Source organism: Jatrophihabitans sp. GAS493, from assembly GCF_900230215.1.
Classification (GTDB): domain Bacteria; phylum Actinomycetota; class Actinomycetes; order Mycobacteriales; family Jatrophihabitantaceae; genus MT45.
The window spans coordinates 575,280-632,082 of the sequence record NZ_LT907982.1; the positions used below are offsets into that span (position 1 = coordinate 575,280).

Genomic DNA, 56,803 nt, shown 5'->3' on the forward strand with positions numbered 1-56,803 from the left:
TTCGCCGCGGCCCGGCGTGCGGCCGCGGCCTCCAGCACCCCGCTGATCGCCGCCGTGATCTCGTCGGTGATCACCTCCGGGCTGGCCTGAGCATCGAATCGGACGAGCAGGCCACGCTGCTCGTAGTACTCGATGAGCGGGCGGGTCTGCAGCTCGAAGACGCGCAGCCGGTTCTCGATCACCTCAAGCGTGTCGTCGGCCCGCCCCTGAATCTCCGCCCGCCGCAGCAGCCGCTGGATCAGCACGTCCGAGGGCGCATCGAGGTAGACGACCACATCGGCCGCGGCGTCGGACTCCTCGGCCAATCGCTTCGCCTCGATCGCCTGATCGACCGAGCGCGGGAATCCATCTAGCAGATACCCACCGCGGTGGGCCGCCGCGATCGTCACCGGGAGCATCAGATCCACCACCATCGCGTCGGGGACCAGCGCGCCCCGCTGCAGGTACTCCTTGGCTCGATTCCCCAGTTCGGTACCGGCCGCCACCTCGGCCCGCAGGATGTCACCGGCCGCCAGATGCTCGATCCCCAGACGCTTGGAGAGACGCTCGCCCTGCGTCCCTTTGCCCGATCCGGGCGGTCCGATGAGAAGAACGTTCATACCTCACCCTAGCCAAGGCAGCCAGGGCAGCTCCAGTACGCGCTGGAGATGCGCAATAGGCCGTCGGACGCCTGCGCGGCCGCCGATCAACCCAAGTCGAGCATCAGCTGGCGGGACTGGGCCACCAATGTGCCCTGACTGTCCCATATCTCGAAGTCCTCTTCGTGAAACCCTCCGGCCAGATAGCGAGTGCTGGCCCGTGCCGAGAGCCAGCCGGGGGCGGGCACGGCCCGGACATAGGTCGTCAGTTCTACGGTCGTCGACTGCCAGACACCGATCTCGAAGGCGGGCGGGGTCGCGGCGTCGACCAGCGTCGGCAACGCCAGCGTGTCGGCCGTACTGCCATCGGCGAAGCGCATCCAGAATTCGTGGCGCGCATCGTTGGTCGGAGTTCCGCCGACCCAGCCCGGCAGCGCCGGGTACCGGCATTCGAGCCGGTGGGCGATCGTCAGCGCCGGAATCTTGTCCGTGTGCAGGCGCTCGCACTCCAGCGGGGGCGGTAGCTGCGGGGCGTCCAGCTGCTGCACGGAGCGCGCGTCCGCGCTGGCCCTCAGGTCGGCGAAGGTGGCGACGACGCGGAGCACCTCCTTGCCCTCGGTGATCACCCGGGCCTCGCCGACGGCCAGGCGGCGTCCACTGCGGATCACCTCGACGTGCACCTCGGCCGGGCCGGGTCGGGCCTGGCGCAGGTAACTGGCACTGGTCGCCACCGGGTCGGTGAACGGTAGTGCGGCGGCGAGGGCCCGGTTCGCGACCCCGAGTAGATAGCCGCCGTTGACGTTGCCCATCGGCAGGCACCACCGATCGGTGATCGTCGCGCCGTAGCGACCCGGCTCGAGGAGATGGACCGCGGTATCGGTCGCGAATTCGTTCACGAGCGAGACCTTACTTCGCGCTACCGGTGCGATGTACGCGACTTGTCAGCCGCGCGTACCGGCCGGTGGGGGAGAATGTCGCCATGGACATGACTGGGTGGATCACGGGCCAGGTATTTCTGCAGACCGTCGATGAGATCGAGGTACAGCAGGCCAGCGCGTGGCTCACTGCGCGCGGGATCGCGTTTCAGGTCTTGACCCTCAGCGAACGCATGGTGCTCGATCCCCAGAAACCGGAGGACGGCGTCACCAGCGACCGGTTCAGCATCGCCATCCAGTTGGCCGGCTTCCCCCAGGTGCTGTCGCCGGTACTGAACGATCTGGTGAGCCGGGCCCACGGCGGCGGCTGGTCGCTCGAGGACGAGCAGGCGCTCAGCGACGAGTAGACCTCCGCGGTAGCGCGCCGGTCGCGGAGTGTCGTATAGACCGCATAGGTTCAGCACAGACGACGCACAGACTTCAGGTCGATCCTGGTTGCCATGAGCGATGACATGAGTGCCGGCACGCCCAGCGACAACGAGACGCAAGAGATCGACCAGACGCAAGCGATCAACCAGGCTCAAGGGGTCGACGAGTCGCACGGCAGCGAACCTCGCGCGACGGAGGAGCCGCACCTCATCACCGATGCGCCGCCCATTGAGACCGCAGCCAGCGAACACGGCACACCGGTGCAGGACACCGCCGTGCAGTACCCGGTCTACGGTGCGGATGTGCCCGCCGCCGGGTACGGCGACTCCTACACTCCCCCGGCTCAGTACTCGCCCCCACCGTCCTACTCGCCCTCACCCGCCTACTCGGGGCCAGCGGCCTACTCGGCACCGCCGATGCCCCAGCAGCAGCCCTACGCCGACGCCCCCTACGGTGCTTACGCGCCGTACGCCGGACCTGAATCCACATACGCCCAACCCAGTGACTACCGTGGCGCGTCGGAGTACCCAGCTCCGCTCACCGAGGAGCCGAAGGCCAAGCCGGCCCGAACCGGCCGCGTGGTACTCATCGCGGCCGTGACCGCGGCGATCGTCGGCGGCGGCGTCGGGGCGGCAACGGTTGCCGTCCTCGACGACAACTCCAGCAACAGCGCCTCCGCCGGGCTGAGCGTCAGCACGGCAACCGGTCAGAACACAGCGAAGATCGACGGCTCCGTGACCGCGGCGGCCGCGAAGATCCAGCCCAGCGTCGTCACCATCAACGTCACCGGCAGCCAGGAGTCAGGCACCGGTTCCGGCGTGATCCTGCGCAGCGACGGCTACATCCTCACCAATGACCACGTCGTCTCGGTCGCCGACAACGGCGGCTCCATCTCCGTCGTCACCACCGACGGGCAGACGGGTTCGGCCACCGTCGTCGGTGTCGACGCCGCCGACGACCTGGCCGTCGTGAAGGTCACCGGTCTGAAGAACCTCACGGCCGCCACCTTCGCCAAGTCATCGGCCGTGAAGGTCGGGCAGAGCGTGGTCGCCGTCGGCGCACCGCTCGGTCTCTCCGACACCGTGACCTCCGGCATCGTCAGCAATACCGCACGACCGGTTCGCTCCGGCGACAACGACCAGGCTGTCTTCGAGGCGATCCAGACCGACGCGGCCATCAACCCGGGCAACTCCGGCGGCCCGCTCGTCGACCTCAACGGAAACGTGATCGGCATCAACGCCGCGATCGCCACCGCCAACTCGGGTGGACTCTCCATCCCCGGCCAGAGCACCGAGTCCGGAAGCATCGGTATCGGCTTCGCCATCCCCGCCGACGAGGCCAGCCGCATCGCCAGTGAGCTCATCACATCGGGGAAGGCCACCCACGCAGTCATCGGAGTCACGGTGCAGGGGGCGGCCAGCGGATCGTCGGCTCAGGGCTCAAGCACCCCGACGGTCATCGGGGCCACGATCCAGGACGTCACGGCCAAGGGGCCGGCCGCCGCGGCCGGGCTCAAATCCGGCGACGTGGTGACCGGTGTCGACTCGCAACGCATCGACGATGCCGACAGTCTGATCGCCGCGATCCGCTCGCACGCGCCCGGTGACACCGTCGAGCTCACCTACACCCGCGGCGGCGGGGCGGCCCAGACGGCCAAGGTCACCCTCGGAACCGCAACGACCTGACGCTCACCGAGCCTGCCGGGCCAGTGGCAGCGCGCATACAGGCGGAAGCCGGAATGCGCATTGCGTCGGTGGGGCGCAATGAGTAAGGGCGCTGCATTCACCAGGTCCGCACTCAATAGACAATCTGGTAAGGCCCTTGATCGTCGTTCTGACCGCTTTCGGCAGAGCAGGTAGAGCGATATCAACCTGTGCGCTGCGAAATCCGCGGCCACCGGCCGGCCAGCGCATTTCCGGCGGCCCCCAACACGCAGTCCAGAGGGCGATTCGGACGGTCGAAACCGGGGGCTGAGCAGCACTCAGGAGCGGCCCAGCCGGAGGCTCGGACCCCGAAACCCGACAAAGCCGAACACCAGACTCACACCGAGGCCGCCACAGTCGGGTACCTCACCCGGCCCGAAACGCTGTTTTGGGTACGGAGAGTGACAATCCAACTCTGTTTGCTAACCCATCGGAGTTACCCGTGAGTAAATACCGAACAGATTGAAAAAGAGTGCCATTCTGCCTTGACGAAGGACTTTGGTCCCTCCATGATTTGAGTTGTAAGAGAGAAAGCCCCCGGAAAAGCCGGACTACGTAGCCGCTGGAACCCCAGCCTTGCGGCTAAATAAGCCGAAACTGCCAGAGGTTTAATGAGCCGCTGCGGACCCCCGACCGCAGAGACTCAATTCTCACTTGCAGTAGGCCTCACTCGGAACCCCCGTCCGCGTGAGGCCTACATTTATTTATAGGCCTTTTTCGTAAACGATGAGCCGAGACGATGTTGATTCGGACATGCGACCCGAACATCGCCCGCTACGGATTTCGTTGCGGAGCTCCGCGTGAACGGCGAATGCCGCCAGCATCAGGGGCGCGTCGAGGGGCGAAACGCCCTTGAAGCCCTGGGATGATGAGAAACGTCGACCCCGGGCTAGCGGCCACCGCTACGGGCCGGCTACGGGCTGGTCGGCTGACTACTCTGCGGCGGAGGTGCGCTCGGCCTCGTCGGCCGGCGCGTTCACCTGACGGTCGTCGGTGGGCTGGTCGGTCGCGCTCGGCGCCGCCTCGACCTCTGCGTCGTCAACTGCGTTCTCGACCGCATTCTCGGCCGCATTCTCGGCCGCATTCTCGGCCGCGTTGTCGGCTGCGTTCTCGGATGCGGTGGCCTTCGACTTGATCCGCACCTTGCCCGACTCAAGATCGATCCGCTTTCCGCCAGATGCGTCGCCGATGATCGGACGGGTCGCCTGTAGACGCTTCTTCTCCTCGTCCATGTGCCTTTTGGACGGGTTGAAGAGCACATCCAAGCCCCACTGAGTCATGCCATCAAGGCTACGTCCTACCGCTAGATTTGCCCATCTGTTCCTCAGGAATCAGCCTCGGGCGTAATGAGACGGTCATCTGCCGCTACGGCTAAACCCCCGATCGGCGCGGCCCGCTCGGGCCCGCGGATGCTCTGCACACACGAGAGCGCCGAGGGAAGCGGCGCACCGACGGTTTCGCTCCAGTCGGTGCGACGCTCACAGGAACCCTCGGCGCTCCGTGCCGGCCGTCCAGTCAAAGCAGTGCCTGGCCGCCCACTTGCGAACTGCGCTTTTTGCCAACGCACGAGGTGCCGCCGTTGGCTGTTACGGGGCTTGCAACCCCATGATGTACGCCGATTTGGTCACCCGTCAAGGATTCCGAGGCGTCAGTCGGCAATTAGTTCAGCCAACGTACTAGCACCCGGCGAAGAGAGCGCCGCTCCACCCCGGAGAGGTTCGTTCATCGGGGTTACACTTCCCATCAAGAGACTCGCAATACCGCGGGTATGCGCGGCACGAAAGAATGCCAATGACCAATCTTGCGCCCAATCCATCGGCAGCTGGCCCAGATCGGATATCGCGTCGACAGGTCGACAAGTTCGCGGAGCGGCGGGCCCAACTGGCCGGCTCAGCGCTGCTGACCCTCTCCGAACTCGGGTACACCCGAACCAGCCTGCGCGAGATCGCGCAGAACTCCGAGTTCTCGCATGGGGTCCTGCACTACTACTTCAAGGACAAGCTCGATCTCATCACCGAGGGCGTCCGGCAGTACAAAGCAGTCTGCGTGCTGCGCTACGACGACGTCGTCGAGCAGTCCCGAACGGCTGACGAGCTACTGGCCGGCTTCGGGGCGACGATGGCCGAGACGCTGCGCTGTGACGCGCCGACCCACCGCCTCTGGTATGACCTGCGGACGCAGAGCTTCTTCGAGCCCGGCCTGCGCGAGGACATCGTCGCCATCGACGCCGGCCTGGAGCGGATGATCTGGCGGGTCGTCGCGCGCTTCGGACAGCTCGCGGGCACGCCGATCACGGTCTCCTCGGCCGTCGCGTACGGCCTCTTCGACGGCATCTTCCAGCAGGCTCTGCTGAAGTACTCCTTCGGCGAGGAGGACGCACCTGAACAGCTGCAGCAGACGGTCCAGGAACTGTTGAAGGGTCTGCTGACTCGTCCGTGACGGTGATCAGTCTGCCCGACGAGGATGCTCGCGGGCACCTCGGCCCGCTGCCGAGCGGCATCCAATCCGTGGTGTGGAGCGGCGTGGGTGACCCACCACCCGGTGCTGCGGAGGCCGCGTTCGTGGTCGCCCCCTACCCGGGCGCCGGCCTGGACACTGCGCGTTTCATCACCGCCGTCCCGAATGTCCGGGTGCTGCAGATCTTCTCGGCCGGCTTCGACAACTGGCGGGGGCAACTGCCGGCCTCGGCGACGCTCTGCAACGGGCGGGGCATCCACACCAGTTCGACCGCCGAACTGGCCGTCGCCCTGACCCTGGCCGCGGTTCGCGAGCTTCCGCACTATGTGCGAGCGCAGACCCAGGGGGTCTGGGACCCGTTGGATTCGCAGGAACTGGCCGGCAAGCGAGCGCTCATAGTCGGCTACGGCGAGATCGGCCACGCGGTGGAGCAGCGGCTGGCCGCGTTCGAGGTCGAGGTGACCCGGGTCAGCCGGCGCGCCGCCGCTGGGGTGCACCCGATCGAGGAGCTCCCCGCCCTGCTCCCCCGAGCTGAGGTCGTGATCGTGACCGTGCCCCTGACCGATGCCACTTCCGGGCTGATCGACAAGCGATTCCTCGAATCGATGCGCGACGGTGCGCTGCTGGTGAACGTCGCCCGTGGCCCGGTGGTCGACACCGACGCTCTGGTCGCCGAACTGAGCAGCGGGCGCATCAGCGCGGCGCTGGACGTCGTCGACCCCGAGCCCCTACCGCCTGAGCACCCACTGTGGGGCATGCCGAATGTGCTCATCACGCCGCACGTCGGCGGCGGCACCGCCCATTGGAGCGAGCGGGCCTACCGCCTCGCCCGCGAGCAACTGCGCCGCTTTCTGGCGGACGAGCCGCTGCTGAACGTGGTCGACGCCTCCGGCGTAGCCGGCGGGGCGATCCGATGACCACCTTCTCCCTCGACGCGCTGCGACGGGCGCCGGACATCGAGGCGCCAAACCTCTTTGCGGTCGACGCCACCGACCGGTTGCTCCTGGATACCGCGGCCACCGCGATCACCGCCCTCGCCCCTGGCCAGCTGGCCATTGTGGAGGATCGCTACGGCGCGCTGACGCTGGGCGCGGCTGCGCTGAGCGGAGCGTCCGGGATCCGCGTCCACCAGGATCCGTTGATCGCCGAACAGGCACTGGCCCGTAATGCGTCGGCGTCCGGTCTCTCGAACCGCTACCGAAACCTGCCACTGGGCGAGGAGTTGCTCAGCGACGCAAAGGTCGTCCTGCTGCAGGCTCCGAAGAGTCTTGCCGCGCTCCGCGAGATCGTCGAGCTCACCGCCCGCTACGCCGATCCATCGGTGACCCTGTACGTCGGGGGGCGGGTGAAGCACTTGACCCTGACGATGAATCAGGTGCTGGCAGAGCATTTCCGCCAGGTTCAGGCCAGCCTGGCCCGGCAGAAGTCCCGATTGCTCATCGCCTCGCATCCGATCGCCAGTGGCCGGCTCGAGGCTCCCTTCAGCTATCCGGAGCGAGTATTTCAACCCGAGATCGACCTCTGGGTCTGTGCCTCCGGGGCCGCCTTCGCGGGCACCAAGCTCGACCAGGGCACCCGTTTCCTGCTGCAATTCATTGACCATATGCTCCCCACGGCCGGCACCGCGGTCGACCTCGGCTGCGGCACCGGCATTCTCGCCGCGATGCTGGCGGTCGCCCGTCCTGATCTGGCCGTGATCGCGACTGACCAGTCCGCGGCCGCTGTCAGCTCGGCCGAGGCGACGGTCGAGGCGAACGGGCTGAGCGACCGGATCAGGGTGACCCGCGACGACGCGATGTCGGAGCTGGCCGATGGCGGCACCGACCTCATCGTCTGCAATCCGCCCTTCCACATCGGCACATCCGTGCAACCACGGGTGGCTGAGCACCTCTTCGCCGGGGCCGGTCGGGTGCTGCGTTCGGGCGGCGAACTCTGGACGGTCTACAACTCGCACCTGGACTACCGCCCGCTGCTACGGCGGCACGTCGGGCCCACTCGGCTAGTCGAGCGGAACCCGAAGTTCAGCGTGACCTGCTCGCTCCGCGACTGACCGGCGGCGGTCAGGAACTCTGCGCCGCCGTCGGCACCGGCGTGCTGAAGCCCTTGCTGCAGTTGACGGCGAAGGTGCCGGAGGAGACCTTGCTGCCGGTCGTCTCAACCCGCTTGCCGGCGGAGTCGATCGTGGTGTGCACAAACGTCCCAGTCCCGGTGTACTCGTTGCCGCTGGCGTTGACCGAGATCCTGCCGACGGCCTTCCCGGCCTCGTCGCGCATGTCATTGATCGCCTGGCTGATCACCCGGGATCCGTCGCTCATCGTCTGGACGAGTACGGCCGACTGAGGCGAGCCGACCATCGTGACGGTCAGCGCGTACGGACCGGCGGAACCTGAGGCGTGCACCGACGATTCGCGCTGCTCGCACTGCACCTCAAAGGTGCGCTCGCTCCCGTCGAGGGTGATGGTGGCCGTACCGGCGCCGGGCTGAGTCGCCGATGCCTGCGCCGCACTGCTCTTCTTCTCCGAGGTGCAGCCAGTCAGCAGGCAACCGAGGAGAATCGCGACCGACGCGAGCAGCGCGGCATGCCTGATCGAGCCGCGCGCCGTCAACTGATTCCCCCTCCGACCATCGTTGCGACGAGCATATGGCGGGAAGATCACAAATCAAGCAGCAGACGGCGTAGCCAACCGAATTGCGTCCGGCGGTCTATACAAGGGTGTGCACTCATTCGCGGTGAGGCTCACCTCCGGCGGCGAGGCCGAGGACATCGTGCAGGAGACGCTGCTCGCCGCGTGGCGCCTGCGCGAGCGTGTTTCGAACCGGAGAAAGGGTCCCCGCGCACTTGGCTGCTGACCCTGACCGCTGACCAGGTGCGCCGGCATCGGCGGTACCTGCGACGCCGCTGCTGAACGTCTTCGACCGAGGGGTCGTGTCCTGGTCGATCAGTGACGACCGTCCGGTGACTCTCGGGACGAGGTTGCGCGCCTGCCCGGTCAAGCCAGGCCGAAGGCGACCGTCTCGTCGTCGGTGAGTAGCCGGGACCGGATCAGGAAACGCACTCCCTCCGGCGCCTCGACCGAGAAACCACTGCCACGGCCCTTCACGACGTCGACGGTGAGGTGCGTGTGCTTCCAGTACTCGAACTGATTCACCGACATCCAGAACGGGATCGGCGCGGGGAGCCCGGCGATCTCCAGGTCGGCCAGATGGACGTCGGCCTCGCTGGTGATGAAGTCCCCGTTCGGGTAGCACATCGGTGAGGAGCCGTCGCAGCAGCCGCCGGATTGGTGGAACATCAGCGGGCCATGACGGACGGTGAGGCGGCGCAGCCACTGCGCCGCCTCCTCCGTCACCGCCACCCGACTGAGATCACTCATGATTGAAATCTGTCGAGAGCAACGAGAATCATCGGTGTTTAAAAGAACCCGAGGGCGTTCGGCGAGTACGAGACGAGCAGGTTCTTCGTCTGCTGGTAATGATCGAGCATCATCTTGTGGTTCTCCCGACCGATGCCCGACGCCTTGTACCCACCGAACGCGGCGCCGGCCGGATACACGTGGTAGCAGTTGGTCCAGACCCGACCGGCCTGAATTCCGCGCCCCATCCGGAAGGCCCGAGCACCGTCTCGACTCCAGACTCCGGCACCGAGGCCGTAGAGGGTGTCGTTGGCCGTCTTCATCGCGTCGGCCTCGTCGTCGAAGCGCGTCACCGAGACGACCGGCCCGAAGATCTCCTCCTGGAAGATCCGCATCGAGTTGTTCCCCTCGAAGATCGTCGGCTGCACGTAGTACCCCTCGGCCAGCTCGCCTGACATCTCAGCGCGCGCGCCGCCGGTGAGCACTTTCGCCCCCTCCTGCTTGCCGATGTCGAGGTAGGAGAGGATCTTCTCCAGCTGGTCGTTGGAGGCCTGGGCGCCGAGCATTGTGTCGGTATCCAGCGGGTTTCCCTGGATGATCTTCTTGGTGCGGGCCACGGCGTCGCCCATGAACTGGTCGTAGATCGAGGACTGGACGAGGGCCCGGGACGGGCAGGTGCAGACCTCGCCCTGGTTCAGCGCGAAGAGTGTGAAGCCCTCCAACGCCTTGTCGTAGAAGGCATCCTGCTCGTTGGCGACGTCGGCGAAGAAGACGTTCGGGCTCTTGCCGCCGAGTTCAAGGGTGACCGGGATGATGTTCTGGCTGGCGTACTGCATGATGAGCCGGCCGGTGGTGGTCTCTCCGGTGAAGGCGATCTTGGCGATCCGCGGCGATGATGCGAGCGGCTTGCCCGCCTCGACCCCGAATCCGTTGACGATGTTCAGGACGCCGGCCGGAAGCAGGTCGGCGATCAATTCCATCACCTTGAGGATCGACCACGGCGTCTGCTCGGCCGGCTTGAGGACGACACAGTTGCCGGCCGCGAGGGCCGGGGCGAGCTTCCAGGTGGCCATCAGGATCGGGAAGTTCCACGGAATGATCTGCCCGACCACGCCGAGCGGCTCGTGGAAGTGGTAGGCCACCGTCTCCTCGTCGAGCTGCGAGAGGCTCCCCTCCTGGGCCCGGATGCAGCCGGCGAAGTAGCGGAAGTGATCGACGGCGAGCGGGAGGTCGGCAGCCAGCGACTCACGGACCGGCTTGCCGTTGTCCCAGGTCTCGGCGACCGCGAGCATCTCCAGGTTGGCCTCGATCCGGTCGGCGATTTGATTGAGGATGTGGGCCCGCTCGGCCGGCGTGGTTCGTCCCCAGGCTCCGGCGGCTCCGTGGGCGGCGTCGAGCGCCAGGTCGATATCCCCCGCCGTGCCGCGGGCGATCTCGGTGAAGGGCTTGCCGGTGACCGGCGAGATGTTTTCGAAGTACTCCCCGTTGACCGGCGGGACCCAGTCTCCGCCGATGTAGTTGCCGTAGCGACTCTCGACGGTGACGACACTGTCAGGCTGGCCGGGTGCTGCGTAAATTGCCATTGCTGGATTCACTGACCTCTCGTTGACGGCCGCGCTCAGGCGGGCGTGGAGTCGATGCCGCCGGGAGCAAAGTGGCTCCGGGTGGCTATGACCGAAAGGTAGAACCGGTGACGCTGCAACTACGCTGCAACGATGTGACCCGGGTAACTGGCACTCTGCCGGGCTCTCCGGTTCGTCCCGGGAAACGTCGCTCAGGCCGGCTCGATCGACGTTCAGCGGGACAAGGATGGACGCCTAGACCGGGGCGGCCAGCTCGCACTCCAGGCGCTCGGCCTCGGCCAACGCGATCGGGCGCAGCGGCGAGTTGGGAGGCAGCGATTCGGCCTGCCGCTGCCACATCTGTAGATCGTCGGCCCCCCAGCGGCTGCGTGTCCAGGCCACCATCAACTCGGGCTGGCCGGCACTGAGTATCGACGCCCGTAGCTGCCGCTCCAGCGACTCGCGTAGCTCCACGATGCCCGGCGCGTCGGACTGCGGGAGCAGCGGACCGTCGTAGAGCGCCAGTGCTTCACGCACCCGGCCCGCGCTGAGGTGGGCCTTGACCGTTCGCCAGTCGGCACCCGCCTCGGCCAGCAGCCGGTACGGACGGGACTGGAGAACCTCGCGGCCGAGCAGTGCTCGCAGCCGGGTCATCTCGGCCCGCATCGTCGAGGAGTGAGTCTGGCTGGCGTAGACCTGCACCGCGAGCTGATCACCGGTCATCCCCTCGGGGTGCTCGGCCAGCAACACCAGGATCTCCGAGTGGCGCGGACTGAGTTGAGCACTCGCCCCGTCCACGCTGACATCGGCCTCCAGGCGCCCGAGAGCCCGAAGTTGGACTCTGCTGCGGTGGGCGTTCGACGCGGGGGCGGATGGCGTCGGGCTCGCCGGGCCTGCCGGGCTTGCCGGGCTTGTCGGGCTTGTCGGGCTCCAGCCGAAGGAGACGCTCTGCCGCGCCGCCTCAGCCTGGGTCCGGGAGGCCTCTACAGCCGCGATTCGGGCCAACTCCGCCTCGGCCATCCGGGCCGCAGCCCGCACCATGCCCAGCGTCTGGGGCGAGGCGATGGGCTCACCGCCGGTGACGTCGACGATTCCGAGGATCGCCCCGGTCTGCGGATCATGGATCGGCGCGGCGGCACAACTCCAGGGCTGTACCAGCCGGTTGAAATGCTCGCCGGCATGGATCTGAACCGCCGCGTCCAGGCGCAGCGCGGTGCCGGGGGCGTTGGTTCCGGCGTGCACCTCGTCCCAGATGGCCCCTTCGGCGAAGTGAATCCGCTCCGCTTCGCGCAGCATCGCCGGTCGGCCGCAGACCCAGAGCAGCTGCCCCTGCGCGTCGCCGACCGCCATCACCGCTTCGCAGTCCTCGGCGGCCCGTCCGAGCACGTCGTAGAGCAGCGGGAAGACCAGCGAGAGCTGGTGGGTGGAGCGGTAGGTCTCCAGATCGTCGCGTCCGAGGCCGACCGGAGCCAGGTTCGTCTCAGCATCGACGCCGGCCGCCGCCGACCGCAGCCACGACTGCGCGACGACTGATCGCATCCAGCGCGGAACGGCGCCGGTCTCCAGGAACGCCGAATGCGCTCGTCGCAGCCCATCCAGGGTGCGATCGGTGTGAGACACAACACTAGTGAAGCGCGCGGGGCGCCGGAATGCCACTGGCCGGGCGAATCCACATGGGCCAGCTAACGAAATCCAACGCGGATGCGACTTCCGCTTCGCCCAGTCGTCCTCTAAGTTAGGTGAGCCTTACCAACGTTAGGCATACCTAAGCAGGGGACGATGACGCTGAATCAGGAAACCACTCAGACGCCAGTAGTTGTTGAGCCGACGGCGGCTGGTGCCGCGAAGCGACCGGCGCGCCGCAGGACGCCGCTGCGCAAGCGGAAGCCGGTGAAGAAGACCATCACCTTCCTGCACCGCTGGACGTCGCTGGTGCTGGGACTGCTACTGCTCACCATCACCACCAGCGGCGCGGCCGTCGTCTACACACCCGAGTGGCTGAAGCTGACGAACGCCGAGGTCTTCCAGGTAACCCGCTCCGATCACCCGATTTCAATTCCGCAGGCGATCGACATCGTCGACACCGCCCACCCGGAATTCGCGGCGGCCGGTGCCAACGTCTACTCGGGTCTGTACGAGATCACCTCCGCCGACGACGACGCCCACCCGGGCTTCTGGGGCGTCGACCCGGGCAGCGGCCGGATCACCGGCTACACCAACCCGAACAGCGGGTTCATGGCCTTCATGAACCAGATCCACGAGTGCTTCTTCACCTGCGACGACTACCCGGGCTACGTCCCGTTCCTGGAGAAGCCAGCGCCGACGCTCGGGATGCACTGGATGAAGGACGTCACCTGGGCCGGATTCATCCTGGGCGCGACCGGAATCTTCCTGCTCTTTCTGGCCCTGTCGGGCGTCTGGCTCTGGTGGCCCGGCCTGAAGAAGTGGACGCACGGCTTCCGGGTGCGCTGGAAGAAGGGCCGCTACGCCCGCGACTACGACCTGCACCAGGTGATCGGCATGGCCGCCGTGCCGTTCCTGCTGATCTGGGGCCTCACCGGCGCCGGATTCGAGTTCCACTGGGTGAGCACCGCCTGGTACGCCACCACCGGCGGCCAGCAGCCCCCGGACTATGAGTCGTTCACCTCCAATGAGGTCAAGGATCCGAAGACCCCGGACATCGGTATGGCGGCCGCGATCACCTCAGCCCGGACGCTGGCCGGCGACGCCAAGCTGGTCTACGCGTCATCCCCGGCGGCCGACGACCCGACGGCGACCTACAACTTCTACTTCGCCAAGGGATTCGACCAGTACCAGCATGGTGCCTACCCCGGTGAGTACGGCGTCGATGTCGACCGGCATGACGCCAGCCGGGTACACGCCGACGACCTCGGCCACGCGGCAACGCTCTCCAACCAGCTCTACGACAACTGGGGTGCGCCGATGTTCCACTACGGCCAATCCGTCAACGGCTGGTGGCGGATCCCGTGGTTCCTCTTCGGGCTGACGCCGATTCTGCTCGCCGTCACCGGAGTCTCGACGTGGCTGGCCAAGCGCGGGGTGAAGAAGCGGCGCCTGCAGGCCCGCAAGGCGCGGGAGTCGGCGCTGACGCAGTCGGCCGGTGAACCGACACCGCTCGACGAGCAGCACTCCCTGGCCGACGCCGGCCGGCCGGCCGGTGATTGAGTCCCTCAACCTGGCGACGATTCTCTACGCAGTGGGTCTGGCGCTCTGGTGCCTGATCTGCGCCGTCGGCAACCGGCCACGACCGCCGGCCTTCGTGGCGGCGCTGATCGTGCTGGAGGTCGGGGTCGTGTTGCAGGCACTCCTCGACGTCGCCGCGCTGCTGCGCGGCGACCACGGCGATGACGTGGCGACGAACGTCGGGTACCTCATCACCAGCGTGCTGATCCTGCCGGTGACGGCCCTCGCCGTGCGGATGGACCGCGGTCGCTGGGGGAGCGCCGCCCTCGCCGTCGGCTGTCTGCTGCTGGCCGTCGTCTCCGCGCGGCTGCTGCAGACGCTGGGGGCGACCGATGGGTGAGGTCACGACCACGCGCGCGGTCGGCCCCGGGCGGGTGCTCGCGGTGGCCTACGGCTTCTTCACGCTGGCCGCCGGCGCCCGCAGCGGGGTGCAGCTCGCCACTCACTTCGACGAGGCGCCGCTGGCCTACCTGCTCTCCGCTGCGGCCGCCCTGATCTACCTCACCGCGACGATTCTCATCCTGCGGGTCGAGGCCGATCCGACTCCGCAACGGGTCGCGCTGGCCCGTCGACTCTGTTTCGTCGAGCTGGGCGGGGTTCTCCTGGTCGGGCTGACCAGCGTGATACTCCCGGCGTCTTTCCCGGACGCGACGGTCTGGTCCCTCTTCGGCTCCGGCTACGCGTTCGTACCGGCCGCGCTGCCGGTGCTGGCCCTACTCTGGCTGCACCGCGCAGAGCATCCCGCAGCGGAGTCGGCCGCCGGCCCTGAATAGGTCCCCGGCTGTGAGTAGTCCCGAGTGGGTTTAGCTGTAACGAGTCTGCAGCCCGCGCAGGGTCGATTCGATGCCGGCCGCATTCTGTTTGGGAAAGCCCAGCAGTTCGTAGACCTTGGTGCGCGACGACCCGGCCGCGCCGTAATCGAAGGTCTCGGTGACCAGGGTCTGCTCCGGACTCAGGGGTGTGAATTCCCAGCGCCACCGGTGCCCGAGCGGGTGCCGCCACTCGACGACGCGCCCCTCGTCGAAGTCGGTCACCCGGCTGGTGATCCGGTAGCCGAGGCCGTACATCTTCATCTTCACCGAGAACTTCTCCCCCTTGGCCAGCCGAGACGGGCCGGAGACCGTGTCGTGCACCGTGCCCGAACCGTCGAGCTCGGCGTGCCGGTGCGGGTCGGCCACCATCTCGAAGAGCTCGCCCACAGGGGCGGCGATGGTGGCGCTGCGGCTGACCCGGTGGGCGCCGGTGTTCACGCTGGAGATCGTCATGACCAGACGCTACCCAGCCGGCGGCCAAGCCAACCGAGAAGAGAGCACGGTCATGCTCGGGCTAGCGTCGAGCACGTGACGTCAGCCGAACAGCCAGCCCGCCGGGCCTTCGTGCTGCACGATCACCGCAAGCCCAGGCCGCACTTCGACCTCCGTCTGGAGGAGAACGGGGTGCTGACCTCGTGGGCGGTTCCCCGCGGGCTGCCGACCAGCAGCCGCGAGAACCGGCTGGCGATCGCGGTTCCCGACCACGCCCTGGAGCACCTGACCTACACCGACGCCGACAAGTCGATCGCCGACACCGGCTGGTGGGAGGAAGTCGACCGAACCGAACGGCGCCTGCTCTTCACCCTGCACGGGCAGACCGGCTCACACCGGTACGCGCTGATCCGCACCGATGCCGGCTGGCTGCTGCACCTGACCAAGGATCAGCCCGAAGCCCGTTGACGCTTCATCGACCCGAATCCGCGAAGCACACGCCAAGCCGGCCGGGCTAACTCGGTTTACGCAGGACGGTCACCGCGAACGAGCTGTCCGGCTGCCAGGGACGCAGGTCCCAGGTCGCGAAGCGATGCTCGAGGCGAAGGCCCACGGCGGCGACATCGCCGTCGAAATCGACCAGCGGGTAGCCACGCTCCACCCCGAAACCGGTGACGGCGAAACCGTCCGGACGTAGATGTCGAGTGATCGACGCGAGCACCCGTCGTTCCGTCCCCGGGGCGACGAAGGGCAGGACGTTCCCCGCGACCACCGCCGCGTCGAACAGCTGCGGTTCACCGAGCGCAGCCAGGTCGAGGTCGGCCAGATCGGCCACCAGCCACGTTGACCCGGGGTGATCCACCACGGCCGCCTCGATGAGCTCGGCGTCGGCGTCCACTCCCACTACCTCGTGTCCGCGCGTTGCCAGTTCCGCGCCGACCCGGCCGGGACCACAGCCGGCGTCGAGCACCCGGGAACCGGGGACGAGCATCGCGTCCAGCATCCGAGCCTCGCCGGCCAGGTCCGCCCCATCGGCCGCCATCTTGCGGAATCGCTCGATGTACCAGCGGGAGTGATTGGCATCGTGTTCAGTAACCCAGCGGGTCGGCTCGCTCACGCCCTCAGGGTAGCCGCGAGGCCGGGGTGATTCGCGTCGCTGCTTATTGGAAACCGTCACCCCCTCTGCCACGATCAGACGATTCGTCGCGCCGGTGCGTCACCTCACCAGCGTCTGCCGAGCCGGGGAGCCCGATGAGCGACCGACCGCCCAAAGCCGCAATGCTGATCGCCCAGCGAATCGTGCAGGACGTCGTGCGTTCCGGCATGCGCCCCGGTGACCTGCTGCCACCGGAACGGGCCATGCTCGCCGAGTACGACGCCGGTCGCGGGACGCTGCGCGAGGCGCTGCGACTGCTCGAATTCCAGGGGGTGATCTCGCTGAAGCCGGGCCCGGGGGGTGGCCCGGTCGTGCAGAGCCCGCCGGCGGAGCACCTGGGGAGCACACTGACCTTGCTGATGCAGCTCAACCAGGCGCCGTACCGGGTGATCGTCGAGGTTAGAGCCGCACTGGAGCCGATGATCAGCCGGCTGGCGGCCGAACGAATCGCGGCACCGGCCCTGACCGAGCTCGGCACCACCATCGAGGCGATGCGCAGCGACCTTGATGATCGGGACGCGTTCCTGGAGTCCAACCGCCGCTTCCACGATGTCATCGCCCGGGCCTCGGGGAATGTCCTCTTCGCCTACATCGTCGAATCGCTCCTCGGCATCCTCGACGGCACAGCGATCGGCATCGACTACCCGCGCAAACGCCGGGTCGCAATCCTGAAGGCGCATGAGCTCATCCTCGACGCCCTGCGCCGGGCAGACCCGGAGGCGGCCGAGGCCGGAATGCGGGCCCACATCGAGGCCTACAACCACTACGCGCAGCAGCACTTCCCGGAGGTGCTCGAAGAGACGATCACCTGGGCCGGTTGAGCACATCGCTGCTGACCGGCGGCGGCTAGCGGTAGCATTCGGCCGGTGGCCGGTGGTGATCAGCGCCGCTGACTGCAAGTCGAGCGAGGGATGAATAGTGCCTGATACGCCCTGGGATGTCATCCACGCGGAGCGACGCCTGCTGGCCACCGACCTCGCGAAGCTGCCGCCGGCGCAGTGGGAGGTCCGGTCGCTGTGCACCGACTGGAGCGTGTACCAGGCCTTCGGCCACATCACCTCCACCGCGAAGATGAGCCCGCGCCGCTTCGTCGCCGGGTTCGTCAGGTCCGGCTTCAACTTCGAGCGCTTCTCGGCCAAGGGGATCCAGGCCGAGACGGCCGACGGACCAGCCGCCACACTCGCCGAATTTCAGACGCATCTCGACGACGAGACCTCCCCGCCGGGGCCGATCGAGGCGATGGTTGGCGAAATCATCGTGCACGGAGAGGACATTCGCCGGCCGCTCGGCATCGCGCACTCCTACCCGCAGGAGGCGGTGCTGCGGGTGGCCCAGTTCTACGTCGGCTCGAACGCGCTCGTCGGCAGCAAGCGGCGGATCGCCGGGGTGAAGCTCGTCGCGACCGATGAGGACTGGACTCACGGCACCGGCCCGCGGGTGACCGGTCCGCTGCTGTCACTGGTGCTCGCAATGACCGGTCGCAGCGCCGCCCTGGTCGATCTGGACGGCGACGGCGTACCGCTGCTGGACGAGCGCAGCAAGGCCTGACCGTACAGCTCAGCTGTGCGCCGAGGGCTCGCTCGCCGGTGGCGCGTCGGCTGCAGCGTCAATGTTCGCGTCAATGTTCGCGTCGATGACCTCGACGGTGCGGCGCGGCATGAAGGCCACCGCGATGGTCATGGCGACGGCGAGCAGCACCACACCCTGAAAGACATGGTGGGTGGCCAGCGTGAGCAGCCCGGACGACCCGCTGCCCGGAGCGGCGCCGGCAACCGGAGCGGAGACGATCGCAGAGCCCAGCGTCGCGTTGGCCACGGCTCCGAAGGCCGCGACCGCGAGGGCACTCCCCAAGGAGCGGCAGAAGAGATTGTTGCCGGTGACGACGCCCCGCTGGCTCCAGCCGACCGATGACTGCGCGGCGATAAGCGTCGGTGACGCGGTGAGCCCCATCCCCAATCCGATGAGGAAGCAGGTGAGCCCGACCTGCAGCACGCTGGAGGTGTCGTCGAGCAAGAGCAGCAGCAGACAGCCGGCGACCACACCCGAGGCGCCGATCAGCGCCGTCTGCCGGAAGCCGATTCGCAGGTAGAGCCGCCCGGACTGGGACGCGGCCAGCGGCCAACCGAGGGTGAGGGTGGCCAGCGCGAAGCCGGCGACCACGGGGCCGGTTCCGAGTACGTCCTGTACATAGGTCGGAAGAAAGGAGGTGAGACCGAGCACGATGCCGCCGACCGCCGCCGACACCAGGCTGCTGGTGAGCAGCAGGCGGCGGCTGAAGACCCAGAGCGGCAGCACCGGTTCAGGCACTCGCCGCTCCACGAGGACGAAGCAGACGATCAATATCGCGCCGACGCCGAGTATCGAGATGCCCGGCGCCGAGATCCAGGCCCACGCCTGCCCGCCTTCGAGGACACCGAGGATGAGCAGGGTGCAGCCGCTGGTGAGGAACACGGCGCCGAGGTAGTCGATGTGCGGACGTCCCCGAACGACTTTCTCCTTGAAATTACGCACCAACATCGTCGCCGCCAGCAGGCAGAGTGGGATGTTGATGAAGAAGATCCAGCGCCAGGAGACGTATTCGGAGAAGACACCGCCGAGAGCCGGCCCGATGACCGCCGAGATGCCCCAGACGCTGGCGATATACCCCTGAACCTTGGCCCGCTCCTGCAGCGAGTAGAGGTCACCGACGATGGTGATGCTCATCGGCTGCACCGCACCCGCACCGAGCCCCTGCACGACACGGAACGCGATGAGCACCTTCATGTCCCAGGCGATCCCGCACATGATCGACCCGAGCAGGAAGAGTGCGATGCCGAAGAGGATGAGCGGTCTGCGGCCGAAGAGGTCGGCCAGCTTGCTGTACACCGGCACGGTCACGGCCTGGGCCAGCAGGTAGATCGAGAAGAGCCAGGGAAACTCGGTGAAGCCGCCGATGCTACGCACGATCGACGGAACGGCGGTGGCGATGATGGTCGAGTCGATGGCGACCAGCGAGGTGGCGAGCATCAGTGCGATGAGGATCGGCCCCCGCTCGGACCGGAAACCCACCGCGGAACTCGTCACCCCACCGATGTTGCCAGTTGCGCCCACTGGACGGCCAACCGGTCGCGGCTGAGCCGATTAGCCAACCCGGGCGAACTCCGTCAACGAGAGGGTGTTCCCATCCGGATCGGCGAACCAGGCGACCCGGTCGCCCCCTGGCGTGGTCCAGACCCCGTCCTCGTCCTGAGCCATCCCGTCATAGCGCTTGAAGGTCACGCCTTTGGCCCGCAGCCCGGCAAGGGTGGCCGCGATATCCGCGACTCGCCAGCCCAGGACGGTGTACGGGACGTCGATGTGCTCCTCGACCGCGGTGATCCGCAGCATCGTTCCGTTGGCGTCGAAGACGCACGCGAACTGGTTCTGCTCGACCAGCCGCAGACCGAACACGTCCGCGTAGAAGGCGGCGGCCCGGTCGAGATTGGTGGAGGCCGCGAAGGCGATGACCTCAGACGTACTGAGCATCTTCCACCTCCAGCGGTTGGGCGAAGCGCTCCCGCATGGTGAAGGCGTACGTGGTTGGGCCGTGCGCACGCAGGTGCCGGACCCGCTCCTCGGCCTCGTCGGTGCTGGGGCGGTGCCCGGCCCGCACCCACCAGAGCGCGGCATAGGCGCGGTCCATCTTCTCGAACCACTCCCGCCGTCGCCTCAACACCGCGCGATGTTCATCGCTGTAGACGTAGGCCTCGAGGTGTTCGACGTCGGTCCAGACCGACATGTTCACGATGACCCCGGCGCTGCCCTCAGCGTCCCAGCCGAAGGCCTGGATGCCGGTGGCATCGCCCTCCTCGGTCTGCAGGCGCCAGCGAAAACCGTCGGCCCCATCGGCCAGGGCATTGACCGGGTCGAGCGCGGCCACGAAGTCAGCCAGCTGGGCGCTGTCGAGCGGGGCGAGCAGGCGGCCGATGTTCACCTGAGCAAGTTCGTATGCCATACCAGCAGTATGCCGTGGCTCTCCGGTCGGGCGACGTACAGTCGCAGGCATGCTGATCGACGACGTGGTCAGGCTCCGACTGGCCACCTTCATCCGCCCCGCCTCCGAGTCCGCCACCGGCCGCAGCGAGGTCGAGGGCGTCTACGCGTACCTGATCCGGCACGATGATGGCCTCCTGCTGCTCGACACCGGAATGGGGCGCGGTGACGACGAGACTGAGCAGTGGTACCGCCCGCAGCGCAGTCCGCTCACCGCGGCTCTGGCCGCCTGGGGCGCCACGCCGGCCGACATCCGCATCGTCGTCAACTGCCATCTGCACTTCGATCACTGCGGAGAAAACCCTTTGTTTCTCGGCACACCGATCATCGCTCAGCGCGGTGAACTGGCGGTGGCCCGACAGCCTGACTACACCTTCGATCACCTGGTGGACTTCACCGGCGCCCGCTACGAACTACTGGACGGGGAGGCTGAGATCTCGCCGGGAGTGCACGTCATCCCGACCCCAGGGCATGTGAACGGCCATCAATCATTGGTGATTCAATGCTCGGACGGGTCGCTGGTGCTGGCCGGGCAGTCGCATGACCGCGCCTCCGCCTTCAGTGCTGACGCGCTGGCGCAGAACGCACGCCAACTCGGCCACGATGATCCGCTGCCGCTCGCACCGCCCTGGATGCAACGACTGATGGCCTTCGATCCGCGGCGCGTCTACTTCGCCCACGATGCCGCCGTCTGGGAACCGTATTAACTCTAGATGAACGGGCGGGAATACGACACGCTCGACTGGCCACCGCCCTTGCTCTCCGAGTGCTGCTCCCACTAGGTTTTGTTCAGCCCTTTCTCTAATCTGCCGCTCAGCTTCTCTGCCACTCAGCTCACGCCCCGTCACAGACCCGAGGTGCCCATGACAACGCCATCCCGCCCAGTCCTCTTCGTCCACGGACTCTGGCTGCACGCCAGCTCCTGGCAGGCCTGGATCGACCGCTTCACCGAAGCCGGCTACTCACCCGTCGCGGCGTCCTGGCCGGGCGACGCCGACACCGTGGCCGGCTCCCGGGAGCACCCGGAGGCGATCGCCGGACACGGTATCGACGATGTGGTCGAGCATCTGGAGTCGATCATCGCCGGGATGCCCGAATCCCCCATTCTTATAGGCCATTCCTTCGGCGGCACCATCGTGGAGAAGCTGCTGAGCAAGGGCGTGGGCGCCGCCGCGATCGCCATCGATGCCGCCCCGATCAAGGGGGTGCTGCCGCTGCCCATCTCGGCGCTGCGAACCGCCTTCGTCGCCTTGAAGAACCCGGCCAACAGCAGTCGCGCCGTGTCGCTGAGCGTCGAACAGTTCCGCTACTCCTTCGGCAACGCAATCTCGGAGGAGGAGTCGAACGCGCTCTTCGAGAAGTGGACCATCCCGGCCCCGGGCAAGCCGCTGTTCCAGGCCGCCTCGGCCAACTTCTCGCCGCACTCCGAGGCGAAGGTCGACACCGAGAACTCCGACCGGGGGCCGCTGCTGCTCATCATGGGCGGGCAGGACCACACCGTCCCGGAGGCGATCACCAAGTCGACCTTGAAGCAGTACAAGCACTCGACCGCGGTGACCGACCTGCTGGAGTTCGAGGATCGGGGCCATTCGCTCACAATCGACTCCGGCTGGCTCGACGTGGCCAACGCGTCGCTGGATTGGCTTAAGAAGCAGGGCCTCTAGCGCTCAGCTTCACGGCGCCGGCCGCGCCGGCTCTACGGCGCCGGCCGCGCCGGCTCTACGGCGCCGGCCGCGCTATGCCCCTCCGCGTCATTAGTGAGCCGGCCTGCTTCACCCGGCGCAGCACTGGTGACGTCTCGATCTGACGCACCGCCGCCATCGCGCCCACTCGGGTCGTCACGTACCGGTAGAGGTCGGTGGCGTTTCGACAGATGACGACGAGGACGAGGTTTGCGCTCCCGGTGACGGCGGCGCAGAAGGCGATCTCGTCGTGCGTCACGAACTCGCGGCCCACCGCCTCCAGATCGCTCGGAGCGACGGTGACCCAGATGTGGGTCATCGAGGCGAACCCGAGCCTCTCTATGTCCAGGTCGACGTCGAAGTAGAGCGCACCGGCTCGCTCGAGACGTTCGATCCGCCGACCTACCCGGGTCGGGGACCAACGCGTGGCGGCGGCCAGGGACCGCAGGCTGGCCCGTCCGTCGCGTCCCAGCGCGGCGATCAATCGCTCGTCTTCCGCGGTAATCAGTTCCGCGCCGATCGGTTCAGCGCCAATAAGCCCGGCGCCCGGTTCGGGGTCAAGCAGATCCCGACCGGTCTCATCGAAGGGACTATCCGCGGCTCGCAGCCGGGCCTTCGCGTCCGGGCTCAACCCCGGTCCGTAGCCGCCCCATTCGGCACCTGCGTCGAATTGATGCAGTATCGCGTGAGCGCTGAGCCGCTGCACCTGGGCCGTCTGCGGTAGCCGCTGCAGCAGCAGCTCGGGGCCGTCCTGGCCGCGGGCGGTGTGACTATGGCAGACGATCTCCGACCCTCCGGCCGAGAGGCTGATCCAACTGATGTCAGGTCGGCGGGCCAACGCCTCAGCCAGCGCCCCGGCGGCATCCGGCCGGCACTGAATCCGCAGCATCCAGCGGTCCAGGCCGGCGGCGTCGGCCCGGGCGAGGCCGATTACGCGTAGCACCCCAGCCGACTCCAGCCGGCGGTAACGGCGGGCGACGGTCTGCTCCGAGACACCCACCACCTCGGCGATGAGCGCGAACGGCGCCCGGCAGGCTACTTGAATCGCGTGGATGATGAGACGATCCAACTCGTCAACGTTGATGGATTCACCGCTTCGAGGCGCCACCATTGGAGGAATGCTACGCGGCACTGACCCTGGGTGGATCTGCGTCGAGCGTCTCGGCCAGACTCGGTAGGACGCGCCCACTGCGCGTCGCACCACGCGAAAGGCTCATCTCATGCGTAAGTGGCTTCCCCTGGTCGCTATCTGCCTCGGCACCTTCATGCTTCTCATCGACGTGACCATCGTCAACGTCGCCCTCCCCGACATGGCGGTCGATCTCTCCACCTCCTTCTCCTCACTGCAGTGGGTCATCGATATCTACGCGCTGGTGCTGGCCGCACTACTCCTCGGCGCCGGGTCGATCTCCGACATCATCGGCCGCCGGCTGGTCTACATCGCCGGACTGCTGCTGTTCGCGCTCGCCTCACTGGCCAGCGGGCTGGCTCCGAATGCGACGTTCCTGATCGTGGCCCGTGGTGTGCAGGGGGTCGGCGCGGCCGCGATGTTCGCGACCACCGTGGCGCTGATCAACGCCTCGTACACCGGTAAGGATCGCGGCGTCGCCTACGGCGTCTGGGGCGCGGTGAGCGGTGCCGCCGCGGCAACCGGCCCGATCGTCGGTGGCCTGCTGACTGACACGCTCTCCTGGCGGTGGATCTTCTTCGTCAACCTGCCCGTCTCGGTCGCCGCCATCGCCCTTTCGCTGATGGTGCTGGATGGTTCGCGCGGGGAGCATCGGGCACGTATCGACCTGCCGGGTATGTTCGCCTTCACCGCCTCGGCGTCCCTGATTACCTACGGATTCATCCGCGCCGGCTCCGACGGCTGGCTGACCGGCACCACCCTCGGACTGATCGGTGGCGGTGTACTGGCCCTGGTGCTCTTCATCATCGTCGAGCTCCGGACTCCGCAGCCGCTGCTGGATCTCGGCCTCTTCTCCGACCGTCGTTTCGTCGGGGTGATGATCGCCGCGCTCTTCCTCTCGCTCACCGCCTTCTCCTACCTGGCGTACTCCTCGATCTGGCTGCAGTCGGTGATCGGCCTCTCGCCGATCCAGGCCGGCCTGGTCTTCCTGCCGCTGAGCCTGGCCGCCTTCACCGTCTCGGCCAGCATCGGACGCGTGCTGCACAGTGCCAATCCGCGCTGGTTGATCGGTTTCGGGCTGCTGCTGATCGGCTTCGGCGGCCTGGCGCAGGCGTTCTTGAAGGCCGATTCAAGTTGGCCGTCGCTGCTGTTCGGCTTGCTGCTGGTCGGTATCGGCGTCGGGCTGGTGAATCCGACGATGGCCTCGGCGGTGATGTCGGCCGTGCCGATGCAGCGGGGCGGCATGGCGGCCGGTGCGATGAATACGGCGCGTCAGCTCGGCTTCGCCTTCGGCATCGCACTACTCGGAACCATCTTCCAGTCGCGGATCGCCCACGAGTTCAGCGGCCACGCCATCCCGGGTGGTGGCGACATTGCGGCCGCGGTGAGCGGTGGACAGGCGCAGGCGGTGATGGGTGCCGCTCCGGCTGCCCGGCGCGACGAGCTGAGCCAGCTGGTGCACCAGGCCTTCGCCTCCGGGCTCAACACGATCTTCATCGTCGCCGGGGTACTCGCCCTGGCGGCGGGGGCGGCGGTACTGGTGCTACTGCGGCCCGCCGCACAGCCCGCGTCCGACTCCGCTTTTGGCACACCTGCAGGGATAGTCCCTGCAGGTGTGCCAAAAGCGTCAGGGGGTTAGAGGGGCAGTTGCCAGTCGTTGCAGCGCATCCGCTGACCCGGCGGGTACTCGAAGTCGCACTCCCCCACCAGGTTTAATCCGCCCCGGCGGCAGATCGCGTTCGAGGCCGGGTGGTCCACCGACGGGTATGCGTGCAGGCTGTGGCGCGACCCGCCGCCCCCCGCCGTCGCTGCCGCGGCCCGAACCTCGTCGATCAGCGCCCGTAGCGCGGCCACCGCGACGCCGCGCCCCTGGAACTCAGGCAGCACGCCCCAGCCGGCTTCGTAGACGTCCTCGCCGAGCCAACTCCGCGGCCAGAAGCCGATGACCCCGGCTGTGGCGGCCTCGTCGACGAGCTGGATGGTGTACATCTGCGAGGTGGACTCGACCCAGCCGGCAAGATAGCGCCGGTGCCGGTCACGCACCTTCTCGTCGGTCTCCGGGCCGCCGAGATGATCTGTCATCTCCGGCGTATTGGCCGCCTCCAGCACCCAGAGGTCGTCGGGCTGCCAGCGACGCAGGGCAACCGCGGTCACATCTGCAGCGTGTCGAAGTTCGTCTGCAGGGCGATGCCGACCCCGGCCAGCACTTCGCTGACGAACTCACGCTTCCCCTCTGTGTACGCCACGGGATCGTCGGGGTAGATCTGGGCCAGGCCCAGCTTGAGGTCGCTGTAGCGCTGGGCCAGCATCGGATCGGCGCGCAGTGCGTCGCGGAAGGCCAGCCGCTCCTGCCAGATGTCACTACCTGGCTGGGTCAGGTGCAGGTGATGGGTGTGGGCGGCGTCGTCGAGGAAGTTCTGACCGGCCCGGGCACGGTAGAAGTAGAGGGCGGAGGGTCGATGCTCGGTGTAGACATACCCGAGATCGGCCAGCGGTTCGATCGCCGAGCGGGCCAGGTCCAGATGATGGACGCCGCCGATCATGTCGAGGATCGGTTTCGCCGGCAGACCCGGCACCGCGGTGGAGCCGATGTGCTCGACCGGCCCGGTCAGCCGGGAGACGAGCACGCCCTCCAATCGTCGTCGCTCCCACTCGAACTGCGCAGACCAACCCGGCTCGTGTGGAACGACTTCGACCGTCACCCTCTAGCTCACATCCGCTCGTGATCGTGGGAAGAACGTGTTGCTGAACGACATCGCGCCACCGGGCACCATCCAGGGCAGGATCTCGACCCGGAACCGTCCGGCCTGAACCGCCGGGTCGGCCTCGGCCAGCCGGCGGGCCTCGTCGGGGTCCACCGTGAGGATCGTCAATCCCCGGAAGGTGCCGTGCCGCAGCGGCCCACCGGCTACCGCCGCACCCGAGACATGCATCGACGCCAGATGCGCCATGTGGGCATCCTGCAACTCGCCCGCCGCCTGCTCGTCAAGCTCTGGTGCATCGTCGCGGAGAACGAGCAGCGCGACGCTGAACCGATCGAACTCCATTGCGAGAGTCTAGGTCGCTGGCGGCACTGGGGGCCAGAGCCTGAGGCGGGTAGTTGCGCATCTCCAGTCGCCGCCGGCCGCCGCCGACATTGAGCGGCCGGTCATCGGGTGCGGTACGTTTTGCGCGTGCTCCGGCGTATGGGACCTCCGCTGCGGGTCGCGCTCGTCGCCGTGCTGACGCTCTCGGTCGCCGGATGTGGGTGGTTCGGCGGTGACAAGGCATCGGGCAGCACCGTCGCCGTCTACGACATCAAGCCGGGCCAGTGCTTCACCGCTCCGGGCGCGGTAAAGACCGAGCTCGCCTCGCTCAATCGGGTGAGCTGCAGCGACCCGCATACCCATGAGGCCTACGCGATCGTCCAGTACTCGACGAGCACCGCAGGCTCGGCCAGTGCCACCACTTCGGTCTACCCGACGTCGGACGCGCTGACGAACTTCGCCCAGGGCAGCTGCGCCCAGAAATTTCAGGACTACGTCGGGATCAACTACCTCGATTCGAGCCTGTACTTCACCTTCCTGGTCCCGTCGGCCCGAGGGTGGGAGCAGGACAACGACCGGAGCATCATCTGCTTCATCACCACGACCGGGCAGACCCTCACCACCTCGGTGCAGGGCTCGAAGAAATAGGGGCTTCATGGCGCAGGCTGTCGGTAGTACGGCGATGCTGAAGTGCACCTTCGGCCTGGCCCCGTCGACCCTCAACGTGCTGCCGGCGGCCCGCGTGACCGTCGAGGGGAAACCTGCCGCGGCCATCGTGGACGACGCCCCGATGCTCAACATCCCGCCCTTCGGGATGTGCAACAGCCTGGCCAACCCGGTGGTCGCGGCCGCCACCGCGGCCGCCCTCGGCGTCCTCACCCCGATGCCCTGCCTGCCTGTCATCCCGGCCCCCTGGATCCCGCTCGCGCCGACCGTGCTGATCGGTGGCAAGCCGGCTCTGGTCTCCGGCTCGATGTGCACCTGCGCCTACGGCGGCGTCATAGATATCGGCTTCCCTGCAAGCATTCGCACCACTATCGGGTAATTATGTCCGAAATAGTGGGTTTCTACCCCATGAATCTGCTGATTCTGTCGACAACTTTGACACTTACTTCACCATCGCGACCCTTTTTGGTTTACGGTTCTCGGCGGATCACTGTCTGTCACCACACGGTTTAAGTCGCGCAGTTCACCCTCCAAAACCTCCCTCGAAGGAGCGGCAAATCTATGCCCACGTACACGGCGCCCGGTGTCTATGTAGAAGAAGTTCCCTCGTCCCAGAAGGTGTTGTCAGCGGCTCCGACCGCCGTCGCCGCCTTCGTCGGGTTCACCGAGAAGGCGCCGTCGGACGACCCCCGCGACCCGCTGGGCCTGGCCCCACGACTGGTCACCAGCTGGTCGCAGTTCGAGGCGCTTTACGGGAGTTTTGCTGAGGGTTGTGTGCTTCCCCTCTCGGTCTACGGCTACTTCGCCAACGGCGGCAGCCTGGCCTACATCGTCCGGGTTCCGAACACCGAGCCCTCCGGCGAACCGGCGCGACTGGCCCTGCCGGCCGCTGACCGCGCCCTCGGCACGCCACTGCTTATCGAGAGTCTCGAGCCGGACGCCGACATCGCGATCGACATCGCCACCGTCGACGGCGGCGAGGACGCAGCCGATGGCCCGTCGCCCTTCACCCTGACCGTGCTCCTGGACGGGCTCCCGGTCGAGACGTTCGAGAGCGTCGACTTCAACACCGGCGACCGCAACGTGAAGACGGTCGTGAACAAGACCTCGACCAAGGTCAAGGTGGATGTGGCCCTGGAGAAGCACGTCGACCTGGCCAGCCAGCTCGAGGTCCTGAAGCCCGGCCGATACGTGCTGGAGAAGGCGGCCGCGGTACCGGTCCCCGTAACCGGCCGCAAGTTCGCCGGCTCCGAGTCAGCCCGCGTCGGTATCAACGGCCTCGCCGTGGCCGACGACGTCACGATGGTGGTGATCCCCGACCTGGTGACCGCCGCTACCAAGGCCGACGGCAGCATCGACCTCAACCTCTGGAAGGCCGTACAGACGTCATTGATCTCGCACTGCGAGCAGAACGGCAACCGGATGGCCGTGCTGGATGCCCCACCCGGCATGAACACGCAGCAGATCAAGGAATGGCGCAGCGACGTGGCCATGTACGACTCGGCCTTCGCCGCGCTGTACTACCCCTGGATCAAGGTGGAGAACCCGATCGGGGTCAACGGCAACTCGGAGATCTTCGTGCCTCCGTCGGGGCATGTGGCCGGCGTCTGGGCCCGCACCGATGAGACGCGTGGCGTCTGGAAGGCCCCGGCCAATGACACGATCCGCGGCGTGCTCGACATCGAGCGCGACATTACGCAGAACGAGCAGGGTCTGCTGAACCCGATCGGCATCAACTGCATCCGCCCGTTCGGCACTCGCGGCATCCGCATCTGGGGCGCCCGCACCCTGGCCTCGGACTCCGACTGGCGCTACATCAACGTGCGTCGCCTCTTCAACATGGTCGAGTCGACGATCCTCGAGGGGACCCAGTGGGCCGTCTTCGAGCCGAACGATGTTGCTCTGTGGGAGGGCGTCAAGCGCACCCTCGACGGATTCCTGCGCGGCCTCTGGTCAGCCGGCGCGCTCTTCGGCACGACGGCGGCTCAGGCCTACTACGTCAAGTGTGACGCCGAGACCAACCCGCCAGAGTCGATCGACGAGGGCAAGCTCGTGGTCGAGGTCGGCATCGCACCGGTGAAGCCGGCCGAGTTCGTGATCTTCCGGATCAGCCAGCAGAAGCAGATCGCCAGCTAACCCCTCGCATTTCCCTCGTCATTCTTAGAACTTGGAGTAGGCAATGCCCAACGACCTGATCAATACCGACCCGATCGTCGCCCAGAACTTCTTCCTCGCGATCGACGGCGAGCAGCTGCTGCTGTCTGGCGTCTCGGGCCTCGACCTGGAACTGGACGTCGTGACGATCCAGCAGAACGGCCCGAGCGGCAAGAAGCAAGCCATCAAGACCCTCGGCAACTCGCTCAAGGTGCCGGATATCAGCATGACCCGGATGGCCCCGATGGACGCGATGAACGACCCGATCTGGAAGTGGTTCCACGCGGTCCGCGACGAAGGCTTCTCCGGGACCAAGCGCGAAGGTTCCCGTAAGAACGGATCGATCGTGCTCTATGACACCGCCTTCACCGAGATCGGCCGCTTCAACTTCTTCAACGGCTGGCCGAGCAAGATCTCGACCGATGGCTTGAGCACCGACTCGAACGATCCGGTCAAGGAGACCGTCACCCTGATCATCGAGAGGCTGGAGCGGATCAAGTAGTTCCAGTTCCGACTTATCTCTCGTGATTGACCCGCTCTGATTGGACGACCGCAGTGACCGAGCCGACGCTCCGGACCCGTTACGACTTCACCCTGCCGAGGGGCTACGTCGACCACAACGGACGGCTGCAGAAGACCGGCACGATGCGGCTGGCGACGGCCCGCGACGAGCTCGAACCACTGCGCGACCCCTCGGTCTCCGGCCCGGACGACCCGCGACTGACCATCGTGGTGCTGGCCCGGGTAGTGGAGAAGCTCGGTGATCTCGAGCTCGTCACCACGCACGAGATCGAGGGGCTCTTCGCGGTCGACCTGGCCTTCTTGCAGGACTTCTACGGGGTTATCAACTTCGGTACCCAGGAGGAGTTCGAGGCTCTGCTGTCGGCCCAGCAGGGGACCGCGCTGCTGGGCTCCGCCCGTTCAGCTCCACCCGCCGCCCCCACCACGGCTGCGGCCGGCGGCGGGGGCGCGGCCGGCGACGGGGGTGTGACCGACGAGGACGGCGCTGCGCTGCCCGAGACGACTGGCCGCTCGCTGCGATCTGCGGTCGAGGAGCTTCCTCGCCGGGCTCTGTGAGATCGGGCAGCCGCGATGATGCGCTACCCGACGGACGCCCTCTGGCAGGAGATCGCCTTCCTGGCCTACCACCTGCACTGGCCGATGAATGACCTCCTCGACCTGGAGCACATGGACCGGGTCCGGATGGTGCGGGCCGTCGTCGCCTTCAATGAGCGGGCCTGGCAGTCGGTGCGTGAGTATGCGCAGTAGGCCGACAACTGAAGGCCGTTCACGGAAAGGGGTGCGCTGACGATGGCCTCGATAGATCCGCTCGGCGGCGAACCACCCACCGCGTCACGCTTCCTCTTCGAGGTGGACGGGGTCGAGATCGGCGTCTTCCGCGAGGTGACCGGCCTACAGGTGACCGTGGCTGTTCAGGAGTTCACCGAAGGTGGGCAGAACGGGTACGTCCACAAGTTGCCGGGGCGGATGAGCTGGCCGCACCTGGTCTTCCGACGCGGCGTGACCGCGAGCGACGCCCTCTTCAACTGGCTGGAGAAGTCCTCGGGCGAAGGCTTCGCCGGCAACCAGAGCAAGCTGGTCAAGGCCACCGGCGCGGTCACCGCGATCGACGCCAGTGGGGCCCGTCTGCGCGCCTGGAACTTCGCCGACGTCTTCCCGGTGCGCTGGAAGGGACCGGACTTCGAATCCGGCAGCAACGCCCCGCTGGAAGAGGAACTCGAAGTCGCCCACCATGGCTTCACGTCCCAGACTCAGCCCGCGGGCTCCGGATGAGCGAGCTGGATACCGAGGCGTCGCCGGACGCTGAGTCAGGCGGTATGGGATCAGCCAGCGGGGCCGAGGAGCCTGCATCGTTCGGCGAGAGGCTGACGCAGCGGCTGCGTCGACCCGGTCCGCCGATCGGGCGGCTGCGGGCATCCGGAATCGGCAGTGTCGCCCTGGCGTCGACCCGCTTCGCCACGGCGACCGGCCGCCCGGTTCCGCTGCGCCGTTTGCTGGCCGGTCCGGGCGAACTGCCGGTGCGGCGCTTCGCGGATGCCGGTGTTCGTCCGCCGCGCTGGTGGACCCCGACCGAGGCCGCGGACCCCGAGCGCGACGCACGCACCGATGCCGAGACTCCGGCGACGGCCGGACGGCTCCTCCCGAGCGAGCTGCCCAGCCGCGCGCTGCCGCGGGCCGCCCGACAGGTCCCCAACGAGCAGACCTGGACACCGGGCGGCATCGCCGAGAACCTTGTGGCCACTGTGGCCAAGGTTCGCCGCCTCGAAGAGGTGTCGGCCGCCGGTCCGATGGGGACCGGCGCTCGCGCACGGCTCATGGCGCCGAAACCGTCACCACCACCGCAGCCACCGCCGTCACCGCCGTCACCGCGGTCCTCCGCCACGCCGCCGCCATCCCCACCGCCGTCACCGCCATCCCCACCGCCGTCACCGCGGTCCTCCGCCACGCCGACACCGCCCACACCGAGCCAGCCGAGGCAGTCGTCCTCACCACCGCCGCCCGGCCCGGCGCCCGCAGCTCACTCCACCGCCGCGGCCCCGACCTCCGCCCCGACCTCAGGTTCAGCTGAACCGCGTTCGGCGCCAGCGATCGGTTCAGCTGAACCGATCACCGTGGTCCGGTCAGCGTTGTCACCCAGTACAGCACCGCCACCCGGTTCGTCACCGCCGAGTTCGCCAGCCGCGTCATCGCCAGCCTCGCCGTTGCCAGCCTCGCGGTCGGGCGGTTCCGCTTCGCCGCCTCCGACCGCGTCATCCGTCACGACCGCCGCGTCGCCGAGCGGCACCGCGACAGCCCAGCCACCGATCGCCCGATTGGCCGTGCCCTCCTCACCGTCGGCATCCTCATCGGCAATCGCCTCACCGTCGGGGTCCGCATCGTCGGCGATACCGGCGTCCGGGCCATATGCCTTCCAACGCACGGCGACCCTGGGACGCTTCGCCTCGGTGCGGCGCTCGGCCGCGACCTCGGCGGGCGAGGCGCCACACTCCGCAACGGGGAATGGCGGCTCTGGCGTGGCGGTGGCCGCCCGGCCGTCTGCCTACCTCTCCGCGAGCGCCTCCGGATCGGCGATCAGTCAGCACGAGCTGCGCCGGAGCTGGGCACCGCAGCCTGGCTCCCCTAGTTTTGCCGGACGTTCAAGCGCCGGAGACGCCAGCCAGCCGCGAGCGAGCGACCCGGCGCGGACGCTGCGTCGCGCGCCCGGTGGGCTGCCGGAGGCTCTCACCGCCGCGACCATCAGTTCCGCCGTCGGCGTCGCCCCGACCCCGCGGATCGCCCCGACCCCGACCCCGGATTCGGTTGATGGCACGGCGCCCAACCCGGCCGCGGCCCGACCCACACTCCGATCGCTCCCGGCCGGCTCCGGGCTCGACCCCGGCGCACCGGCCCGCGCGGCCATTGCCTCCGATGCCGTAACAGCTCAGAGTCAGGCGGCTCAGAGTCAGGCCGCTCAGAGTCAGGCGCAGCCGCCGGGCCCGGCCGCCACGGCCGTGACCGCGCAGCCTCAGCCGAACCCGCTGCCGACGGTCATCGGTCGCTACTCGCTGCCCGGCACGTTCGTCCGGCGCGGCACTGGCTCGGCCAACTCGACCGGGTTCATGGTCGATCGCAGCATCCGCCGCTCCGTTGCGATTGGCGGGCCGATATCCCCGGCAACCTCAATCGCCGGCCAGCCGGTCTCGCCCGGAGGCCGCGCCGTCGGCAGCTCTGGTGGGAGCCCCGTCGTCGGCACCGGCCCGAACCCGGCGACGCCGACGGCCGTGCCACCGGCAGGTTCGCTCGCGCGCCCACCGTCGTCGGCACCGGCGACCGATCCACCCTCCGCGGCCACACCGACGTCGGCACCAACGCTGACCGCAGAGCCGGCCCCGACGGCAGCGGAGCGTTCGGCCACCGGCGACGGCCCGGACGGCCGGCGCCCAACCGCTCAGCGGCGGGGTTCACCCCTAGCCCCCGCCTCCGCCCCCGCCTCCGCCTCCGCCTCCGCGAGGCTGCTGCCCCAGTCGCGCACGCTGGTCACCGGCAGCGCCGCACCGGTGCCCTTCACCCCGGGGCTGGCGATCCACCGCCTACCGCTGTCGGCCATCGTTCCCCCGCACCCGAACGCCCCGGCTCCGGCCGGGCGACCCACTCCGCCAACTCGGCCGCAGAGCGGAGCCGACGGGGCATCCAGCGACCCCGTCCCATCGGGCACCCGTGCGCAGCCGACCACGGCGCCCACCGCTCCGGACCGGGCGATACCTGCGGGGAGCGTGGCGATCCGTCGCTCGCGAACGCCAACGCCAACGCCGCCGCCGCCGGCGGCCGGCCAGACAGCGACATCGACATCGACAGCGAGCGGGGAGCTGATGGTCGGCGGGCGACCGCGGCTGGAGTCCGCCTTCGCTGCTCCCGACGTCATCCGTCCGAGCGCGCTGCCGAACGCCACGCCCGCCGGGATCGGCCGGGCGCCAGTTCCACTGACCACCCCGAGGACGACGGGGGCCCGAACGACAGAAGTCGAACCGACCGCCAGCAGCGCAACAACAGCCAGTCCGCGCCCGGCGAGCGCGACCATCACCCGACGATCGGCCGTCTCCACCAGCCGCGTCCCGTCCGCCCTCCCGGCCACTTCACCGAGCCCACTGCGGCGGATCGCCGCAGCCGGGAACCCCAGCGCCGCCGGCTACACGATGGCCCCACCCCGCATCAGCGTCCGCCCACCATTACCGCCCGCCGCCAGCGCCGCGCCGCCCATTCCCGATTCAGCGCGCCGCCCGGAGAGCGCATCCGCGCCGGCCGCCGGTCCAGCGACCAGCGGTTCAGCGACCGCCGGCGCCGGCCACCGGGACGCCGGCCGGCCGTCGCTGCTGGAGTCCACCGCCAGCCTCTTCCAGGGCGGCGGAGCCTCCGGGGCCGATGCCCTCACTTCTTTCCTGCGCCGCTCCACCGGGTCAGCAGCGACGCCCCCAGCCCGACCGGCATCCCCCATCGCTCGAAGCAGCGGGCCGGCTCAGCCCAGATCAGGAGGCGGTCCAATGGAGAGCGCAGAACCGATCCGTCGATTCCGGGACGGCTCGTTCGGACAGTCGGTGATACCCGAGAGCCGCCTCACCTCGGAGGACCTGGACGACCTGGCCGACCTGGTCGTCGACCGCATCGAGCGCCGGGTCATCGCCGAACTCGAGCGGCGGGGCCAGTACCGAATCCCGGGGGCCTACTGATGGGTGCCTTGGAGAAGGCATTCCTGGAGATCGAGGGGGGTGAACGGGTGCCCTGCCTCTTCAACCCCGACTCCATCTCGGTCGGACGGCGCAACAACTGGGTCGGCAACCCGATGCCCGGAAAGGGTGTGCCGAAGCTGCGCTACTCCGGCGCCGACTCCGGATGGATGCGGCTGCAGCTCATGTTCGACACGACCGACGTCGGCACCCCGGTCACCAAGTACACCGGCAAGATCCTCGGCCTGATGGACGTCGACCCGTCCATCGCCGGCACCGATGAGACCTCCAACAACGCCCGACCGCCCACCGTCACCTTCCACTGGGGTGACCTGCACTCCTTCGCCTGCGTGGTGATCGACCTCGGGCTCACCTTCACCTACTTCTCCTCGACCGGCGTCCCGCTGCGGGCTGAGATGAGCCTGGAACTACGGCAGTACGAACCCTCCAAAGCGTTCGGCCCGCAGAACCCGACGTCCGGGACGCCGAAGCCGCACCGGGTGCATCGCATTCAACCCGGCGAGACGCTGGACCGGATCTCCGCGCGCTACTACGGCGACTCGACGCGCTGGCGGGCGCTGGCCGAGGTGAACGGCATCGAGGACCCGCTCACGCTGCGGCCGGGGTCGTTGTTGTCGGTGCCACGGATGGAGGGAAAGTGACCGAGGTCCTCTCGCCGTATCTCACGGCCAACGGAGCGGAGTTGCCGACCAGCTGGTTGGCCGCACTCACCGCTATCCGGATCGAACGGGGGATCGGCGAGGTCGGGCGCGCAACGCTGACCTTCATCGACGAGAACTACGAACTGGCGACCCAGCGGCTCTTCAGCCTGGGTTCGACGGTCACCCTCGCCGCCGGCGACCGGACGGAGCTGATGCGCGGCGTCGTCACCGGAACCGGCATCGAGAGCGGCAGCTCCGGGGTGCCCCACCTGAGCGTTGTCGTCCATGAGGCGACCTTCCGGATGACCCGCAACAGCCAGAGCCGCAGCTTCGCGCAGGTGAAGTACTCCGACATCGTCAGCAAGCTGGCCAGCGAGCACGGGCTACAGGCCGACGTCGCCAGCAGTCCGGGGCTCGTGCCTTATCTGCTGCAGAGCGGCAGCGACTTCGACTTCCTCAACGCGGTGGTCGAGCGGGCCGGATTCGTCTGGTGGATGCACGAGGGCACCCTCTTGGCCAAGCCTCGCGGCACCTCGTCCGGCTCACTCGTCACCACGACGATGGGAGAGGACCTGCTCGAGTACTCGGTGAGCGCCACCGCGCTGCGCCCGAACAAGGTCGTGGTCGGTGGGTGGGACGCGCGAAACCAGCAGGACCTGGTCGGCAGCGAGGCCGAGACCGCGACCACCTTCGTCCCGGACGCGACGATCTTCGACGGCTACAAGTCGTCGAAGTCCCTGGGAGACGCCGTCTTCACCACAGCCGGTCCGACCCCGGCCGACGGGACCGAAGCCACCCTGCAGGCCCGTTCGATCATGAACGAACTCGCGGCCAGCGCCCTGGTCGCACGCGGCACCTGCCACGGCTCGGCCCTGCTGCGGCCGTCGGTCACCATCACGCTGGCCAACGCCGGACCGGCCTCCGGGTCCTACCTCCTCACCCGGATCGAGCATCGCTACGACAGCCGCGGGTTCGAGACGCGGTTCACCGCCGGGGGCTACCAGCCGGCGACGCTGCTCGACACCCTCGGCGGCGGTCGGCGCAGTGACGGCGGCGGCCTCTCCTTCGCCCACCTGACCGTCGGGATCGTGACCGACGTCAACGACCCGGACAAGATGGGGTCGGTGAAGATCCGGTTCAACAGCATGGGCGCCGGAGTCGACGTGGGGAGCTCCTGGGCCCGGCTGATGACCGTCGGTGCCGGGGCCAACCGTGGCGTGGTCTTCCAGCCGGAGATCAATGACGAGGTGCTGGTCGCCTTCGAGGACGGCGACACCCGCCGTCCGGTGGTGCTCGGCGGTCTCTTCAGCGCCAAGAAGCCGCTGCCGAACTGGGCGGTGGAGGGTTCGGCCGTCTCGGCGCGGCGGATCACCTCACGAGACGGGCATTTCATCGAGTTCTCCGACGGAAGCGACCCGGCCACCAAGCACCTGAAGATGGAGCTGAAGTCCGGGCACCTGATCCGGCTCGGCGATGACAAGTTCGACATCGCCGTCAGCGCCGGCAAGCCGGTGGCGATCAAGGCCGGGGAGAGCACCTTCGTGATCGACGCCCAGGGGGATGTCACGATCACCGCCAACAACATCAATCTGAAGGCGAAGCAGAAGGTGAACATCGAGGGGCTCGAGGTGAACGTGAAGGCCCAGGTCAAGGCGTCGGTACAGGGCGTGCAGGTCGAGGTGAAGGGCAGCGGAACGGCTGAAGTCAGCGCCAGCGGCCCACTCACCCTCAAGGGCGCGATGGTGGCGATCAACTGATGACCGAGATGGTCCCGCGCCCGACTGGCCCCCTCAGCCAATACGACGCCACCTTCGTCGGCCGGGGATTCAGCTGGCCGATGGAGGTCGATCAGACCGGCTCGATCAAGCTGACCGACACCGCCGAGGACATCGACCGATCGATCCAGATCGTGCTCCTCACCGCGCCCGGGGAGCGGCTGATGCGCCCGCAGTTCGGCTGCCGCATCTGGGATCTGCTCTTTGAACCGATCACCGCGAATCTGCTCGGCCTCATCGCCGAGGCCGTCCGGGACGCGCTGGCCCAGTGGGAGCCGCGGATCGAGGTCGAGGAGGTCGAGCCGTCGGCCGACGACGACGAGGCAGGCCTGGTGCGGATCAAGATCGCCTACCGGGTGCGGGCGACCAACGACCGCCGCAACCTGGTCTACCCCTTCTACGTCATCCCGCACGATGCCGAGTAGCCGCCCCATGCCGAGTTACGTCCCGAACATCGACAAGCTGAACCAGAAGCGAGACCACTGATGCCGCTACCCGCCCCCAATCTCGACGACCGCCGGTTCCAGGACATCGTCGACGAGGCCAAGCGTCTCATCCCGCGCTACTGCCCCGAGTGGACCAACCACAACGTCTCCGACCCCGGCGTCGCGCTCATCGAGCTCTTCGCCTGGATGAGCGAGATGGTGCTGTTCCGGGTGAACCAGGTTCCGGAGCGCCTCTACGTGCACTTCCTGAACCTGGTCGGCGTCGAGCCGTTCCCGCCGTCGGTCTCCCGCGTGGACCTGACGTTCTGGCTGACCGCGGTGCTGGACACCGCGGTGGTGGTACCGGCCAACTCGGAGGTGACCACGGCCGGCTCCGTCGGTACCGAGGAGCCGGTGGTCTTCACCACCGCGCAGGAACTGGTCATCGCACCGCCGGAACTGCAGTACGCCAAGACTGTGACGATGGGCGACGAGCGGGTCTCCGACGTCTGGGACGACCTTCGTTTCGACCCGCTGGGCGTGCGCTGCTTCGCCTCACCGACACTGACGCCGGGCGACGGCTTCTACCTCGGCTTCGCGCGCAGTCTGGCCGGCACCATGATCCGGCTGCGGCTGGAGGCCGAGGCAGACGGGATCGGCGTCGACCCGCGCAACCCCCCGCTGCTCTGGGAGATCTGGAACGGCGAGGCCTGGATCACCGCACTGGTTCACGAGGACGGGACGGGGGGCCTCAACCGGGCCGGTGACATCGTGCTCATCGTGCCGAGCGAGCACGAGCTCCTCACCGTCGGAAACACCCCGGCCTACTGGTTGCGGGCCCGGCTGCTCTCCCCCCGCCCGGGGCAGCCCACCTACCAGGCCTCCCCCCGGGTCCGCTCGGTCCTCGCGGCCACCCTCGGCGGCACCGTCGCCGCCGAGCACGCCGAGGTGGTCGGCTCGGAGGTGATCGGACGCAGCGACGGCAGCCCGGCCCAGGTCTTCCGGGTCGCCCGCACACCGGTGCTGCCGCGGCGCCCCGGTGAGCACGTGCAGGTCATCGACACCGACGGCACGGCCGACTGGCAGGAGGTGCCGGACTTCTCCAGCTCCACCCCGCGCGACCGTCACTACGTCTGGGACAGCGGCAGCGGCGTCATCCGGTTCGGGCCACGGGTGCGCTACCCCGACGGCTCGGTGCGCCAGCACGGCGCAGTGCCCCGCGACGGCGGCCGCGTCGTCGTCACCGGCTATCGCCACGGAGGTGGCGCGCGGGGCAACGTCGGCGCCCGGACACTCACCGTGCCGAGGTCGGCATTGCCTTATATTCGTGGGGTAATCAACCTCAGCGCGGCCAGTGGCGGGGTCGACGCGGAGAGCATCGCCGAGGCGAAGATCCGCGGCCCGCTGACGCTGCGGACCGGGCAGCGGGCCGTCACCGCCGGAGACTTCGAGCGCCTCACCCTGGAGTCCTCGACCGAGGTGGCGCGGGCTCGCTGCCTACCGGCCAGCGACGGCAACGGTTCGGTGCGCGTGCTGGTCGTGCCTCAGGTGCGGCGTGGCGGCGAGCTGCACCAACTCGACGACTTCGCCATCGCCGCCCCACTGATGCGCAGCATCAGCGAGCATCTCGACGCGCACCGACTGGTCGGGACCTCGATCCAGGTAGCCACCCCGTACTACCAGGGCGTCTCGGTGGTAGCACTGGTGCACACCACACCCGGCCGCCCGGCGGCGCTGGTGCGGCAGCGGGCTCAGGACGCGATCACCCGCTACGTCGATCCCCTCACCGGGGGCCCGGACGGCACCGGGTGGCCTTTCGACGCCGACATCAACTCGGCCGTGGTGACGCAGCTGCTGGAGTCGGTTGATGGGGTGGAACGGGTCGAGGAGGCGCTGCTGTTCGAGTACGACCTGCGTACCGGCCGCCGTCTCGGCTCCGGCAAGGACGTCATCCGCCTCGACCAGCACTCGCTCTTCCTCTCCGCCGCCCACCAGATCGTGGTCCGATGAGCCAGCCCGTCGTCTCCGTTCCCTCCGCCTCCGGCAAGGCCGTCGACGGGCGCCCGGGCATCCGGTTGTCTCGGCGCAGCCCGCAGTGGATGCTCAACCAGCTGCCGGTCGGGATGCTGGGCAGTGACTTCTTCGTCCGCTTCGTCTCGCTCTTCCAGGACCTCGGCACCGGGCTGCTCGAAGACGCCGACAACATCGACTACCTGGCCGACGTGTCGGTGGCACCGGATGCGATGGTGCGCTGGCTCGGGTCCTGGATCGGGATGAACTCCCTCGACCCTTCACTGCCGGATGACCTGCAGCGACGCATCGTCGACGGCTCGGCGCAGACGCTGGCCTGGCGGGGCACGGTCACCGGTCTGCGTCGCTTCCTGGAACTCACCACCGGCGGGCCGGCCGAGGTGGTGGACGGCGGCGGCGTCTGGCGCGAAGGGGATGCACCGACCGACACGGCCTGGGTGCGCATGTCGGTCGACTCGACCGGCTGGCTGCTGGAGGCCGACTTCGTAGAGCTTGTACGGGACGAGATCCCGGCGCACGTCCGGGCCGAACTCTGGGTTCAGGATCGACGCGTCTGGAGTTCCGGCGGCGAGGTGGCCTCGCAGCTGGAGGCGGCCAGCGCAACCAGCTCTTCGCGGGCCCTGCCGATCGCCCCGACACCGGATGAGGAGCAGACTGGACCCGATGGCCAGTCGGCCCGACCGCAGGAGAATCCGTGACCGATCCCAGCCGGGCCCCCCAGCACCAGTGGATCCAGCCAGCCGAGGGCCCCGCAGTCTCGGGCGAGCCCGCGGTGACGGTAGCTGAACTGGTCAGCTCCGACTCGGAACTGACCATGACGATCCCCGTGGTCGAGGGGTACCGAGCCAGTGACCAGCCGCCGTCCCGGGTCGTCGCCGTGGCCCAGTCGGCCGCCCAGTTCCTGACCTGCCCGGAGTGCGGGACGAAGGCGATGGTGACGGTGAGCCGCCGGGAGTCCGGCGACTTCTGCCGCAAGTGCGACTACCCGCTCTTCTGGGTCCCGTCGCGGGTCGAGCTGGATCGCTCCGACACATCAGAGGCGTCGCTGCGCCGGCTGCCGGGGACGGTCGGACGGGCCACCGTCGCGTCGCTGGCCTGCCCGCACTGCGCCGAGCCGAACGCCGTGAACGCGGTGACCTGCATTCGCTGCGGACGGCTGATGCGGGTCGAGGTGATACCCCTGCCGCCCCCGGAGCCGGTGTATGTCGCCCCCGAGCCGTTGCCGGAGCCGGAACCTGAGCCGAGGGGGCTTCCGTGGTGGGCGTGGGCGTTGATCTTCCTCGGATTGACCCTGGTCTCGACCGGTGTCGCGATCGCGATCCTTTACGCGGTCGACTGAGCTAAGGAGATTAGCTAGCTCCACGCCTCGACGGCGGTCAGCTCGGGGCGGCCAGGGTATACGCGGTCGTCGCAGTGCCGGTCACGGTTACGGTGCCGGTGGCGGTGAGCGCCCCCGCCGTCGCCGTCACCGTCCAGGTCCCCGGCGGGAGGCCGGAGAAGGCGATCGGCCCGTTGTTGGCCGCGTCGATCGGCGTCGGGTACTTCGGGGAGCCCTGCCCGTCGGAGAAGGCGATGGTGACGCTCTGATGGGCGGCGCTGGTTGCCCCGGTGAGGGTCAGCGAGATGCCCCCGGAGACTTCACTGAGGGCCACCGTAGCTGCGGTCGCCGCCGTTCTCGAGGTGGTGAGGGCAGCGGTCGAGGCGGCCGGCCAGGTCGTGGTGTCGGCCGGGGTGGCGGTCACGGTGTAGGCCGCGTGCTTAACCCAGACCGCGGTGGCGCCACCGGCTCCGACGGAGAAGCTCCCAAAGGCCGGCACCGCGCTGCCCCCGGCCCCGGCGCTGATACTCAACGCGACCGTGGTGATGGCGGCGTCCGGGGCGACGGCGGTCGCGTTCACCCGGAGCTCGAGTTGCTCCTCGTCCAGCGTGTAGCGGGCGTCCACCTCGCTCGTACCCGAGCCCGGGACGGTGACCGAGGTGTCGGCGCAGCTGAGCTGGGCGACAGTCGGCGGGGCGCTGGTCAGCGAAATCGTGCCGTAGTGGTTAATCGCATTAGCCAACGTCACCGCCCAGCAGCCGTACGGGACGGTGTTGAAGGTCGAGGCGTAGACGTTCGGGGTCGCGGTCGCGGCCAATCCACTGCCGGTGAGAGTTGCGTTGGCCGGATTGTCGCCGGTGTCGGCCGCGGTCAGGGTCGGCACCCACCCGGTGAGGTCGTCACCGGCCGCGGCGACGACCGAGATGACCACCTGCTGGCCGACCCGGCTAAGAGTTGTAGCTAAAGGCAGGATCGGGGGGTTGCTGTGGTTCACCGAGACGCTCTGCTGGCTCAACAGGTAGCCGTACCGGGTCATCTGCACGGTGAAGGTGCCGTCCGGCACCGTACCGAAGGTGAACTTCCCACCTCCGGCGCTCGGGTGGGTGAGGGTGGCGCCGTCGGTGCCCTTGGCCGGCGTGAAAGTGCCGTTCGAGACCGTCCCGATCGCCACTGTGACACCGTCGAGCGGGGTGGCCGTCGCGTCCCCGTTCTGCAGTCCGCTCACCACTCCGGTGACGAAGTTGCTGTTCAAGGTGGCGGCCAGGGTGAAGGTCTGGGGCGAGGCGCCGACGTTGACGGTGACCTGGGTCGACGACGTCGCCGCACCGCCGCCGCTCACCTGCAGCGAGTAGGGACCGGGCAGCACCGCGGCGAAGTCGTACTCCGGCGCGCTCGCGGGCCCGGCCGCCGTGCCGGTCAGGGTCGTCCCGTTCGCGGTTAGCGTCACCGACAAGCCGGCGAGGGCATCACCGGACGGGCCGGTCACCGTGACGTGGTAGCTCACCGGGGTCGGGAGCAGTTTCACGTCAGCCGCCGTGTCGGCCGTCGGGGAGGCGGGGACGGCCACCACCACGCCCGGGAGCGCATGCGCGGGGGCCCCGCTGGGGACGTCGGGGAGGGCGTAGCCGAAGGCGGTCGCGGTGAGCAGCCAGGTGCCGCTGCTCAGACCCTGGAGCTGCGCGGTGCCGGTGATGCTGTAGGCGCCGAGGTTTCCGGTGGTCACCGAGAACGGGGTGCCCGAGACCGAGGTGCAGTAGGTGTCCGCGCCGTCGACTGCGGTGGCGGCGCACTTGGTGGCGGTTACGGTGGCACCGTTGAGCGGCTGGGTCAGCGTGGTCGAGGTCCCCACCGCACCGGAGAGGGTGCCGGTGATCGCGCCGAGTCTGGTGAGGCTCGCAGTGCAATCGGCCGGTGCGCCGACCGGAATCGTGATGCTGGTGGCGGCGCTGCTGCCGGCCGGGCAGCTGAGTGAGCCGGTGCCGTTACCGAAGGACTCGAAGAGGTAGCCCGGGGCCTGGATCGTCACGGCGTAGTGCGAGTCGCCGGCGGTGAGACCGGTGAAGGTCACCGTGTTGGTGCTGGAATCGGTCGTCTTGGTCTGTGGGTTCGCGCCGTTGTCGGTGAGGGTGAAGCTGGCCCCGGTGACCGCAACCGCCCCGGCCGCGGCCCGGATGACCAGTGACCCGAACTCGGCCATGGTGAAGCCGGCCGGAACCGCGCAGGCCGTCCCGACCGCGCAGCTGAAGCTGATGGTGGCGCTGCTGAAGCCGGCCAGGTTGGCGATGAGGGTGTAACCACCGGGGCGGATCTTGTTGACCGCGGTGTACTCGCTGTCGGTCCAGGTCAACGCCCCGCTCGCCGCGACACTGACGCTGATGGCTCCGCTGCCGGCCGGCTGCTGGGTGACCTGGACCCGGGTCGCGGCCAGCGAGGGGGCCGGGACGGTGGTAACCCCGACGATCCCGCTGAAGTCGTCCGGCAGCGGCTGCAGCGGGAAGGCGTTGGTGACGCCGGCGTTCACCAGCTTGCTGGGGACGGCGGAGCTCTGGTAGCCGGGGGCGGAGATCTGGGCCGAGATCTGGCTGTAGATCGGCGAGTAGATCCGCCGCGCCGAGGTGGCCACGCCGGCGCAGGCGCCGCTGGTGGCCGGCAGTGTGGAGGTGGTGGTGAGGGCGAAGCAGCCGTTGCCGTCGGTGGTGATGGTGACCGGTGAGCCGACGATCGGCGAGCCGCCGTTGTAGCCGACCACGCCGGTGAGGGTGACGGTCGATCCGCCCACTCCGTTGCCGTCCGTGTCGGTGATCTGCCCGACGACGGCGGCCAGCGGATCGGGCAGGAGCGTTGCCGTCACCTCCTGGTCGTAGCCCAGGTTGGTGACCGTCCCCGAGATGGCTTTGCCGGAGACGGTGGCGGCGAAGTGGTAGCTGCCCGGTGCCAACCCGGTCAGCCTCAGCTGCCCGTTCGAGTTCGGGGCCGTCGTCGCCGGCGGGGGGTTGCCCGGACCGGTGATGGTCACGACGGTGCCGTCCGGCGCGGCGGTGAGGGTGGTGCCCGTCGCGTCCGGGCCGAGCAGGGTGAGATCGACCCGTCCGAGGCGGTGCAGCGCGGTGCTGAACGGCTTCACCTCGCCCAACCCGAAGGTCAGTTTGAGCGGTCCGACCCCGACATACTCCGAACCGCTCGGGGTCAGGATGTAGATGTCGTAGGTTCCGTGGGCCGGCAATCGGAGGTCGTACTGGCTGGTGGCCGCATCGACCGGCGTGCTCACCAGGCCGCTGCCGCAGCCGGTCGGGGCGGCCGCGCCCGAGGTCACCGCGACCACGCAGAGACCGGTGGCCGCGCCGACGAAGGTCGTCACCGTTCCGGTGAGATGCGGCGCCGGGTAGAGGGTCACCGTCGGCACGGTGACCGTCGGAGTCGGTGTCGTCGGCGCCCCCAGCGGAACTTGGACGCCCACGACCGCGTCCTCATACCCCTCCGCGCTCACCTTCATCTTGTGCAGGCCGGCCGCCAGCCCGCAGGCCGGGACGGACGTGCCGGGCGGAACCAGGTAACCGGTCACCGGGGCCACTGTGCCGACGGCGGTGCTGAGCGTGCCATCACCGGCCACCACGCAGGTTGTGGTCTTGCCGGACTCGCCGAGCAGGGTGAGTGTGATCGCGCAGGGGGTCACCGCGTTGCCGTGCGCGTCGGTGCAGTTGATCGGGCCGCTGGTGCGCGAATCCTGCACGCCCTGGACCTGGATCAGCGCGGTGCTGGGCAGGCCGCCGTTGGGTGCGGCGACCAGCGTCAGGTTGACCTTCGTCTGCCCGGCCGCGTTCACCGCCGGCACCGCCGCGAACTGCTGCGTATAGCCGAAGAGCGTCGCCGTCAGCACGTAGTCCTCGCCCGGCTCCACGCCGTCGAAGAGGAAGCTGCCGTCGGAGTTGGCCAGGATTTTGTAGGTGTGCTCGGAGTTGCTCAGCACCAGGCCGGCGCTGTCGGCCTTTCCGGGAGCGGGCACGGTGAGCACGCCGGAGACCGAACCGGTGGATCTGCGCAGTGTGGTGTTGAGGGTGGCCTGGGACTGCCCGGCGGTCAGCGTCACCTTGCCGGTCTGCGGCTGGTAGCCGTCGGCGGAGATGGTGACGCTGTAGCTGCCCGGCGCCGGGAGGGCCGGGAGGGTGTAGTTACCGATCGGACCGTCGGTGATGGTGGTAGCGGTGCGGGTGCTGGTGCCGTCGGTGATGGTGACGGTGGCCCCGCCGAGGCCGCCCGAGGCCCCCTGGACGTTGCCGACCAGGGACGCCACGCCGACCCGCAGGGTGAGCGAGGCAGTGGCGGCGCCGCCGGCGGTCAGCACCACCACCCTCGATTCGGTGCCCAGCCCACTGCGGGTCGCGGTCACCAGGTAGGTACTCGGTGTCGAGAGGCCGCTGATGCTCCAGTCGCCAACCCCGGATCCGGTTGAGGTAGTGCTGGTGGTCAGCGTGTTGGTGCCGTCGGTGATGGTGATCTGGGCCCCACCGACGCCGCCACCGGGACCGGCGATCCGGCCGCTGAGGCTGCCCAGCCCGGAGGCCAGTGTCACCTTCAGCGGCTGGGTGGCCACCGACTCGGCGGAGTTCACCACATAGCGCTGCGTCTGGTAGCCCGGCTTGGCGAACGTGAGCAGGTAGTACCCGGGGGCGTTCACCCCGGCAAACGACCACGCGCCGTCAGCGCCGGTGACCATGGAGCGGGTCTGGGCCGGCGGTGGATCGACCAGCAGCGCCGACTGTGGCACCAGCCCGTGCACGTTCAGGGACTGGGTGGTGAGCCCGACCGGGGTGGCCGACTCGGCCTCCTCATCGACCAGGGAGGTCGGCCGGATGGCGACGTCGACTCCAGCTGGGGCGTTGCCGAGGACGCTGCCATTGAGCTGGACCTCGTTGGCCGACGCGGGGGACGCGCCGCCCGCTGAACCGGCCGAGCCGCTGGCCGCAGCGCCGCCGGAACCACCAGAACCACCGGCACCACCGGAACCACCGGAACCGGAACCACTCGAACCGGAACCACCGGACGGCGACGCGGTGCCGGCCGAGGCGGAGGCGGCCGGCGGTCCGGCGATCTCCTGGTTCTTGGTGTTCTGGGCAAGCCGGGGGATCGCTATCAAGGCGAGCGCGATCCAGGCGGCGACCAGCGCCGCCAGCAGGGCCACCTTCGTTCCGCCCGGACCGAGAATCGCCTTCTCGGTAAGGGATCCCTCGGCGTAGCGGGCGGCCCCGGCGCTGCGGGCGGTGACCGTATACGCGTGCCGGGCCCGCTGCCCGAACAGCCGCGGACGGGCCACCCGCAACTGACCCTTGACCCGGGTCACCGTCCCCGGCTCCAGCACCAGACGCGAATGGGACAGGTGCACGTGGGCGCGGCTCGAGGACTGAACGCCGAGTGCGACCTCGAGCGGGGTCGAGCCGGTGTTGGTGAGCAGTACCGAGACGCGGCGCTGCAGCCGGGCCTGGGCATCGACCGGCTGCAGGTCGACCTTGAGCTGCCCGGGCGCGTCGACGACCAGCATTACCTCGGCCATGGCGGTCGGCGAGGTGACCTGCTGGGTGAGCGGGTCGATGGCCTGCACCGCGATCACCAGCGGGTACCGGGCCGGAACCGTCCCGGCCGACGGGCTGACCACCAACTGCAGGGCGGCGTCCTGGCCTGGCATCAGCGGTGCGCTGCGCCGGGGCAGCGGCAGCCACTCGGCGTCGACCCCGAGCGCGGTGACGGTAAGGATGCGCGGCTCAGCCTCGTGATTGGTGACCCGGACCTCGAGGGCGATCGGCATCCCGGCGCTGGTCCGCGAGATCGGCAGGACGGCGATTCCGGGCGGCGACCCCGGTCGGCGCTCGCTCATGAGAGATCCGCCTGCAGGGTCACGCCGGTGAGCTGCTGGCTGGGGGTGAGGGCGGCGGTGGTCGAGGTGGCGGGCGGGCTGCTCGGAGTTGAGCGCGCCTCGACGATGTAGTTGCCGGCGGCGAGCGCACCGAAGCTGAATTTGCCGGCCGAGTCGGTGGTCGCGGTGGCCTGCACGACGGTCGGGTACTGCGCGGCGACGTAGAGCACCACTGTCCAGCCGCCCCGAGGGTGCTGCACCCCGTCGCCGGCATCGGTGCCCCGCACGACGCCGCTCAGCGACGCGGCCACGCCGAGGTTGATGCTGCGGTTGGTGGTGCTGCCGGCGGTGACCACGACGACCTGCGAACTGGGACTGACGCCGCTGCCGAAGCTCGCGGTGAGGGTATACGTCCCGGGCGGGATGGCGTCGAATTCGAAGCCACCGGCGGTCGGCACCGAGGCCGACGTGAGCGTGTAGCTGCTGGTGCCGGAGGTGAGGGTCACCGTTGCCTCGCCGAGCGGGACCAGGGTGGTGGCCGGCGCTCCCGGGGTGCGGGCGGTGAGTTGTTTGACGGTGCCGAGCACGACCCCGGTCGAGGACTGCATGGTGGTGCTCAGCCCGGTGGCGGTGACGGTGGTGCCCTGCGAGCCCGGGGTGATCCGGCCGGAGGCGTCGAGGGCGATCGACACCGTCTGCGAGGCGAGATCACCGCGGGAGAAGGTAACCGTGTAGGTGCCGGGCACGGCCAGACCACTGGCCGACCACGTCCCGGTAGAGCTGCCGCCCTGGCCGGAGGCGGTGACCGTCTGCTCGGTGAGCTGCCCGTTGGTGATGGTGACACCGACCCCGGGCGCCGGTCTGGCGTTGGCTGTCCTGACCGTCCCGGCGATGGAGCCGGTCGACTGCCCCAGCGTGATGACGACGCCGGTGAGCTTCTGGCCGGCACTGAGGCTGAGCGTGATGGTCTGCGCGGCGTAACCGTCCAGACTGGCCACGACGGTGAAGCTGGTCGGGGTCGGCAGCGAGCGCAGGGTGAATGCACCGACGTCGTCGGTCGTGAGCGAGACGGTGCTGGCCACGCTCTGCCCGGCGGTGGCGGTCAGCGTCACCCCACCCAGCGGCCCGGCGGTGGTGTTGATGTGCCCGGAGATCAGCCCGTCGCCCTTCTGCAGCCGGATCTCGACGTTGGACCGGGTCTCGCCGCCACCGATGTCGATGCGCTGGGTGGAGGTCGCGTACCCAGCCTTGGCCACCACGAGGTCGTAGATGCTCGGCGACGGGACCCCGGTCAGGCTGAAGGAGCCGTCCGAGCCGATCGGCACCGTGCGCACGATCGCCTCGCCGTTGTTCGGCACCGCTGGGGTGGTGGAGCCGCCAGTGCCAGTGCCAGTGCCAGTGCCGGTGCCGGTGCCGGTGCCGGTGCCGGTGCCCGTGCCGGTGCCGGTGCCGGTGCTGCCCGGAGTTATCGGGACTGCCGCGGCGCTCTGCCCGGTCGCCGGGCCGGTCGCGGCCGACTCCAGATAGAGCGTCGCCGCGGAGACGTCATCGCCGGTGACCTGCCCGGTGATGGTGGCCGGGACCCCACCGAGCCGCACGTCGAGGCCGGTCTGGCTCTGATGCGTCTTCAGGGTCACCACGGTCCCGTCGGCGCTGGTCGCCGCCCCCGGATACCAGAGCTCGACGAAGCCCGCCCCGCGGAAGCCGAGCTTGTAGGTGCCGGCCGGCAGATTCGCTATCGAGTAGGCGCCCTTCGCGTCGGTCGCGGTGGTGGCCACCGGTGTCGTGTCGTCACCGGAGGCGTAGGCGTTCACCGAGACCCCGCGCACCGGCGTGCCCGAGGTGAGCAGGGTGACCGTCCCGGAGACACTGGAGCTACCGGTGTTCGCCGTCGCCGCTCGGGCCGCCGCCACCTGCAGGGCCAGATTCCGATCGGCCGTCGACTGCCCGGCCAGCCGTGACAGCGCCAGCGTGATGACCAGCGCGAAGATGGTGACTGCGGCGAGGAGACCGAGCAGCGAGATGAGGCCACGGGAGACGAACGGCTTCTGGATGAAGGTCCCCAGCGCCACCGCCTCGCGCTCGTCGCGGGCCGGCTCATCCTCGACTCGCAGCGGGTCGTCGAAGAAGGGGTCCGGTGGCAGGTCGTCGAGGTAGATGGAGAGGGCCCGGATCGCCGGGGAGCCCATGAAGTGCTGCCGGGCCTTCACCGCCACATCGACCACGACGTGCTCGCCCGGAGCAAGTTTCACCGCCTCCTGCTCGAAGTCGAAGCGGACCTTGCTCTCCGGGTCGTCACCGGCCAGCCGCCCGGCGATCAGCGTGTTGCCGGTGTTCTCCACCAGCACACTGAAGTTCGTCTTGTGGCCGCCGGTGACGCTGAGCGGATCGAGGCGAACGTGGGCCGACTGCGCGGCCGGCACGATGAGATCGATCTCGGCGACGGTGCTGTCCTCCGGCGGCGTCAGCTCCCGCACCTGGACGGCGATACGCCGCGTCCCGGCGGCCAGGCCGGGCGGGACCGAGATCTGCGCCAGCACCGTGCGCGTCTCGTCCGGGAAGAGGGAGACATGCTCGGTGTCCAGCTGCACCCAGGACGGGTCGGCGCCCAACACCCGCAGCGCGTAGCCGCCGATGACGGTGGAGGTGTTGGCGATGGTGACCACCACGGTGAGCGGCTGGCCCGGGAAGACGTCGGCCCGGCGCGGAGTTACGTCGACGCGCATCAGTTCACCGGAGTCGTCATGGTGAGGGCCTGCGTGGTCGTCTTGTCGGTGGCGACCACGACCTTCGCGGTCTGCTGGAGTTGCCCGCTCGCGCTGGCCGTGACGCTGTAAGTGCCGGGCGGTAGCGACGCGATGGTGTAGGCCCCGCCAGCCGTCGAGGTGGTGGTGAAGGTGTGCAGCCCGTCGGTGGCGGTGACGGTTGCTCCCACGTACTTGGCCGTCGTGTACCCGCCGCCGCTCGGCGTCCGCAGCGAGACGGTGCCGGTGACCTTGCCGAGTTGGATGGTGAGCGTGACGACGACCGAAGGCGGGGCACCGGTGCCGTTCAGCGCCACCGGGACGGTCGCCGGCTGGTAGCCCGCCTTGCTCACGGTGAGTGTGTATGAGCCCGGGGCGGCCAGCCCGTTCAGGGTGAAGGTGCCGACGGTGCCCTGGGTGAGGGTGGTGGTCGAGACCGGATCGGGTCCGACGGTCCCCCCCACGGTGACCGTCGCCCCACCGATGCCGGCCGATCCGGCGCTGTCGATGACCCGGCCGCTGACACTGCCGGTGCCCGCGGCCAGTGCGATGGCCAGGTTGGTGCGGCTCTGCCCGGCGCCGAGGTCGATGACGGTGGTCTGCGCACCGTAGCCGTCGCGGGCGAAGGTGATCACGTAGGTGGCCGGGGTCGGCAGGCCACCGAGCACGAAGCTGCCGACGGCGCCGGTGGTCGGCGTCGTGATGGAGAGCGCCTTGCCCCCCACGGTGGTGCTGACCGTGACGCCACCCAGGCCCTTCCCGCCGCTGGTGGTGGTCCCGCTGATCTGTCCGCTGCCCACCGAGAGCTGCACCGTGGGTTCCAGCCGCTGCTGGCCTCCGGTCACCGAATCGACCAGCGTCGTCGGCTGGTAGCCGGGCGCGGTGAAGGTCAATTCGTAGTTGCCGGGCGCCGGCAGGTTCGGTACGTGATAGCTGCCATCGGCCGCGGTGGTGGCCGTCGCCAGCGGTGCCGTACTGGCCGCGGCCTCCAGCGACCGCACTGAGACGGTCGTCGTCACCGGGGTCAGCGTGTCACCGGGATCGACCGTGCCCGAGATGCTGGCCGGGTTGCCGGTAATGACCGCGTTGACGCCGCTGGTCGACCCGTCGGAGGTGGTGCTGACCTGGGCCGCGCCGCCCTGGCTGGGTGACGAGACGTACCAGACGGTCTGGAAACCGGCCGAGGTGAAACGGATCAGGTACTCGGTCGGGAAGAGGCCGGCGACGGTGTAGGTGCCGTCGGCCTGGGTCGCGGCCGAACTGACTACGGTCAGCCCTTTCGGTGTCTGGCGCAGCGCCTCGACCAGGATGCGCCCGACCGGCTGGTGATTGCTGGCCGCGGTGACGGTTCCGGAGATGGCCCCGCCGATGCCGGCCGGCACCTGCCCGCTCTTGGGGAGCGCTCCGGCCGGCGCGGCACCGGTCGCCGCCGCCCCGGACCCCGAGGTGGAGACGATCTGGGTGGCGGCGAAGAAGGAGGGCGGCGCGTACTTGGTCGCCGGATCAGCCGAGAAGACCTTGGTGATTCCCAGCAGGAAGGCACCGGCCCAGAGGGCGATGATCGTCATCAGGATGAGCGCGGTGATGAGCCCCCGGGAGAGCTGCGGGCGCTGCCGCAGCCGCACCGTCGTCTCCTGCTGGGCCTGAACCTCGGGCTCGCCCTCGGCCACCACGTCCAGGCGGCGGGCGATGGCCTCGACCGTGACCACCCGATCGACCTCGGCCCCGAGCAGCATCCGCGGACCCTTGACCCGCAGCAGTACCGGCGCCGTGCTGCCGGCCGGGACGCGCACGATCGACGGGGTGAACGCGGTGCTCACCGCCCGATCGGCATCGCTGGCCCGCAGCGTCACCTCCAAGGGCAGGTTGCCTTCGTTGGCGACCTCGAGGACGAAGCGGGCCTGGCGGCGGGAGCGGATCATCCGTGGCTTGGCCGCCATGGCCATCGCCGGGTGGGCTGCCACGTCCATGTTGACGTCGACGAACTGAGACGGTTCTCCGGCCCCGTGCGATACCACCTCGACGGTGAGTGGATGCCGGCCGGCGGGATGGCCGGCCGGAACCCGCATCGAGAGAGTGACCTGGCCGCTGGCGTCGGGGAAGAGCGGCAGCAGCGCCGGCTGGGCCTGGACGTTCTCGTCCGGGAAGCCGATGAGCCGGGCGGTGACGCCGTCGATCACCTGCCCGGTGTTGACGATTTCGACGACGACTGACGTCGCGTCGCCCGGGTTGACCTCAAGCAACTGCGTGTCAGTGGCTACCCGCACAGTGGCTTGACCATCGACGCGGAGGCCAACCGGAGACTGCTCCGGAAGTACCGATCAGAGCTCGACCCGGCCCGTTGCCCACGGTTGCCCGGGGGTCGGCCGGAGGAGTCTCTCCGCACGGTGACTCCTCTGGGGGCCGGCTGCCATAGAAGGCAGGTAACGCTGTATGAGTAAACCGCTACACAGCTGAGCACGCTGCGTAGCCCGGCAAATAATCCAACACGGAACCGGGCGCTGTCTACGACGGCTGGCCATGAATCTGTGTTGAGCGTAAAGCCGTGACCTGAGCGCACAGTCCTCGAGGCTCCCCGGGCCGGGTCCGACGGCCTCCGATCAGCCTGCGTTCAGCCGGCGGTCGGCCTCGGAATCGGCGCGGTGAGTGCGTGCACGGTGGCGACCCGCGGTGCCTCGTCCTGCCAGTCGAAGGCGTCGGCGGCTACCGTCACCTGCAGGGTGAACGACGCCTTCAGCTGACCGCCGGCGGCCGACCAGATGTCGCGCAGCCGGTTGCGCTCATCCTCGACCAGCGCGATCGTGACGGTGGAGGAGATGGTGGCCGGCATGTACTGCGCCGGCAATAGCTGGACGGCGGCCAGCCGGCTGATCAGATCGCCGAGCAGCTGGTGCTCGTCCATCGGGGTACCGGCCCAGGCGCTGACCAGGTAGCCGAGCTGGATCATCGGCTGCGGGGCACGTCGCTCCGGACGCCCATTGGCGTCCACCCGCTGGGTCGCCGACCGGGACGGCTGCGGGCTGCGGGTGACGTCGTACAGGTAGAGGTTCACCGTGATGCGCGAGAGCTGAGCGGCCCAGCCACTGGTCGGCGCCTCGAAGGAGAAGTCGCCGATCTCCTCGGGCATGGGTAGCGAGGCTCGCAGGAGTCGTTCCAGCGACTCGTCTACCGCTCTTATGAACATGCTGCTGATGTTGGCATACGGCTCCAGCGACGGATAGCGCTTCACAGGGATAGAACGTCACTCTCAGGTCAGGTATGTTAACCAGCGCGCCGCAATTCGCTCATCACGGGCTAACGACATCGCCGGATCCACGGGGGCCGCTATGCAGAATGCTCGGCCGGCATCCCGCGACGCCGGCCCGGCGAGAATTGCCTCGGCATGACGCTGCTGGAAGATCCGACCGCCGCCGAGACTCCGCCCTTTCTGAGGTTCGCGGACGCCGCGATCGCGCTGGCCCTGCTGGATCGGAACCAGACCTCCCTTGAAAGCAGCGCCGACCTTGAAAGCAGCGCCGACCTTGAAAGCAGCGCCGATGCTCCCGCCGGTGCCGACTCCCCCGATGCCGACTCCCCCGGTGCCCTGCGGGTAGCCTTCGCCGCCGCGCAGGCTGAGCTGGTCGCCAGCGCCGGCGAGGCCTCGGCCTTCTCTGCACTGGCCGCCAACGCCTTCGCCACCGGCGCGTCGATGGAGTTGCTGGCGATCCTGGTCGCCTGCGAGACCGACATCGTGCGCGGGGCCCGAGTCGCTGCGCTGAGCGGCGCCACCCGCCCGTCCCGGCTGACCCTGGGGGCGGCCACTCGGCTGCTCGGCGGGATCAGCGCCTGTACCGCGGCGACCGGACCCAGCTCACCGCTGCGCCGCGGTGCCCTGATCGACGTCATCCAGGAGGGCCCCTGGTCGACCGCGGAGATCGCCCTCTCCCCAACCGTTGTCTGGGCCCTGGCCGGCGACCAGTCGCCCGACCCGGACCTTCCGGTCGGGAGCTGGATGATGGAGAGCGGCGACAGCGGCGACGCCACCGATCGGCTGGCCTTCGTCTTCGGAGCCGACCGCACCCGCCGTCGCGAGCTGGCCGCCGGCCGCTGCGCGGGCAACCGTTTCGTGGTCTGCTCCGTACCCGACACCGAGGCCGGCTGGGCCGCGGTCGTGCGCGAGGCCACGGTCACCGGCAGCGGCGTGATCCTGGAGTTGACCGATGGCCTCCCGGTGGCCGGCCGTCGCTGGATCGAGCTGGCCAGCCACCTGATCTGGGGCGTCACCAGCGCCTCCGAGCTCGCCCTGACCGAGCTGCCGATGGGATCCCGGATGGAGTACACGGCCAGCGACGACGTCGTATCCGACCTCGAGTGGCAGGCCGCCTTCGGGGCCGAAGTGCCCCGCCTGCACCGGCTCAGCGCCCACCAGCTCGATCTCGTCAGCTCGGCCTACCCGGCCGTGGGCGGCGATATCGACGTGGCGGTACGGCGGCTGCTGGCCGGCCCCTTGGGCACGCTCACCCGCCGCATCAGGCCCAGTAAGAGCTGGAACGACCTGATCCTCAGCGATCAGAAGCTCGATCAGTTGCGCACGATCGTCGCCCGCTACCGGCACGCGGACACCGTCTACGACGACTGGGGACTGGCGTCGATGGCCGGGCGCGGGATCGTCTCGCTCTTCACCGGCCCGTCCGGCACCGGCAAGACGCTGGCCGCCGAGGTCATCGCCAGCGCCCTCGAACTGGATATGTACCGCATCGACCTCTCCTCGGTGGTGAGCAAGTACATCGGCGAGACGGAGCAGAACCTGGAGAAGCTCTTCGCCGCGGCATCGGCCGGCAACTCGGTGCTCTTCTTCGACGAGGCCGACTCCCTCTTCGGCAAGCGCTCGGAGGTGAAGGACGGCCGTGATCGCTACGCCAACCTCGAGGTCTCCTACCTGCTGCAGCGGCTGGAGAACTACGACGGCGTGGTCGTGCTGGCCACCAACCTTCCGAAGAACATTGACGATGCCTTCCTGCGCCGCATTCACGAGATCGTCGACTTCCTACCCCCCGGCCCGGAGGAGCGGCGCGCCATCTGGAGCCGGCTGCTCGACGGGGCCGTCATCCCGTGCGGCGACATCGACGTCGAGTACCTCGCGGCCAAGTTCGAGATCACGGGCGGCCTGATCCGCAACGTCGTCATCGGCGCGGCGTTCCGGGCGGCCAACGACGACCAGCCGCTGTCGATGAGTCACGTCCTTCCGGCGCTGGCCGGCGAGTACCGCAAGCTCGGCCGGATCGTGAAGGCCGAGGATTTCTATGCCCGCTGATCAGCCTGACCGGCTAGCCGCTCGGCCGCCGCTGGCCGCCGAGCTCATCCCCGCCGAGCCGGTGCGGGCTGCCCTTCGCGTCAAGGCGACCCTCCACGTCGGAGCCGCCGACGACGCCGCCGAGGCCGACGCCGACCGGCGCGCCGGGGTGGCCCTGCAGAACCTGGCCAACCTCCCCCCGGCCGACCTCGAGTTCGATGAATCGCGCATCCATCGGGTCCACCAGCCCGCGCCGACGAGCAGCGCTCCAGCCGCCATCGGACGAGACGGCGGCCAGCTCGACGAACAGACCCAGCGGGGCATCGACACCGCCCGGGGCTCCGGGCAGCCGCTCGCCGGCCCAGTGCGCGCCTCTATGGAGCACGCCTTCGGGGTCGACTTCGGGCAGGTGCGCATCCACGACACCAGCAACGCCAGCCGGATCTCACGCTCGATCTCGGCCCAGGCCTTCACCACCGGCAACGACATCTTCTTCGCCGAGGGCGTCTACCAGCCGGACTCACCGCTCGGCCAGCGGGTGCTGGCCCACGAGCTCGCCCACACCGTTCAGCAGCGTGGTAGCTCGCTCGCCCGGCTCACCGACCCTCGCACCATCCACCGCGTCTACACCGACTTCCCCACGAAGGCGGTCTGGAAGTCCGACTCCGACGTCTCTATGTCCGGCCGATCGAAGGAGCTGCTCAGGATCGACAACGCCGTCGCCGACTACGACTCCGAACGCAACAACCCCGATCTCGCGGTCAAGCGCCAGCTGATGCAGGACATCTTCGACTGGATCGAGAAGTGGGAGTCGGCCAAGGGGACGGCCGGTCTGGCCAATAGCGACCGGGCCCCCGCCATCGCCGACCTGAAGACGCTGGCCGCAGCGAAGATCAGCGAGAACCTGGACGCCCACGCCGTCGCGCTGGCCCCGCTGGCCAAGGAGTACCGCGACGCCGCCGCGCAGCGCGACTACGCGACCACCGCCTACAAGGCGAAGGAGCTCGGCACCAAGCACTCCCGCTTCTTCGTCGAAACCGCGACCGCGGCACTCACCACGAACAACATGGCGGAATGGGCAACGCTCTTCTTCACCATGCCGCAGGACTACGTGGGGGCCCGCCCCTTCGACTCGCAGACCCTCGCCAAGGTGGCCGACTTCTCCTGGCTGACCAGTGCTCAGGTCGACAACGCGCTGAAGTACTTGATCAAGCCCAGCGCCGCCGGAACCAGCGCGACCCAGTTCCTGCAGATGCTGCAGGTCCAGAAGTTCCGACGCGCACTGGTCGCCGCCGCGCGCCCGACGGCACGGGCCGAACTCATGGAGATGCCGTTGATGCGGATCGCGACGGCCGCCGACACCGACATCGCCACCAAGGGGGCGAACCCCTCCATCACGGCCATCGCCGACAGCGTCTTCAGCGCTTTCCTGGGCGACCAGCCGATCTCCGCACTTGGTTACGGGGCCAGCACCGCCGAGTTCGATGCCAAGAAGTTCCTGCTCGGCAATTCACCGCAGGCCAAGCGGGCGCCCTGCATGACGCTGAGCAACATGCTCACCGATGTCCTCAACGCGGTACTCCCCAAGGGCGATCCCCGGGCTACTCCGATCGCGATAAAGAACCCGGCGTCGATGCTGACCAAGCCGCTGGCCACCATCGGCACCGGCAACGGCATCCTGACTCGTGAGCCCGGATTCAAGGGCAATGTCGAGCGCTTCGGCACCGTCGTCGGGCACGCCGCGGTCAATCGGATCTTCTTCAGCCACGGTCATGAGTGGCTGCAGGTCGGCGATACGGAGTACGACCCGACGCTCGGCGTCAGCGGCCCGGTCGGCACCGTCGCGAGCCTCGTCGAGGCGACGACATATGCGGCCAAGGGGAAGGCCTACCTCGGCAGCGACGGCACCAAGGTCACCCGGAACAACCACGTGCCACCCGGCGGCAAGGCCATGCTCTTCAATCGCTCAGTCGTGATCGTGTAACACCAACCCGCCCCACAGAACGTTGCCGTGTCCGCATTCGATGGGAGAACGATGTCCGGTCAGCACGCGACCAGATCCGCTGAGCCGTCTCACGAGCCGGTGCCGGCACCGGCTCGCCTGACGGTGGGGGCCGCCGACGACGTGGCCGAGGCCGACGCTGATCGACTCGCCGAGCAGGCGCTGAGCAACCTCGCGCAGCAGCCGGCGGTCGAGCTGCAGTTCGCCCCCGGCCGGATCTCCCGAGCCCATCAGCCGGCGCCGGCCGGCGGGGGCGCGGTATCCGGCGCGATCGG

General features: G+C 68.7%; 53 protein-coding genes and 1 pseudogene (2 of these 54 only partly in view). 32 read left to right on the plus strand and 22 right to left on the minus strand.

All coding sequences use genetic code 11. The annotated features are described in order from the left end of the window. Together CPH63_RS02600 and CPH63_RS02605 are read right to left on the minus strand one after the other, a co-directional pair. Positions 1-599, minus strand: the 5' portion of a protein-coding gene (locus tag CPH63_RS02600) for an adenylate kinase (RefSeq protein ID WP_096301439.1). 13 nt of this gene lie to the left of the window's left edge; 599 of the gene's 612 nt are visible here — the first part of the coding sequence; it begins with the start codon at positions 597-599; its stop codon lies beyond the left edge, outside the window. Between the two features lie 86 nt (positions 600-685). Continuing rightward, on the minus strand, positions 686-1,474 hold the full coding sequence (locus tag CPH63_RS02605; RefSeq protein ID WP_197704536.1) for a thioesterase family protein: 789 nt from the start codon (positions 1,472-1,474) through the stop codon (positions 686-688). A gap of 83 nt (positions 1,475-1,557) precedes the next feature. Between CPH63_RS02605 and CPH63_RS02610 the strand changes: the two genes are divergently transcribed. Next, complete coding sequence (locus tag CPH63_RS02610) at positions 1,558-1,860, plus strand: hypothetical protein (RefSeq protein WP_157749229.1); 303 nt, start codon at positions 1,558-1,560, stop codon at positions 1,858-1,860. A gap of 93 nt (positions 1,861-1,953) precedes the next feature. Further along, positions 1,954-3,567, plus strand: coding sequence for a S1C family serine protease (locus CPH63_RS02615; protein WP_241895788.1), 1,614 nt, complete (start codon positions 1,954-1,956; stop codon positions 3,565-3,567). Between the two features lie 950 nt (positions 3,568-4,517). On the opposite strand, the gene CPH63_RS02620 is transcribed toward CPH63_RS02615, so the two are convergent. After that, complete coding sequence (locus CPH63_RS02620) at positions 4,518-4,865, minus strand: DUF6191 domain-containing protein (protein ID WP_157749230.1); 348 nt, start codon at positions 4,863-4,865, stop codon at positions 4,518-4,520. 511 nt (positions 4,866-5,376) lie between these two features. On the opposite strand from CPH63_RS02620, the gene CPH63_RS02625 reads away from it, so the two are divergent. From CPH63_RS02625 to CPH63_RS02635, 3 genes are read left to right on the plus strand one after another with little or no spacing between them, the layout of a single operon-like run. Continuing rightward, positions 5,377-6,024, plus strand: coding sequence for a TetR/AcrR family transcriptional regulator (locus CPH63_RS02625; RefSeq protein WP_096301442.1), 648 nt, complete (start codon positions 5,377-5,379; stop codon positions 6,022-6,024). Further along, on the plus strand, positions 6,021-6,959 hold the full coding sequence (locus tag CPH63_RS02630) for a 2-hydroxyacid dehydrogenase (protein ID WP_096301443.1): 939 nt from the start codon (positions 6,021-6,023) through the stop codon (positions 6,957-6,959). Before CPH63_RS02625 ends, CPH63_RS02630 begins: the two co-directional genes overlap by 4 nt. Beyond that, positions 6,956-8,092 (plus strand): class I SAM-dependent methyltransferase, encoded by a 1,137-nt coding sequence (locus CPH63_RS02635; RefSeq protein ID WP_096301444.1) that lies wholly within the window; start codon positions 6,956-6,958, stop codon positions 8,090-8,092. Before CPH63_RS02630 ends, CPH63_RS02635 begins: the two co-directional genes overlap by 4 nt. A gap of 10 nt (positions 8,093-8,102) precedes the next feature. Here the strand turns inward: CPH63_RS02635 and CPH63_RS02640 are convergent, their stop codons facing one another. Beyond that, on the minus strand, positions 8,103-8,648 hold the full coding sequence (locus tag CPH63_RS02640; RefSeq protein WP_096301445.1) for a hypothetical protein: 546 nt from the start codon (positions 8,646-8,648) through the stop codon (positions 8,103-8,105). Between the two features lie 109 nt (positions 8,649-8,757). Here CPH63_RS02640 and CPH63_RS23600 point away from each other — a divergent pair, with 109 nt between their 5' ends. After that, positions 8,758-8,892, plus strand: coding sequence for a sigma factor (locus CPH63_RS23600; RefSeq protein WP_371363913.1), 135 nt, complete (start codon positions 8,758-8,760; stop codon positions 8,890-8,892). Positions 8,893-9,032: 140 nt separating this feature from the next. Here the strand turns inward: CPH63_RS23600 and CPH63_RS02650 are convergent, their stop codons facing one another. The 3 genes from CPH63_RS02650 to CPH63_RS02660 form a co-directional block, all read right to left on the minus strand. Continuing rightward, positions 9,033-9,416, minus strand: a complete 384-nt coding sequence (locus tag CPH63_RS02650) for a DUF779 domain-containing protein (protein WP_096301447.1) — start codon at positions 9,414-9,416, stop codon at positions 9,033-9,035. 38 nt (positions 9,417-9,454) lie between these two features. Next, entirely contained in the window at positions 9,455-10,978 is a 1,524-nt protein-coding gene (gene adh / locus CPH63_RS02655; RefSeq protein ID WP_096301448.1) for an aldehyde dehydrogenase, read from the minus strand. A gap of 234 nt (positions 10,979-11,212) precedes the next feature. Then, positions 11,213-12,577: a helix-turn-helix domain-containing protein gene (locus CPH63_RS02660; RefSeq protein ID WP_096301449.1), complete on the minus strand. Its 1,365-nt coding sequence runs from the start codon at positions 12,575-12,577 to the stop codon at positions 11,213-11,215. A gap of 159 nt (positions 12,578-12,736) precedes the next feature. On the opposite strand from CPH63_RS02660, the gene CPH63_RS02665 reads away from it, so the two are divergent. From CPH63_RS02665 to CPH63_RS02675, 3 genes are read left to right on the plus strand one after another with little or no spacing between them, the layout of a single operon-like run. Further along, complete coding sequence (locus tag CPH63_RS02665; RefSeq protein WP_096301450.1) at positions 12,737-14,143, plus strand: PepSY domain-containing protein; 1,407 nt, start codon at positions 12,737-12,739, stop codon at positions 14,141-14,143. Next, complete coding sequence (locus tag CPH63_RS02670) at positions 14,136-14,501, plus strand: hypothetical protein (RefSeq protein ID WP_096301451.1); 366 nt, start codon at positions 14,136-14,138, stop codon at positions 14,499-14,501. The genes CPH63_RS02665 and CPH63_RS02670 overlap by 8 nt, the downstream gene beginning before the upstream one ends. Further along, positions 14,494-14,934, plus strand: a complete 441-nt coding sequence (locus CPH63_RS02675; protein ID WP_096301452.1) for a hypothetical protein — start codon at positions 14,494-14,496, stop codon at positions 14,932-14,934. The genes CPH63_RS02670 and CPH63_RS02675 overlap by 8 nt, the downstream gene beginning before the upstream one ends. Before the next feature lie 30 nt (positions 14,935-14,964). Here the strand turns inward: CPH63_RS02675 and CPH63_RS02680 are convergent, their stop codons facing one another. Then, on the minus strand, positions 14,965-15,426 hold the full coding sequence (locus CPH63_RS02680) for an SRPBCC family protein (protein ID WP_096301453.1): 462 nt from the start codon (positions 15,424-15,426) through the stop codon (positions 14,965-14,967). 75 nt (positions 15,427-15,501) lie between these two features. On the opposite strand from CPH63_RS02680, the gene CPH63_RS02685 reads away from it, so the two are divergent. Beyond that, on the plus strand, positions 15,502-15,873 hold the full coding sequence (locus tag CPH63_RS02685) for a DNA polymerase ligase N-terminal domain-containing protein (protein WP_197704538.1): 372 nt from the start codon (positions 15,502-15,504) through the stop codon (positions 15,871-15,873). A gap of 46 nt (positions 15,874-15,919) precedes the next feature. Here the strand turns inward: CPH63_RS02685 and CPH63_RS02690 are convergent, their stop codons facing one another. After that, on the minus strand, positions 15,920-16,522 hold the full coding sequence (locus tag CPH63_RS02690; protein ID WP_096301455.1) for a bifunctional 2-polyprenyl-6-hydroxyphenol methylase/3-demethylubiquinol 3-O-methyltransferase UbiG: 603 nt from the start codon (positions 16,520-16,522) through the stop codon (positions 15,920-15,922). Positions 16,523-16,656: 134 nt separating this feature from the next. On the opposite strand from CPH63_RS02690, the gene CPH63_RS02695 reads away from it, so the two are divergent. Both CPH63_RS02695 and CPH63_RS02700 read left to right on the plus strand, forming a co-directional pair. Then, positions 16,657-17,382 carry a FadR/GntR family transcriptional regulator gene (locus CPH63_RS02695; protein ID WP_197704539.1) on the plus strand — a complete coding sequence of 242 codons (726 nt, stop codon included), beginning with the start codon at positions 16,657-16,659 and terminating at the stop codon, positions 17,380-17,382. Between the two features lie 97 nt (positions 17,383-17,479). Next, positions 17,480-18,109, plus strand: coding sequence for a maleylpyruvate isomerase family mycothiol-dependent enzyme (locus CPH63_RS02700; RefSeq protein WP_197704540.1), 630 nt, complete (start codon positions 17,480-17,482; stop codon positions 18,107-18,109). 9 nt (positions 18,110-18,118) lie between these two features. On the opposite strand, the gene CPH63_RS02705 is transcribed toward CPH63_RS02700, so the two are convergent. The 3 genes from CPH63_RS02705 to CPH63_RS02715 all read right to left on the minus strand — a co-directional run bounded on the left by CPH63_RS02705 (position 18,119) and on the right by CPH63_RS02715 (position 20,534). Continuing rightward, positions 18,119-19,567, minus strand: a complete 1,449-nt coding sequence (locus CPH63_RS02705; RefSeq protein ID WP_096304900.1) for an MFS transporter — start codon at positions 19,565-19,567, stop codon at positions 18,119-18,121. Positions 19,568-19,681: 114 nt separating this feature from the next. After that, positions 19,682-20,065, minus strand: a complete 384-nt coding sequence (locus CPH63_RS02710) for a VOC family protein (RefSeq protein ID WP_096301458.1) — start codon at positions 20,063-20,065, stop codon at positions 19,682-19,684. Further along, positions 20,049-20,534 (minus strand): DUF3291 domain-containing protein, encoded by a 486-nt coding sequence (locus CPH63_RS02715; RefSeq protein ID WP_096301459.1) that lies wholly within the window; start codon positions 20,532-20,534, stop codon positions 20,049-20,051. The genes CPH63_RS02710 and CPH63_RS02715 overlap by 17 nt, the downstream gene beginning before the upstream one ends. A 49-nt stretch (positions 20,535-20,583) precedes the next feature. Here CPH63_RS02715 and CPH63_RS02720 point away from each other — a divergent pair, with 49 nt between their 5' ends. After that, complete coding sequence (locus tag CPH63_RS02720) at positions 20,584-21,279, plus strand: N-acyl homoserine lactonase family protein (protein ID WP_096301460.1); 696 nt, start codon at positions 20,584-20,586, stop codon at positions 21,277-21,279. A gap of 156 nt (positions 21,280-21,435) precedes the next feature. Then, the gene (locus CPH63_RS02725) at positions 21,436-22,236 is read left to right on the plus strand and encodes an alpha/beta hydrolase (protein ID WP_096301461.1); all 801 of its coding nucleotides are present in this window, start codon (positions 21,436-21,438) and stop codon (positions 22,234-22,236) included. Positions 22,237-22,291: 55 nt separating this feature from the next. Here the strand turns inward: CPH63_RS02725 and CPH63_RS02730 are convergent, their stop codons facing one another. Continuing rightward, entirely contained in the window at positions 22,292-23,365 is a 1,074-nt protein-coding gene (locus tag CPH63_RS02730) for an Lrp/AsnC family transcriptional regulator (protein WP_096301462.1), read from the minus strand. 109 nt (positions 23,366-23,474) lie between these two features. Here CPH63_RS02730 and CPH63_RS02735 point away from each other — a divergent pair, with 109 nt between their 5' ends. Beyond that, positions 23,475-25,022, plus strand: coding sequence for an MFS transporter (locus CPH63_RS02735; RefSeq protein WP_096301463.1), 1,548 nt, complete (start codon positions 23,475-23,477; stop codon positions 25,020-25,022). Here the strand turns inward: CPH63_RS02735 and CPH63_RS02740 are convergent. The 3 genes from CPH63_RS02740 to CPH63_RS02750 are packed head-to-tail and all read right to left on the minus strand — an operon-like array spanning position 25,019 to position 26,430. Continuing rightward, positions 25,019-25,537 carry a GNAT family N-acetyltransferase gene (locus tag CPH63_RS02740; RefSeq protein WP_096301464.1) on the minus strand — a complete coding sequence of 173 codons (519 nt, stop codon included), beginning with the start codon at positions 25,535-25,537 and terminating at the stop codon, positions 25,019-25,021. The two genes, CPH63_RS02735 and CPH63_RS02740, sit on opposite strands and share 4 nt — an antisense overlap. Continuing rightward, positions 25,534-26,085, minus strand: coding sequence for a GrpB family protein (locus CPH63_RS02745; protein ID WP_096301465.1), 552 nt, complete (start codon positions 26,083-26,085; stop codon positions 25,534-25,536). The genes CPH63_RS02740 and CPH63_RS02745 overlap by 4 nt, the downstream gene beginning before the upstream one ends. A gap of 3 nt (positions 26,086-26,088) precedes the next feature. Beyond that, the gene (locus CPH63_RS02750; RefSeq protein ID WP_096301466.1) at positions 26,089-26,430 is read right to left on the minus strand and encodes a YciI family protein; all 342 of its coding nucleotides are present in this window, start codon (positions 26,428-26,430) and stop codon (positions 26,089-26,091) included. Between the two features lie 126 nt (positions 26,431-26,556). Between CPH63_RS02750 and CPH63_RS02755 the strand changes: the two genes are divergently transcribed. The 7 genes from CPH63_RS02755 (at position 26,557) to CPH63_RS02780 (ending at position 31,023) form a co-directional block, all read left to right on the plus strand. Further along, complete coding sequence (locus CPH63_RS02755) at positions 26,557-27,057, plus strand: septum formation family protein (RefSeq protein ID WP_197704541.1); 501 nt, start codon at positions 26,557-26,559, stop codon at positions 27,055-27,057. 7 nt (positions 27,058-27,064) lie between these two features. After that, the gene (locus CPH63_RS02760; RefSeq protein WP_096301468.1) at positions 27,065-27,454 is read left to right on the plus strand and encodes a DUF4280 domain-containing protein; all 390 of its coding nucleotides are present in this window, start codon (positions 27,065-27,067) and stop codon (positions 27,452-27,454) included. Between the two features lie 182 nt (positions 27,455-27,636). After that, complete coding sequence (locus CPH63_RS02765; RefSeq protein WP_096301469.1) at positions 27,637-29,211, plus strand: phage tail sheath subtilisin-like domain-containing protein; 1,575 nt, start codon at positions 27,637-27,639, stop codon at positions 29,209-29,211. A 43-nt stretch (positions 29,212-29,254) separates the two neighbouring features. Then, the gene (locus tag CPH63_RS02770; RefSeq protein ID WP_096301470.1) at positions 29,255-29,731 is read left to right on the plus strand and encodes a phage tail protein; all 477 of its coding nucleotides are present in this window, start codon (positions 29,255-29,257) and stop codon (positions 29,729-29,731) included. Between the two features lie 53 nt (positions 29,732-29,784). Continuing rightward, on the plus strand, positions 29,785-30,306 hold the full coding sequence (locus CPH63_RS02775) for a hypothetical protein (protein WP_197704542.1): 522 nt from the start codon (positions 29,785-29,787) through the stop codon (positions 30,304-30,306). Positions 30,307-30,321: 15 nt separating this feature from the next. After that, positions 30,322-30,498, plus strand: a complete 177-nt coding sequence (locus tag CPH63_RS22020) for a DUF6760 family protein (RefSeq protein ID WP_157749231.1) — start codon at positions 30,322-30,324, stop codon at positions 30,496-30,498. A 42-nt stretch (positions 30,499-30,540) separates the two neighbouring features. After that, entirely contained in the window at positions 30,541-31,023 is a 483-nt protein-coding gene (locus CPH63_RS02780; protein ID WP_096301471.1) for a phage tail protein, read from the plus strand. Here the strand turns inward: CPH63_RS02780 and CPH63_RS02785 are convergent. Next, positions 30,989-31,696 (minus strand): hypothetical protein, encoded by a 708-nt coding sequence (locus tag CPH63_RS02785; protein ID WP_157749232.1) that lies wholly within the window; start codon positions 31,694-31,696, stop codon positions 30,989-30,991. The genes CPH63_RS02780 and CPH63_RS02785 overlap by 35 nt on opposite strands. A gap of 72 nt (positions 31,697-31,768) precedes the next feature. Next, positions 31,769-32,170, minus strand: a complete 402-nt coding sequence (locus tag CPH63_RS02790; protein ID WP_096301473.1) for a hypothetical protein — start codon at positions 32,168-32,170, stop codon at positions 31,769-31,771. Between the two features lie 25 nt (positions 32,171-32,195). Between CPH63_RS02790 and CPH63_RS22025 the strand changes: the two genes are divergently transcribed. From CPH63_RS22025 to CPH63_RS02840, 7 genes are read left to right on the plus strand one after another with little or no spacing between them, the layout of a single operon-like run. After that, positions 32,196-34,454: a hypothetical protein gene (locus tag CPH63_RS22025; protein ID WP_157749233.1), complete on the plus strand. Its 2,259-nt coding sequence runs from the start codon at positions 32,196-32,198 to the stop codon at positions 34,452-34,454. After that, on the plus strand, positions 34,454-35,113 hold the full coding sequence (locus tag CPH63_RS02815; protein WP_096301478.1) for a LysM peptidoglycan-binding domain-containing protein: 660 nt from the start codon (positions 34,454-34,456) through the stop codon (positions 35,111-35,113). Before CPH63_RS22025 ends, CPH63_RS02815 begins: the two co-directional genes overlap by 1 nt. After that, positions 35,110-36,870 carry a phage baseplate assembly protein V gene (locus tag CPH63_RS02820; protein WP_157749234.1) on the plus strand — a complete coding sequence of 587 codons (1,761 nt, stop codon included), beginning with the start codon at positions 35,110-35,112 and terminating at the stop codon, positions 36,868-36,870. The genes CPH63_RS02815 and CPH63_RS02820 overlap by 4 nt, the downstream gene beginning before the upstream one ends. Beyond that, a complete protein-coding gene (locus CPH63_RS02825; protein ID WP_197704543.1) occupies positions 36,870-37,313 on the plus strand; it encodes a GPW/gp25 family protein in 444 nt (147 codons plus the stop codon). Before CPH63_RS02820 ends, CPH63_RS02825 begins: the two co-directional genes overlap by 1 nt. Positions 37,314-37,373: 60 nt before the next feature. Further along, complete coding sequence (locus CPH63_RS02830; RefSeq protein WP_096301480.1) at positions 37,374-39,323, plus strand: putative baseplate assembly protein; 1,950 nt, start codon at positions 37,374-37,376, stop codon at positions 39,321-39,323. Beyond that, the gene (locus CPH63_RS02835) at positions 39,320-40,042 is read left to right on the plus strand and encodes a phage tail protein (RefSeq protein ID WP_096301481.1); all 723 of its coding nucleotides are present in this window, start codon (positions 39,320-39,322) and stop codon (positions 40,040-40,042) included. Before CPH63_RS02830 ends, CPH63_RS02835 begins: the two co-directional genes overlap by 4 nt. Then, entirely contained in the window at positions 40,039-40,683 is a 645-nt protein-coding gene (locus CPH63_RS02840) for a hypothetical protein (protein WP_096301482.1), read from the plus strand. Before CPH63_RS02835 ends, CPH63_RS02840 begins: the two co-directional genes overlap by 4 nt. A 37-nt stretch (positions 40,684-40,720) precedes the next feature. Here the strand turns inward: CPH63_RS02840 and CPH63_RS02845 are convergent, their stop codons facing one another. The 4 genes from CPH63_RS02845 to CPH63_RS02860 form a co-directional block, all read right to left on the minus strand. Continuing rightward, positions 40,721-46,531: a carboxypeptidase-like regulatory domain-containing protein gene (locus CPH63_RS02845; protein ID WP_096301483.1), complete on the minus strand. Its 5,811-nt coding sequence runs from the start codon at positions 46,529-46,531 to the stop codon at positions 40,721-40,723. After that, positions 46,528-49,236: a carboxypeptidase regulatory-like domain-containing protein gene (locus CPH63_RS02850; RefSeq protein WP_096301484.1), complete on the minus strand. Its 2,709-nt coding sequence runs from the start codon at positions 49,234-49,236 to the stop codon at positions 46,528-46,530. Before CPH63_RS02850 ends, CPH63_RS02845 begins: the two co-directional genes overlap by 4 nt. Continuing rightward, the gene (locus tag CPH63_RS02855) at positions 49,236-51,521 is read right to left on the minus strand and encodes a carboxypeptidase-like regulatory domain-containing protein (protein ID WP_096301485.1); all 2,286 of its coding nucleotides are present in this window, start codon (positions 51,519-51,521) and stop codon (positions 49,236-49,238) included. Before CPH63_RS02855 ends, CPH63_RS02850 begins: the two co-directional genes overlap by 1 nt. 344 nt (positions 51,522-51,865) lie before the next feature. Further along, positions 51,866-52,483 carry a DUF4255 domain-containing protein gene (locus CPH63_RS02860; RefSeq protein WP_096301486.1) on the minus strand — a complete coding sequence of 206 codons (618 nt, stop codon included), beginning with the start codon at positions 52,481-52,483 and terminating at the stop codon, positions 51,866-51,868. 153 nt (positions 52,484-52,636) lie between these two features. Here CPH63_RS02860 and CPH63_RS02865 point away from each other — a divergent pair, with 153 nt between their 5' ends. The 3 genes and pseudogenes from CPH63_RS02865 to CPH63_RS23605 all read left to right on the plus strand — a co-directional run. After that, positions 52,637-54,547, plus strand: a complete 1,911-nt coding sequence (locus CPH63_RS02865; RefSeq protein ID WP_096301487.1) for an ATP-binding protein — start codon at positions 52,637-52,639, stop codon at positions 54,545-54,547. Beyond that, positions 54,537-56,510 (plus strand): DUF4157 domain-containing protein, encoded by a 1,974-nt coding sequence (locus tag CPH63_RS02870; protein ID WP_096301488.1) that lies wholly within the window; start codon positions 54,537-54,539, stop codon positions 56,508-56,510. Before CPH63_RS02865 ends, CPH63_RS02870 begins: the two co-directional genes overlap by 11 nt. A gap of 51 nt (positions 56,511-56,561) precedes the next feature. Then, positions 56,562-56,803, plus strand: a pseudogene (locus CPH63_RS23605) (DUF4157 domain-containing protein); its annotated part runs 286 nt beyond the window's last position; the annotation flags it as partial.

Excerpts from the sequence above, each read along its gene's own strand:
- CPH63_RS02610 (WP_157749229.1), top strand. The coding sequence starts at position 1,558 with ATGGACATGACTGGGTGGATCACGGGCCAGGTATTTCTGCAGACCGTC.
- CPH63_RS02615 (WP_241895788.1), top strand. The coding sequence starts at position 1,954 with ATGAGCGATGACATGAGTGCCGGCACGCCCAGCGACAACGAGACGCAA.
- CPH63_RS02620 (WP_157749230.1), bottom strand. The coding sequence starts at position 4,865 with ATGACTCAGTGGGGCTTGGATGTGCTCTTCAACCCGTCCAAAAGGCAC.
- CPH63_RS02625 (WP_096301442.1), top strand. The coding sequence starts at position 5,377 with ATGACCAATCTTGCGCCCAATCCATCGGCAGCTGGCCCAGATCGGATA.
- CPH63_RS02635 (WP_096301444.1), top strand. The coding sequence starts at position 6,956 with ATGACCACCTTCTCCCTCGACGCGCTGCGACGGGCGCCGGACATCGAG.
- CPH63_RS02650 (WP_096301447.1), bottom strand. The coding sequence starts at position 9,416 with ATGAGTGATCTCAGTCGGGTGGCGGTGACGGAGGAGGCGGCGCAGTGG.
- adh (WP_096301448.1), bottom strand. The coding sequence starts at position 10,978 with ATGGCAATTTACGCAGCACCCGGCCAGCCTGACAGTGTCGTCACCGTC.
- CPH63_RS02665 (WP_096301450.1), top strand. The coding sequence starts at position 12,737 with ATGACGCTGAATCAGGAAACCACTCAGACGCCAGTAGTTGTTGAGCCG.
- CPH63_RS02675 (WP_096301452.1), top strand. The coding sequence starts at position 14,494 with ATGGGTGAGGTCACGACCACGCGCGCGGTCGGCCCCGGGCGGGTGCTC.
- CPH63_RS02680 (WP_096301453.1), bottom strand. The coding sequence starts at position 15,426 with ATGACGATCTCCAGCGTGAACACCGGCGCCCACCGGGTCAGCCGCAGC.
- CPH63_RS02695 (WP_197704539.1), top strand. The coding sequence starts at position 16,657 with ATGAGCGACCGACCGCCCAAAGCCGCAATGCTGATCGCCCAGCGAATC.
- CPH63_RS02705 (WP_096304900.1), bottom strand. The coding sequence starts at position 19,567 with ATGCTCGCCACCTCGCTGGTCGCCATCGACTCGACCATCATCGCCACC.
- CPH63_RS02710 (WP_096301458.1), bottom strand. The coding sequence starts at position 20,065 with ATGCTCAGTACGTCTGAGGTCATCGCCTTCGCGGCCTCCACCAATCTC.
- CPH63_RS02715 (WP_096301459.1), bottom strand. The coding sequence starts at position 20,534 with ATGGCATACGAACTTGCTCAGGTGAACATCGGCCGCCTGCTCGCCCCG.
- CPH63_RS02720 (WP_096301460.1), top strand. The coding sequence starts at position 20,584 with ATGCTGATCGACGACGTGGTCAGGCTCCGACTGGCCACCTTCATCCGC.
- CPH63_RS02725 (WP_096301461.1), top strand. The coding sequence starts at position 21,436 with ATGACAACGCCATCCCGCCCAGTCCTCTTCGTCCACGGACTCTGGCTG.
- CPH63_RS02730 (WP_096301462.1), bottom strand. The coding sequence starts at position 23,365 with ATGGTGGCGCCTCGAAGCGGTGAATCCATCAACGTTGACGAGTTGGAT.
- CPH63_RS02735 (WP_096301463.1), top strand. The coding sequence starts at position 23,475 with ATGCGTAAGTGGCTTCCCCTGGTCGCTATCTGCCTCGGCACCTTCATG.
- CPH63_RS02750 (WP_096301466.1), bottom strand. The coding sequence starts at position 26,430 with ATGGAGTTCGATCGGTTCAGCGTCGCGCTGCTCGTTCTCCGCGACGAT.
- CPH63_RS02760 (WP_096301468.1), top strand. The coding sequence starts at position 27,065 with ATGGCGCAGGCTGTCGGTAGTACGGCGATGCTGAAGTGCACCTTCGGC.
- CPH63_RS02765 (WP_096301469.1), top strand. The coding sequence starts at position 27,637 with ATGCCCACGTACACGGCGCCCGGTGTCTATGTAGAAGAAGTTCCCTCG.
- CPH63_RS02770 (WP_096301470.1), top strand. The coding sequence starts at position 29,255 with ATGCCCAACGACCTGATCAATACCGACCCGATCGTCGCCCAGAACTTC.
- CPH63_RS22020 (WP_157749231.1), top strand. The coding sequence starts at position 30,322 with ATGATGCGCTACCCGACGGACGCCCTCTGGCAGGAGATCGCCTTCCTG.
- CPH63_RS02780 (WP_096301471.1), top strand. The coding sequence starts at position 30,541 with ATGGCCTCGATAGATCCGCTCGGCGGCGAACCACCCACCGCGTCACGC.
- CPH63_RS02815 (WP_096301478.1), top strand. The coding sequence starts at position 34,454 with ATGGGTGCCTTGGAGAAGGCATTCCTGGAGATCGAGGGGGGTGAACGG.
- CPH63_RS02825 (WP_197704543.1), top strand. The coding sequence starts at position 36,870 with ATGACCGAGATGGTCCCGCGCCCGACTGGCCCCCTCAGCCAATACGAC.
- CPH63_RS02830 (WP_096301480.1), top strand. The coding sequence starts at position 37,374 with ATGCCGCTACCCGCCCCCAATCTCGACGACCGCCGGTTCCAGGACATC.
- CPH63_RS02835 (WP_096301481.1), top strand. The coding sequence starts at position 39,320 with ATGAGCCAGCCCGTCGTCTCCGTTCCCTCCGCCTCCGGCAAGGCCGTC.
- CPH63_RS02845 (WP_096301483.1), bottom strand. The coding sequence starts at position 46,531 with ATGAGCGAGCGCCGACCGGGGTCGCCGCCCGGAATCGCCGTCCTGCCG.
- CPH63_RS02850 (WP_096301484.1), bottom strand. The coding sequence starts at position 49,236 with ATGCGCGTCGACGTAACTCCGCGCCGGGCCGACGTCTTCCCGGGCCAG.
- CPH63_RS02865 (WP_096301487.1), top strand. The coding sequence starts at position 52,637 with ATGACGCTGCTGGAAGATCCGACCGCCGCCGAGACTCCGCCCTTTCTG.
- CPH63_RS02870 (WP_096301488.1), top strand. The coding sequence starts at position 54,537 with ATGCCCGCTGATCAGCCTGACCGGCTAGCCGCTCGGCCGCCGCTGGCC.